58 protein-coding genes, 2 pseudogenes and 1 riboswitch (1 of these 61 running past the window's edge) are annotated in these 57368 nt (G+C 50.2%); of the genes and pseudogenes, 40 read left to right on the top strand and 20 right to left on the bottom strand.

All coding sequences use genetic code 11. The annotated features are described in order from the left end of the window. From HZB31_08750 to HZB31_08690, 13 genes are all read left to right on the top strand, one after another. Positions 1-79 carry the 3' end of a phosphoribosyl-ATP diphosphatase gene (locus tag HZB31_08750; GenBank protein MBI5848021.1) on the top strand. Its footprint begins 218 nt before the window's first position, so the window shows 79 of its 297 coding nt (coding positions 219-297); the start codon falls outside the window, past its left edge; its stop codon occupies positions 77-79. Beyond that, positions 72-416 (top strand): histidine triad nucleotide-binding protein, encoded by a 345-nt coding sequence (locus HZB31_08745; GenBank protein MBI5848020.1) that lies wholly within the window; start codon positions 72-74, stop codon positions 414-416. Before HZB31_08750 ends, HZB31_08745 begins: the two co-directional genes overlap by 8 nt. Positions 417-527: 111 nt before the next feature. Continuing rightward, the gene (locus HZB31_08740; GenBank protein MBI5848019.1) at positions 528-725 is read left to right on the top strand and encodes a transposase; all 198 of its coding nucleotides are present in this window, start codon (positions 528-530) and stop codon (positions 723-725) included. Positions 726-866: 141 nt separating this feature from the next. Next, positions 867-1979, top strand: a complete 1113-nt coding sequence (locus HZB31_08735; protein MBI5848018.1) for a WG repeat-containing protein — start codon at positions 867-869, stop codon at positions 1977-1979. Between the two features lie 122 nt (positions 1980-2101). Next, entirely contained in the window at positions 2102-2797 is a 696-nt protein-coding gene (locus HZB31_08730; protein ID MBI5848017.1) for a hypothetical protein, read from the top strand. 43 nt (positions 2798-2840) lie between these two features. Next, entirely contained in the window at positions 2841-3671 is an 831-nt protein-coding gene (locus tag HZB31_08725) for a hypothetical protein (protein ID MBI5848016.1), read from the top strand. 3 nt (positions 3672-3674) lie between these two features. Next, positions 3675-4472, top strand: a complete 798-nt coding sequence (locus tag HZB31_08720; protein ID MBI5848015.1) for a hypothetical protein — start codon at positions 3675-3677, stop codon at positions 4470-4472. Positions 4473-4532: 60 nt separating this feature from the next. Further along, positions 4533-4832 carry a hypothetical protein gene (locus tag HZB31_08715; GenBank protein MBI5848014.1) on the top strand — a complete coding sequence of 100 codons (300 nt, stop codon included), beginning with the start codon at positions 4533-4535 and terminating at the stop codon, positions 4830-4832. Between the two features lie 117 nt (positions 4833-4949). Then, on the top strand, positions 4950-5684 hold the full coding sequence (locus HZB31_08710) for a hypothetical protein (protein MBI5848013.1): 735 nt from the start codon (positions 4950-4952) through the stop codon (positions 5682-5684). Positions 5685-5705: 21 nt separating this feature from the next. Next, the gene (locus HZB31_08705) at positions 5706-6146 is read left to right on the top strand and encodes a hypothetical protein (GenBank protein MBI5848012.1); all 441 of its coding nucleotides are present in this window, start codon (positions 5706-5708) and stop codon (positions 6144-6146) included. A 2-nt stretch (positions 6147-6148) separates the two neighbouring features. After that, complete coding sequence (locus HZB31_08700) at positions 6149-6706, top strand: hypothetical protein (GenBank protein MBI5848011.1); 558 nt, start codon at positions 6149-6151, stop codon at positions 6704-6706. Between the two features lie 254 nt (positions 6707-6960). Next, the gene (gene ettA / locus HZB31_08695; GenBank protein ID MBI5848010.1) at positions 6961-8643 is read left to right on the top strand and encodes an energy-dependent translational throttle protein EttA; all 1683 of its coding nucleotides are present in this window, start codon (positions 6961-6963) and stop codon (positions 8641-8643) included. Between the two features lie 50 nt (positions 8644-8693). Further along, positions 8694-9614, top strand: coding sequence for an EamA family transporter (locus tag HZB31_08690; GenBank protein ID MBI5848009.1), 921 nt, complete (start codon positions 8694-8696; stop codon positions 9612-9614). A 23-nt stretch (positions 9615-9637) separates the two neighbouring features. Here HZB31_08690 and prmA read toward each other — a convergent pair whose 3' ends face one another. Both prmA and HZB31_08680 read right to left on the bottom strand, forming a co-directional pair. Next, positions 9638-10480, bottom strand: a complete 843-nt coding sequence (prmA, locus tag HZB31_08685; protein ID MBI5848008.1) for a 50S ribosomal protein L11 methyltransferase — start codon at positions 10478-10480, stop codon at positions 9638-9640. Positions 10481-10615: 135 nt separating this feature from the next. Further along, positions 10616-10816 carry a hypothetical protein gene (locus tag HZB31_08680; protein ID MBI5848007.1) on the bottom strand — a complete coding sequence of 67 codons (201 nt, stop codon included), beginning with the start codon at positions 10814-10816 and terminating at the stop codon, positions 10616-10618. A 242-nt stretch (positions 10817-11058) separates the two neighbouring features. Between HZB31_08680 and HZB31_08675 the strand changes: the two genes are divergently transcribed. From HZB31_08675 to HZB31_08665, 3 genes are all read left to right on the top strand, one after another. Next, entirely contained in the window at positions 11059-11334 is a 276-nt protein-coding gene (locus tag HZB31_08675) for an HU family DNA-binding protein (GenBank protein ID MBI5848006.1), read from the top strand. Positions 11335-11453: 119 nt separating this feature from the next. Further along, positions 11454-12317, top strand: coding sequence for a universal stress protein (locus tag HZB31_08670; GenBank protein MBI5848005.1), 864 nt, complete (start codon positions 11454-11456; stop codon positions 12315-12317). Beyond that, positions 12317-13336, top strand: coding sequence for a sodium:calcium antiporter (locus HZB31_08665; protein ID MBI5848004.1), 1020 nt, complete (start codon positions 12317-12319; stop codon positions 13334-13336). Before HZB31_08670 ends, HZB31_08665 begins: the two co-directional genes overlap by 1 nt. Before the next feature lie 3 nt (positions 13337-13339). On the opposite strand, the gene HZB31_08660 is transcribed toward HZB31_08665, so the two are convergent. The 8 genes from HZB31_08660 to HZB31_08625 all read right to left on the bottom strand — a co-directional run bounded on the left by HZB31_08660 (position 13340) and on the right by HZB31_08625 (position 21635). Next, positions 13340-13621, bottom strand: coding sequence for a hypothetical protein (locus tag HZB31_08660; GenBank protein ID MBI5848003.1), 282 nt, complete (start codon positions 13619-13621; stop codon positions 13340-13342). 297 nt (positions 13622-13918) lie between these two features. Next, a complete protein-coding gene (locus tag HZB31_08655) occupies positions 13919-15550 on the bottom strand; it encodes a secretin N-terminal domain-containing protein (GenBank protein MBI5848002.1) in 1632 nt (543 codons plus the stop codon). Beyond that, positions 15547-16053: a hypothetical protein gene (locus HZB31_08650; GenBank protein ID MBI5848001.1), complete on the bottom strand. Its 507-nt coding sequence runs from the start codon at positions 16051-16053 to the stop codon at positions 15547-15549. The genes HZB31_08655 and HZB31_08650 overlap by 4 nt, the downstream gene beginning before the upstream one ends. After that, the gene (gene pilO, locus HZB31_08645) at positions 16053-16565 is read right to left on the bottom strand and encodes a type 4a pilus biogenesis protein PilO (GenBank protein ID MBI5848000.1); all 513 of its coding nucleotides are present in this window, start codon (positions 16563-16565) and stop codon (positions 16053-16055) included. Before pilO ends, HZB31_08650 begins: the two co-directional genes overlap by 1 nt. Next, on the bottom strand, positions 16562-17983 hold the full coding sequence (locus tag HZB31_08640) for a hypothetical protein (protein ID MBI5847999.1): 1422 nt from the start codon (positions 17981-17983) through the stop codon (positions 16562-16564). Before HZB31_08640 ends, pilO begins: the two co-directional genes overlap by 4 nt. Before the next feature lie 18 nt (positions 17984-18001). Beyond that, a complete protein-coding gene (locus HZB31_08635; protein ID MBI5847998.1) occupies positions 18002-18973 on the bottom strand; it encodes a prepilin-type N-terminal cleavage/methylation domain-containing protein in 972 nt (323 codons plus the stop codon). Then, a complete protein-coding gene (locus HZB31_08630) occupies positions 18970-20169 on the bottom strand; it encodes a type II secretion system F family protein (GenBank protein MBI5847997.1) in 1200 nt (399 codons plus the stop codon). Before HZB31_08630 ends, HZB31_08635 begins: the two co-directional genes overlap by 4 nt. Continuing rightward, positions 20169-21635 (bottom strand): type II/IV secretion system protein, encoded by a 1467-nt coding sequence (locus HZB31_08625; GenBank protein ID MBI5847996.1) that lies wholly within the window; start codon positions 21633-21635, stop codon positions 20169-20171. The genes HZB31_08630 and HZB31_08625 overlap by 1 nt, the downstream gene beginning before the upstream one ends. Positions 21636-21836: 201 nt before the next feature. Between HZB31_08625 and HZB31_08620 the strand changes: the two genes are divergently transcribed. Beyond that, positions 21837-23033, top strand: a complete 1197-nt coding sequence (locus HZB31_08620) for an 8-amino-7-oxononanoate synthase (protein ID MBI5847995.1) — start codon at positions 21837-21839, stop codon at positions 23031-23033. On the opposite strand, the gene HZB31_08615 is transcribed toward HZB31_08620, so the two are convergent. Next, a complete protein-coding gene (locus HZB31_08615; GenBank protein MBI5847994.1) occupies positions 23016-23648 on the bottom strand; it encodes a winged helix-turn-helix transcriptional regulator in 633 nt (210 codons plus the stop codon). The two genes, HZB31_08620 and HZB31_08615, sit on opposite strands and share 18 nt — an antisense overlap. A gap of 184 nt (positions 23649-23832) precedes the next feature. Here HZB31_08615 and HZB31_08610 point away from each other — a divergent pair. The 12 genes and pseudogenes from HZB31_08610 (at position 23833) to holA (ending at position 38334) form a co-directional block, all read left to right on the top strand. Further along, a pseudogene (locus HZB31_08610) lies at positions 23833-25268 on the top strand (fumarate hydratase). Then, positions 25265-26149: an NAD(P)H-binding protein gene (locus tag HZB31_08605; protein ID MBI5847993.1), complete on the top strand. Its 885-nt coding sequence runs from the start codon at positions 25265-25267 to the stop codon at positions 26147-26149. Before HZB31_08610 ends, HZB31_08605 begins: the two are co-directional and overlap by 4 nt. A gap of 58 nt (positions 26150-26207) precedes the next feature. Next, positions 26208-27773, top strand: a complete 1566-nt coding sequence (locus HZB31_08600) for a HAMP domain-containing protein (protein MBI5847992.1) — start codon at positions 26208-26210, stop codon at positions 27771-27773. A gap of 35 nt (positions 27774-27808) precedes the next feature. After that, positions 27809-29491: a response regulator gene (locus HZB31_08595; GenBank protein MBI5847991.1), complete on the top strand. Its 1683-nt coding sequence runs from the start codon at positions 27809-27811 to the stop codon at positions 29489-29491. A 189-nt stretch (positions 29492-29680) separates the two neighbouring features. Next, positions 29681-30832, top strand: coding sequence for a methionine adenosyltransferase (locus HZB31_08590; GenBank protein MBI5847990.1), 1152 nt, complete (start codon positions 29681-29683; stop codon positions 30830-30832). A 109-nt stretch (positions 30833-30941) separates the two neighbouring features. Then, positions 30942-31027: riboswitch (S-adenosyl-L-homocysteine riboswitch) on the top strand. Between the two features lie 21 nt (positions 31028-31048). After that, positions 31049-32420, top strand: a pseudogene (locus HZB31_08585) (adenosylhomocysteinase). 229 nt (positions 32421-32649) lie between these two features. Continuing rightward, a complete protein-coding gene (locus HZB31_08580) occupies positions 32650-33105 on the top strand; it encodes an MOSC domain-containing protein (GenBank protein MBI5847989.1) in 456 nt (151 codons plus the stop codon). Then, complete coding sequence (locus tag HZB31_08575) at positions 33102-33602, top strand: MogA/MoaB family molybdenum cofactor biosynthesis protein (protein ID MBI5847988.1); 501 nt, start codon at positions 33102-33104, stop codon at positions 33600-33602. Before HZB31_08580 ends, HZB31_08575 begins: the two co-directional genes overlap by 4 nt. After that, entirely contained in the window at positions 33593-34321 is a 729-nt protein-coding gene (locus HZB31_08570; GenBank protein MBI5847987.1) for a cytochrome c biogenesis protein CcdA, read from the top strand. The genes HZB31_08575 and HZB31_08570 overlap by 10 nt, the downstream gene beginning before the upstream one ends. Positions 34322-34436: 115 nt before the next feature. Further along, the gene (locus HZB31_08565) at positions 34437-36920 is read left to right on the top strand and encodes a leucine--tRNA ligase (protein ID MBI5847986.1); all 2484 of its coding nucleotides are present in this window, start codon (positions 34437-34439) and stop codon (positions 36918-36920) included. Between the two features lie 20 nt (positions 36921-36940). Next, complete coding sequence (locus tag HZB31_08560; GenBank protein ID MBI5847985.1) at positions 36941-37435, top strand: hypothetical protein; 495 nt, start codon at positions 36941-36943, stop codon at positions 37433-37435. Continuing rightward, positions 37432-38334, top strand: a complete 903-nt coding sequence (gene holA / locus HZB31_08555; protein ID MBI5847984.1) for a DNA polymerase III subunit delta — start codon at positions 37432-37434, stop codon at positions 38332-38334. Before HZB31_08560 ends, holA begins: the two co-directional genes overlap by 4 nt. Here the strand turns inward: holA and rpsT are convergent. After that, positions 38312-38599, bottom strand: coding sequence for a 30S ribosomal protein S20 (gene rpsT, locus HZB31_08550; protein ID MBI5847983.1), 288 nt, complete (start codon positions 38597-38599; stop codon positions 38312-38314). The two genes, holA and rpsT, sit on opposite strands and share 23 nt — an antisense overlap. A 121-nt stretch (positions 38600-38720) precedes the next feature. Here rpsT and HZB31_08545 point away from each other — a divergent pair, with 121 nt between their 5' ends. The 5 genes from HZB31_08545 to HZB31_08525 all read left to right on the top strand — a co-directional run bounded on the left by HZB31_08545 (position 38721) and on the right by HZB31_08525 (position 43230). After that, on the top strand, positions 38721-39665 hold the full coding sequence (locus HZB31_08545) for a hypothetical protein (protein MBI5847982.1): 945 nt from the start codon (positions 38721-38723) through the stop codon (positions 39663-39665). Next, entirely contained in the window at positions 39662-39853 is a 192-nt protein-coding gene (locus tag HZB31_08540; protein MBI5847981.1) for a ferredoxin, read from the top strand. Before HZB31_08545 ends, HZB31_08540 begins: the two co-directional genes overlap by 4 nt. Positions 39854-40172: 319 nt before the next feature. Continuing rightward, complete coding sequence (locus HZB31_08535) at positions 40173-40568, top strand: cytochrome c3 family protein (protein ID MBI5847980.1); 396 nt, start codon at positions 40173-40175, stop codon at positions 40566-40568. 47 nt (positions 40569-40615) lie between these two features. Continuing rightward, complete coding sequence (locus HZB31_08530) at positions 40616-41986, top strand: MATE family efflux transporter (GenBank protein ID MBI5847979.1); 1371 nt, start codon at positions 40616-40618, stop codon at positions 41984-41986. Between the two features lie 26 nt (positions 41987-42012). After that, positions 42013-43230 (top strand): class I tRNA ligase family protein, encoded by a 1218-nt coding sequence (locus tag HZB31_08525; GenBank protein ID MBI5847978.1) that lies wholly within the window; start codon positions 42013-42015, stop codon positions 43228-43230. Positions 43231-43315: 85 nt separating this feature from the next. On the opposite strand, the gene HZB31_08520 is transcribed toward HZB31_08525, so the two are convergent. The 3 genes from HZB31_08520 to HZB31_08510 form a co-directional block, all read right to left on the bottom strand. After that, positions 43316-43900: an NAD(P)H-dependent oxidoreductase gene (locus HZB31_08520; GenBank protein MBI5847977.1), complete on the bottom strand. Its 585-nt coding sequence runs from the start codon at positions 43898-43900 to the stop codon at positions 43316-43318. 8 nt (positions 43901-43908) lie between these two features. Then, complete coding sequence (locus HZB31_08515) at positions 43909-44712, bottom strand: dienelactone hydrolase family protein (protein ID MBI5847976.1); 804 nt, start codon at positions 44710-44712, stop codon at positions 43909-43911. Between the two features lie 78 nt (positions 44713-44790). Beyond that, complete coding sequence (locus tag HZB31_08510; protein MBI5847975.1) at positions 44791-46062, bottom strand: DNA helicase UvrD; 1272 nt, start codon at positions 46060-46062, stop codon at positions 44791-44793. 380 nt (positions 46063-46442) lie between these two features. Between HZB31_08510 and HZB31_08505 the strand changes: the two genes are divergently transcribed. From HZB31_08505 to HZB31_08495, 3 genes are all read left to right on the top strand, one after another. Next, positions 46443-47033 (top strand): Hsp20 family protein, encoded by a 591-nt coding sequence (locus HZB31_08505; GenBank protein MBI5847974.1) that lies wholly within the window; start codon positions 46443-46445, stop codon positions 47031-47033. 96 nt (positions 47034-47129) lie between these two features. Then, positions 47130-48596: a DegQ family serine endoprotease gene (locus HZB31_08500; protein MBI5847973.1), complete on the top strand. Its 1467-nt coding sequence runs from the start codon at positions 47130-47132 to the stop codon at positions 48594-48596. A gap of 179 nt (positions 48597-48775) precedes the next feature. After that, entirely contained in the window at positions 48776-51064 is a 2289-nt protein-coding gene (locus HZB31_08495; GenBank protein ID MBI5847972.1) for a PAS domain-containing protein, read from the top strand. Positions 51065-51124: 60 nt separating this feature from the next. Here HZB31_08495 and HZB31_08490 read toward each other — a convergent pair whose 3' ends face one another. Further along, entirely contained in the window at positions 51125-51964 is an 840-nt protein-coding gene (locus HZB31_08490; protein ID MBI5847971.1) for a M28 family peptidase, read from the bottom strand. 27 nt (positions 51965-51991) lie between these two features. Next, on the bottom strand, positions 51992-53329 hold the full coding sequence (locus HZB31_08485; protein ID MBI5847970.1) for a sigma-54-dependent Fis family transcriptional regulator: 1338 nt from the start codon (positions 53327-53329) through the stop codon (positions 51992-51994). Positions 53330-53499: 170 nt separating this feature from the next. On the opposite strand from HZB31_08485, the gene HZB31_08480 reads away from it, so the two are divergent. After that, a complete protein-coding gene (locus HZB31_08480; protein MBI5847969.1) occupies positions 53500-53859 on the top strand; it encodes a hypothetical protein in 360 nt (119 codons plus the stop codon). A gap of 15 nt (positions 53860-53874) precedes the next feature. Here HZB31_08480 and HZB31_08475 read toward each other — a convergent pair whose 3' ends face one another. From HZB31_08475 to HZB31_08465, 3 genes are read right to left on the bottom strand one after another with little or no spacing between them, the layout of a single operon-like run. Next, positions 53875-54504, bottom strand: a complete 630-nt coding sequence (locus tag HZB31_08475) for a PHP domain-containing protein (GenBank protein MBI5847968.1) — start codon at positions 54502-54504, stop codon at positions 53875-53877. A 3-nt stretch (positions 54505-54507) separates the two neighbouring features. Continuing rightward, positions 54508-55215, bottom strand: coding sequence for a 16S rRNA (uracil(1498)-N(3))-methyltransferase (locus tag HZB31_08470; protein MBI5847967.1), 708 nt, complete (start codon positions 55213-55215; stop codon positions 54508-54510). Positions 55216-55221: 6 nt separating this feature from the next. After that, positions 55222-55782, bottom strand: a complete 561-nt coding sequence (locus HZB31_08465) for a nitroreductase family protein (protein MBI5847966.1) — start codon at positions 55780-55782, stop codon at positions 55222-55224. 232 nt (positions 55783-56014) lie between these two features. Here HZB31_08465 and nifH point away from each other — a divergent pair, with 232 nt between their 5' ends. Both nifH and HZB31_08455 read left to right on the top strand, forming a co-directional pair. After that, entirely contained in the window at positions 56015-56854 is an 840-nt protein-coding gene (gene nifH, locus HZB31_08460) for a nitrogenase iron protein (GenBank protein ID MBI5847965.1), read from the top strand. Positions 56855-56981: 127 nt separating this feature from the next. Then, positions 56982-57368, top strand: a 387-nt coding sequence (locus HZB31_08455) for a nitrogenase molybdenum-iron protein alpha chain (protein ID MBI5847964.1), incomplete at its 3' end; no start/stop codon positions are given.

Here is a 57368-nt window from a genome sequence, read left to right as displayed (position 1 = left end):
TCAGGATGGACTGAGCCATGACGATATTTTCAGGGAGCTTGAAATACGGTTTCAGAAAAGGAGAGAAAGCGATGAGTGACTGCATCTTCTGCAAGATAGCAGAGAAGAAGATACCGGCAAAGGTCATCTTTGAAGATGATATCTGTCTTGCCTTTGAGGACATCACGCCCCAGGCGCCGGTGCATACCCTGATCATCCCGAAGAAACATATATCAACGACCCTTGAGGTCTCGGAAGCAGACATCGCCCTTGTCGGGCATCTCGTCCGGACAGCAGCAAAGATCGCAAAAGACAAAGGCATCGACGGAAAAGGCTTCAGGCTGGTCATGAATACGAACGCTGACGGCGGTCAGACCGTATTTCATATTCACCTGCACCTGTTAGGCGGCAGGGCCATGCACTGGCCTCCGGGGTGATATATAGGGGATCTCGGCATAGAATTCAGAAGCAGGCAGCAGTGGGTCTACATATTTTTCGACGCACTGCGTCGAAAAATAGAGATACCGCCGAAGTAAGCTGTTTCTGAAGTGATCGGGTATCTGAAAGGTAAGAGTGCGCTTGCCGTGGCCCGGCAGTTTGGACGGAAGCAGAAGAATTTCAACTGTGAGAATTTCTGGGCAAGAGGCTGCGCTGCATCGACGGTGGGCTTTGAACTGGAAAAGGTGAAGGAATATATAGCTCACCAAGAAACGCTTGAAAAGGAGCCGGACGAAGGAAGTTTTTAGTATCAACAATTGAACTGGCCGTCTTGGAGACGGCTCCTAAACCGTCAAGCCTCCCTCGTTGAGGGAGCGATATGACTTCAGAATGTTGCCGACGTTCACTCCGAAGCCGAGTTCTACAACGTGTGGTATAGTATGACAATAATGAGAAAACTCGGTCTTATATTGTTGTTACTGTACAGTGTTTGTCCGGCAACGTTCGTGGCTTCTGAAGGCCCTCCGGAACTCTTTCAGATTCGGGTAAATGACCGGCATGGCCTGATCAACAAAGAAGGACGTGTGATCATCCCGGCTGAGTTCGATCAACCCCTTCAGGTTTCTGACGGGCTTATCATGGCATCCAGAGGGACAAAAACAGCTTTTTTCGACACCTCCGGGAAAATGGTCATAAAACCTCAGGAGCAGATACGGGTCCCTTTTTCGGAAGGGATGGCCCCTGCCTCCATGCATGACAGCAGAGGGAAAGGCGGGATGGGATACCTCGATCATTCCCTTTCTTTTGTAATCCCGGGTGATTTCTCTGATGCAAGGGCGTTTTCGGAGGGGATGGCCGAGGTCGGGGTACCGGACGAATGGGGCATTGTGAAGCGGGGGTTCATCGATAAGAAGGGTAAACTGGTAATCCCTGCACGTTATGATAAGACGTTCCCATTCTCAGGCGGTTTTGCGAGAGTGACAACAAAGGACGTCATGCGCATCATTGACAGATCTGGTCATGATGTCACGCCAGAAGGGATCGATTTCATCGGCATCCAGGCTGAAGGGATGATCCGGGTCTGGTCCGCACGAAAAGAGGGTTACATGAATACTGCAGGGAAACTCGTTATCCCTCCCCAATTTGATCAGGCGTCGGAATTCAGGGAAGGGATGGCGCGAATTTATAAGAGCGGGGGCGGAGGCAGATTTGGCTACATTGACAAAACCGGCAAAGTTGTTATTCTCCCGCGTTTCACAAGCGCAGAGGCCTTCTCTGACGGACTGGCACTGGTGAGGGAAAACGAGACGTCTTTATTTATTGACAGGACCGGGGCTGTGGTCTTCAGAACTGATTTCGACCGGGTCTATCCGTTTTCGAGCGGGCTTGCAGTCTTCAAAAGCGGAAACCGTTACGGCTATATTGATAAGGCCGGCAAGATAGTCATTCCGGCCACGTACAATTTTGCACGTCCCTTTGAAGGGCCGCTCGGTTATGTTCTAAAAGGGAAAATATCGCAGTATATTGACAGGACGGGCAGGGTCGTTTGGCAGTCGGAGTAACCGGTGGTCTGCAGATATCCGGAGTTTGGCAGGTAATTAAGAGGATTGGGGTAGCAATGAGAAAAACGTTATTCGCCCTATTGTGTTTATTAGCTTGTTCTTCTGCAGTCGGCGCCGCAATATTGAAAGATCCGATTCTGTCAATCGAAGGGATTTGGGTACCTGAGTCAACGATAAGGAAACTGCACGAAAGCATGTCGCCGCATGCATCTAATCCGGAAATGATCATCATTGCAGTGTCTGACGAAACGCGATGGAGATTCAGTTGGGTAAACTATCATGAAGCGACCTGGCGATATATTCTTAACTATAAGAAGAGACCCAAAGGGGCTATCTTGAGATTCAGTCCTTATGAGAGGTATTCGACAGAACGGTCTGATGGAGACGAACTTGCCATACAGATAAAGACCGATACGGCCGGGAGGGCAGTTTCACTCAAGTTCATGGACTATCCCGCTATCAGCCACCTGGACGAATCTTTTGTTCGGATTCCTGATGAATTGCACAGATACTCATCTAAACTTCTGCTCGTCGGGGTCTGGCAGGACAAAGACAATAGATTATTCAATTTTTCTATGGACGGCATCGCCAAATGGCCTGACGAAACGTTCAACTATACTATTTCCATGGATGGAAGTGAAGCAGACTGTGACTATATTACGACTCCTGCAAGCAAAGAACCGGGCGGATCCAGAAGGATCGGATTTAGTCGCAAGGGAAACAGCCTTATGATTTACCGGATCAGGTATGATAAAGATACTCCGATAAGCTGTGATACACAACCGCTTTATATACTGAACAAAGCAAAGGGGAATTAGTCATTTGCTGCTCTGCAGGTGCCGGCTGGGTTTGAATATCTTCATGCTGATTGCGGGACTGCTCCTTTTCCCGGAGATTGTCTTTGCTGGCCCGTGGAAGGATTTGAAAGAGAAGAAACAGATTCGGGACTACAGCATAAAAGTATTTTTAACTGAGGAAGGTGAAGGGCGAGTTGTCATCACCCGAAAGGGTAACGTTGTCTTTGAACTGAAGGGGGAGGATATGAGCCGCTTCAGAATCGGGGACCTAAACGGTGACGACAGGCATAATGCCTTAATCCCTGTTGGCATGGATATTACAGGGAGAGGCATCCCGAATCTTGTCATATCCGAATGGACCGGCGGGGTCCACTGCTGCTATAGCTATCACGTATTTGAGCTGGGAGAAACAGTCAGGCAGGTCGCCAAACTAGATGTCACTCATGCTGGTCTATCGCATTTTGAAGACCTCAATAACGACAGGAAGCTGGAATTTGTTACCTGGGATTTCACTTTTGCCTACTGGAAGACAAGCTTCTCTGAATCTCCTGCGCCAAAAGTTATTCTTGAATATCGTGATGGCCTGTACAGACTTGCCGGAAGATTGATGCTCAAACCGGAGCCGGACAAAAAAGCATTTGACGAGCAGTCTCGCCGGATTTTGCAAGACGAAGAATGGCAGAACAATTATCCGCCTGTCAGACTCTGGGCAACGATGCTTGATCTTATCTATACCGGAAATGCCGATGCTGCCTGGAAATTCTTTGATAAATCATGGCCGGCTCATGCTGCAGGAAAAGACCGATTTCTGGAGGAATTCAGGAGGCAACTCAGTACCAGCCCTTACTGGGTTGAACTAAGAAGACTGAATGCAGGGTCTCCATTGCCGGAGTAACGTATGGACAGAGTGATAAAAGGCTCTCTAATATCGCTGCTCCTGTGCTGTATTTTCCCAGCCTATGTCATCGCTGCAGGGCCATGGAAACTGGTAAGCTCTGTCGAGTACGACTGGAGAGGGGATGGCATTCCCTATGCCGTTACGCTTGAGATCCCTGAAGACTGGGACTCTGGCGGTGAATACACGAAACTCACCATTCGCAGAAATGGAAAGGTGCTTTTCACGATTGAAGACGAAGACGGTCTTACAAAGCACACAATTATGACAAAACAGGTCAGGGGGATGCTGCCGGCAAACAGGCTTGCCGATAGTGCTTATCTTTTGTTCCTCCCTCAATCCACAGATAGATCAATACCCCCTGCCCTGCTCCTCTTTGGCCCTGATTATGCAAGCTCACCCGGAAGTCTCCATATTATAATCCTCGGGGGGGGCGGAATTCCGAAGCTGGTTTTTTCTGAAAGGCACTTCTCGCTCTCAGGTTATATGGACATTACGGGTGACGGAATCCCGGAACTTATAGGCAAGCATTGCTATGCCGAGGTCTGGGGCCCGGCCGACGACCCAATGAGTCATACGTACAACAGTTATGCCCCGTATCAGGTATTTCAGTTCGGGAAGTCTCCGGATGAGACCATGAACCAGAATCTGAGGCTGTCCGAAAAGTATAACAGGCAGAACTATTATGGATGGACCGGACCTGGCTGCCATGAAGACCATGTTGTCGTCATGAAGCCGCACGGCGGTACAAAGCCTGAAATTATGCAAAGGGACGAGGCGTATAAGATCTATGGGAAATAGGATCTCCTGCTCCTGCACGGCAACCAATGAAGGTATAATAATCTCAAAGGAGGAAGTAAAATGAAACAGACTTTAGTTGCTTTTGTTCTTTCTGCCGGGTCTTTTCTGATGGGCGTTAGTATGGTTTCTGCAGAGGAGACGAAGTTCGAGTTGAATCCGCAGTTCAGTGTTAAAGAGGTCCTCGCCTCACAGGTCGGAAAACGAGTAGCGGTGAAGACGGATGGCGGTGAGTCGCTCGAGGGCACGGTCACCAAAGTCGGAGATCAGTTGGTCCATATTGCGAAGCTCTCCGGAAAGGACTTTTACGATGCAGTCGTAAGGATCGACAGGATCTCGTCGCTCGTCCTGAAGGTGAGATAGCTTCAGAATCTGAAGCCGATGACAGGCAGACGGCAGGAAGCTGGTCCTGCACAGAAGGCAGCGCCACGGTAATGATCAGGATAGCACGTGCAAATCAAAATCAGGAGGCGGCAGATAATGAAGTATTTGGTGACGATCTTTCTTTTTTTATTGACAGTTCAGGGCATGACACATGCCGAAGATTCGATGCAGACCAGATTCGGGCTTGTCGAAACTGCACGCAGTGCGCCCAACGCAATGTACATTGATACGATTACGGTCAATGAAAAGCTTGTCTACAAAGTGGAAGACATATTTGTATCGCTCAAGAATACGTTTGAGCTTGGGGACAAAGACGTGGTTCTTTTCGGCACGAACTGCGGAGGTAATTCCTGCCCGTTCGACGAGCTTCATTTCCTGATACTTCAGAAGGGTAGGAAACCAAAGGTTGTGAATCACAGTGATTTTATTTCGAGCGACGGTACGGAAAAGCCGAAACAGGTAAAAGATGCTATTGTCGTAGACCTAGGTTATGATGCGGGCAGACGCAAGAAGGCAACCTTTGATGGAGAAAAGATAGCTATCGAATTCGAAGCCCCGGGAAAGAAGGCTGCGATGAAAAACAAGGACTGCAAATGGGTTTATGACAACACGGTTGATGGACAGTGCATTCTGGAGCGTGAGGAGGACAAGACCTGCGGGAAGCTGGATATGAACTATTTCCCCGGCGCAGTCCGCCGCGGTGTTGCAGCCATTTCGAACAGCCCCGGCTTTAACCACGATGCGCTCGAAAAACTCTGCCTTGCTGCCTGTAAATCAGGGAAGGCAGAGAAATATGCTGTTTTCAAAAGAAGCGTTTGTGGTATCAAGTAGCACTTGAAGGAGGTTGTCGGAATGACAACGAAGAAAAAACAGCGAAGATCGTTCGATAAAGTAAGGCTCCCGTTGTCATGGAGGGTCAGCTCCATTCTTGCCATGCTTCCGCTCGGATATGAAATCTTCATGCTGATTTTCCGCAAGTCAGGCGGCAAATTTCCGCTTGCTGCAGGTGATAGCACCGACCCCATATTTTTTGCGTCAGTTTTCAGCATCGTGCTTCCGTGCTTTTTCTATCTCTTCGTAGTTGACAAGATACTAAGAGGCATCGTTGCCAGGCGTGCAGGCAGTGAGATCGCGATAGATGTTGCGAAAGACCTTGGCAAGGCTGCTGCTGAAATGGCTGCCGAAGTTGTTCTTGGGGGTGGATCTTCTGATGACAGGAGCAGTTCTTCCGGAGGCAGCACAAAAGGTGGTGGCGGAGAATTCGGCGGCGGCGGGTCTTCAGGAGGATATTGATTGTGCTGATAAACATGTTAATCGGGATTGCCGTTTTCATGTCGTTGAGCGCTTTACCTTCTGAGGCTATAGATAAGGAAACGGTCAGAAAGAACCTTGCGGGTGCACTTCTTTGCAAAGGCGACCCATTGAAAACCTTCAGGGAAACTGTTGGGATAGGCAGCAAGGTGTTCTCCCAGGGAGTCGCTGCATACTCATGGGGTTGGGGAGGAGGACTTGATGAGATGGGAGTTATCATTATCGACGGCGGGATCTCTATCGCCGGCGCAAAGGCGAACGCAGTGATGATGTCATTTTCATCTCCGCTGGAGGACTTTAACGGTTTTGTGTTTGCTGAGTTCGAGGGTGATGCCGGCCGCGTAATTCGAGAGCTGAAACTTCAGGAGTTCAGACCCGCAGAAAAAAATGATGTCGTAATCGGCAGATATGTTAATCCCCTGCCGGTTGACCCGAAGCGGTTTGAGCGGGGTGAGGTCAAAGAGCTCTGTCCGCGGACCATCGCGCTTACACCTCTGTCAAAGGGAAAATTTCTTCTTGGGTGTGGCTGGTGTCCCGGGTAAAGACTGGAGTTCCCCCGGTTTGATAGACACAATTAAAGGTAAAATTGGAAGCAACGGAGGAGGTGTCTATGTCAAACCGGAAATACACAGAGGATTTCAAATCTGAGGCAATCAAGCAGGTGGTCGAACGGAGCTATGGGACGAGATGTCTGCGAGCGATTGGGGATATCGAGCAAAAGTCTGTATCTGTGGCTTCGACCCCAATTAAACTAATTCAGTCAATTCAATAACCCAAAAATGGTATAATCTCTCCTATGGCAAATGAACCGAATAAAGTGATTTACTCCATGGTAGGAGTCAGCAAGTTCCATAACAAGAAACAGGTGCTGAAGGACATCTACCTTTCCTATTTCTACGGCGCGAAGATCGGTGTGCTCGGCCTCAACGGCTCGGGCAAGAGTTCCCTCCTTCGCATTCTGGCTGGTGTTGACAAGGAATTTGTTGGTGAGACGGTTATTTCCCCTGGCCACACGATCGGGTTTCTTGAGCAGGAGCCGGTTCTTGATGATACAAAGACCGTGCGGCAGATCGTTGAGCAGGGGGTCCAGGAGACGGTCGATCTCCTGAATGAATTCAATCAGATCAATGAGAAGTTTGCTGAGCCCATGTCTGATGATGAGATGAACAAGCTGATCGAGCGGCAGGGCAAGGTCCAGGAAAAGCTTGATCACCTTGACGCCTGGGACCTTGACAGCCGTCTTGATATGGCAATGGATGCACTCCGCTGCCCGGCTGCTGATACGCCGATAACTGTGCTCTCCGGAGGAGAGAAAAGGCGTGTGGCGCTCTGCAGACTCCTTCTTCAGAAGCCCGATATCCTTCTTCTTGATGAGCCGACCAACCACCTTGACGCAGAGTCCGTAGCATGGCTTGAGCATCACCTCCAGAGCTATGCCGGCACTATTATTGCCGTGACCCATGACCGGTATTTCCTTGATAATGTGGCCGGCTGGATTTTGGAGCTCGACAGGGGGCAGGGCATACCCTGGAAAGGCAATTATTCTTCCTGGCTTGATCAAAAGCAGAACAGACTGAAGCAGGAGGAAAAGTCAGAAAGTGAACGGCAGAAGACCCTGCAGCGGGAGCTTGAGTGGATCAGGATGTCGCCTAAAGGCAGGCATGCCAAAGCGAAGGCCCGTATCACATCGTATGAAATGCTTCTCCAGCAGGACATGGAAAAACAGGCAAAAGAGATGGAGATATTTATTCCGCCCGGCCCGAGGCTCGGCAATGTTGTTATCGAATCGGAAAATGTGACCAAGGCCTATGGAGAGAATATCCTTGTTGAGGGTATGACCTTTTCGCTTCCGCCCGGCGGCATCATCGGCATTATCGGCCCCAATGGCGCGGGCAAGACAACGCTCTTTCGCATGATTACCGGCCAGGAAAAACCTGACTCGGGTGAGATCAGGATAGGCGACACCGTGAAACTTGCCTATGTTGACCAGTCCAGGGATTCGCTTGACCCCAATAAATCCATTTGGGAGGCGATCTCTGACGGCCAGGACACGGTGCAGATAGGCAACAGGGAAGTGAACTCCCGCGCATATGTAGGGAAATTCAATTTTTCCGGGCAGGACCAGCAAAAAAAGGTGAGCCTGCTGTCAGGCGGAGAGCGCAACCGGGTGCATCTTGCCCGCATACTTAAAGAAGGCGCAAACGTTCTGCTCCTTGACGAGCCGACCAATGATCTTGATGTAAACACTATGAGGGCGCTGGAAGAGGCGCTTGAGACTTTTGCAGGGTGTGCTGTGGTGATCAGCCATGACAGATGGTTCCTTGACCGTATAGCAACTCATATCCTTGCCTTTGAAGGAGACAGCAAGGTCGTCTGGTTTGACGGCAACTATTCCGAGTATGAGGCTGACCGTAAGGCACGTTTAGGTTCTGCTGCTGATCAGCCTCACAGGATCAAATACCGCAGTCTTACCCGGTAGCGCCTGGGGGGCATGGCATATGTCCTTCAAGGCCAAACCTGTGATCTCCTGTGTCTGAGAAGAATGCTGTCCGGCTTGGCTATATTTCTGTATGTTGTGCCGCTCTGCTCTGGGCAGCTTCAGGCAACGCATCCAAGCTACTTCTTCAGAGTGAGGTTACCCCGTTTCAGCTGGTCCAACTCAGGACAACAATAGCTGCTGCTCTGCTTTTGCTTTTCCTGTTATTTCGACGGCGCGACCTTTTGAAGATAGCGCGAAGTGACGTGCTGTATTTCATCAATCTTGGTATTGTCCTGGCAGTCATGCTGTTTGCCTATCTGTACGCAATCAGCAGGATACATGTTGCTGCTGCTGTCCTGCTTCAATACCAGGCTCCTGCGCTTATTGCACTGTATTCTTTTTTCTTTCTCCGAATTAAACTGTCAGTATTTACGGTTGTGGCGATCATCGGTGCGATCATCGGCTGCTATCTTATGGTCGGAGCATATAACCTAAATATACTTGATATGAATAAAGCCGGTATCCTGTCAGGTCTGGCCTCAGCAGTTGCCCTGGCCCTCTATTCGGTCAGGAGCGAATACGGCATGCGCAGCTATTCAGCCTGGACAGTCCTGTTTTATGCACTTCTGGTTGCGGCAATTGTCTGGAACAGTATAATTTCTCCCTTTGCAGCCTTTACCGCAAAATACAGCGCTTCTGCCTGGGGATGGATAGGGTATGTAAGCCTTTTTGGTACCGTAGTGCCGTTTGGTCTTTATAACGAAGGAGTAAAGCGTATTTGTTCCACGCATGCAAGCATAACTGCAACGCTTGAACCGGTCATGGCAGGAATGCTTGCTTTCGTATTTCTTGGTGAGGTTCTGACGCCATTGCAGATTGCCGGAGCAGGGCTGGTTATTGCATCAATAGTGCTGCTTCAGGTGAAGAAATACAAGAGCACAAAAGACGGTGCTGAAACAAACGCATCGTAGTGAGGAGAGGATATGCTTTTGTACTACTTCACCATGACAAGTGTGACCCATTTGCCATCAATGATTTTTTCCTGAAAGTTAAGGCCGACAGATGTCATTGCCTGAATTACCTCATCCTCCTGACCGATAAGCATGCCGGAAAGGATCGCAGTTCCACCGGGATTGAGTCGGGCAGACAGGTCAGGGGCAATTTCTGTAAGGATCTCTGAAAGCAGGTTTCCAATAATGACGTCAAAGGTCCCGGTGGTGATTGATATGCCGCCTTCTTTGACCTCAATATTACCCAGCCCATTTGCCGCGATATTTCTTGCTGCCGCATCAACACAGAGCGGGTCTATATCAACGGCGACCACCTCGTTGAAGCCCAACTTTCCTGCTCCGATGGCAAGAATGCCTGTGCCTGTGCCGATATCAAGAAGCCGCCGGTTATTGTGATTCTTTGACGCCTTTTCTATCATGCTGAGGCAGGTACGTGTGGTCTCATGATGACCTGTGCCGAAGACCATGCCCGGGTCTATGATGATCGGGATTCTGTCAGTCTCTGATTGAAGCCAGGACGGGATGATGGTAAGGTTATCTCCAACATCGATAGGGGTGAAGTTCTTTTTCCATGTCTTATTCCAGTCCTTTTCAGGCAGGAGAGTATGGGACAGGGTACATGAGGCATCAAGACCTGAAGCCTTCAGCGTCGAGCGGAACCTGTCCAGTTCATCACATATCTCGGCAGGCGATTGCTTCGGTTCAAAATAAGCGATCAGCCCTCCCTCCTTCTCAACAAAGCCGATTGCGCCCATTGACGACATTTTACTGCTAAGGGCATCCCTCGATTCTTCCGGTGCCATGACTATGATCTCGATATAGGTCATCGGTTTAATCTCCATTGTTAATAGATAACGGGCGACTGCTGAATACGAGTTCACGGTCGCCTTGCAGGTATACCATGGGTAATTGTTGACAGGGGAAGACAACAGGAACTGAAGCAGCCCCGGGAATTCCGTCAGCTACGCAAGAAGAATATCCTGCTGGTCTGTTTCGCCCTCTGCGAAGAGCGCGACCCAATCCCCTTTCTTCGTAAGAAGAAACGGCATCTGCTGGCCGCATTTCTTGCACTTGCGCATCTCCGCTGCTTCGATCCCGAACTCCATGAGCTTTGCTGAGATTCCATGGTGGGAGACTGACTCATATTTATGGATGTGGTTCATAATAGTTTCTCCTTGCTATTAGGCTACCCTAAAACAGACAAATAGTCGAGGGGTATATTGAGGACGATTATGTTCAAAAAACTTCACGGAGAAGGCGTCATAAATTACAAGGCATAGAGGCCTTAAAGCCTGTATTTATAGGGTTGAGCATTGGCCAATTGCTTGACAAAAAAATACGTTCTTGATAGTGTTATCTCAGCCTGATTATTTACAGAACATCACTACAGAAAGGGGGGAGGATTATGACAAAAGCAGAAATGATTGAAAAGATTGCTGCAGGCGCAGGTCTCAGCAAGGCAGATGCATCAAGGGCGCTCGATGCATCGCTTGATGCGGTCAAGGGTGCATTGAAGAAGGGGCAGAAGGTGACGCTCGTCGGCTTCGGCACATTCAGTGTTACCAAAAGAAAGGCCAGGATGGGCCGCAACCCAAGAACCGGCCAGGAGATCAAGATCGCGGCGGCAAAAACTCCTAAGTTCACTGCCGGCAAGGCATTGAAGGATGCAATAAGGAAATAGTACTTTTCCTGAACAGGATGGGAAAAGGGACAAAGGAATTTGTCCCTTTTCTTTTGTGGCGCACAGAAGAGACGGGACCATGAAAAAATAATGACCAATACAGGGAAGTTTCCGAAAAAATGAAATGTCGTTGTATTCTCACTGCTATAGATTTAGGGCCTGACACGCAAACAATCGTTTCCTATGCTGCGTATTTTTCGGCCGGGACGAAGTCATCGGTCATGCTGCTCTATGTGATCGATTATCTCCTGACCCCTCCGACATACCTCGCGCCCTATATACATGAAGAGCAGAAGCGCGATGAGGGAGAACTTCAGCGCTGGAAAGACCGTCTTGAGAAGCAGGGCATATCTGCTGATGCACACGTCATGATGGGGAGACTCCGTGAATCTTTTGTGCAGGCAATTGGCGAGTTTTCTCCTGACCTTTTGGTAATAGGGTATCAGTCACATGCCTTCAGACCAAGCAGTTCAGAGCGGCTTATCAGATCCCTTGAGATGCCTATGCTCGTTGTACGTGGGAGCAAGTCAGAAAAGCCGGGGCCTCTGTCTGTCAAAAAGATTCTCTGTGCCGTGGATTTCTCTGAAAACGCCGCAAAAGCACTGAGGATGGCCGCTGATTATGCCAAGGTATTTTCTGCGGAACTGCATGTCGTCCATAGTATACCTTCGCATACGATCAAGACCAGGTGGGCAATATGGGAGGCGGTCGGCGAGATCGATGAAGACCAATTTGACGAGCAGATGAAGGCGGAAGCAGACGAAGAACTGTCAAAAATGATCCAAAAGGCAGGTCTTCAGCATTCAGGAGAGGTACTCCACGGAAATCCGGCAGAAACGATCTGCAATCGTGCTCATGAAGGAGGATATGATCTCGTTGTTATGGGAGCCCGCGGGCTTTCCTATATCCAGGGATTGCTTATCGGCAGCACGACAGAAGCGGTCCTCCGGGCCTCTTCCTGCCCGGTTCTCATTGTCCACTGATGTTGATTTCCTTGCTGTTTCTGATATCCGGCCTTGTTCTGATTCTTATCGCTGCCGAGTTTTTTACGAACGGCATAGAGGAGTTCGGCCGCTATTTTTCTTTTTCCCAGGCAGTCGTAGGGAGCATTTTCGCCGCTGTCGGTACTGCGCTGCCTGAAACGATCCTGCCTGCCGTTGCGATCTTTATGTATGGCGGTGCTTCGGCAAAGGAGATCGGTGTTGGCGCAATTTTGGGCGCTCCCTTCATGCTCTCGACCCTGGCTTTTTTTCTTGTCGGCCTGACCGTGACCATAGCGGCAGTCAGCAAAAAACGCGCTTTTGAGCTCAAGGTCGAGGCGCATTCCATCAGAAGGGATCTCATTTTTTTCCTTCTTATGTATTCGACAGCCATTATTCTGCCGATAATCGGCGGGAAGACCATGTTGGTCCCCATATCCGTTGCCCTGATTATCGGCTATCTATTGTATGCGTATCTGACTTTTAGAAGTGAAAGCGCCGAGATGGAGCATTCAGAGGGCATATATCTCTGGAGGGTTATACAGCGGCTCAAGCCCTTGCTCGTAAGACCCAAGCCCCCTTTATTTGTCATTCTTGCGCAAATTGCGTTGGCCCTTGCAGTGATGATAAAGGGCGCCCACACGTTTGTGCAGAGCCTTGAGCTGATCTCTGCCAGGTTCGGTATGGACCCGCTGATCTTTTCTCTTTTGCTTGCTCCTGTTGCAACAGAGTTGCCGGAGAAGTTCAATAGTGTCACCTGGACGTGGAAGGGGAGGGACACCCTTGCATTAGGAAATATCACCGGAGCTATGGTTTTTCAGTCAACGTTCCCGGTATCGGTGGGTCTGATTTATACTGACTGGAACATCACCGGCATGGCGCTCTTTTCGGCTGTGCTTACGATTATTTCAGCATCAGCGGTTCTTGGTGTCATTGCGGTGACAAAGCGCATTTCACCTTTTGTGATGCTTTTAGGAGGAGTCCTTTATCTTGTTTATGCCGGTGTGCTCATTTTCAGGTAACGCTTATTTTCTGAACAGATCGTCCAGACTTTTCAGTGCATCAGCCCTGTCCTGGGATGACGCAGCCTCCGCCTCCCTGAAAATGAAATAATCACAGAAATTTGCCCTGTCACGAGACCTCTGAAACTCTGCCTGTGGTTCTGCGCATTTGTTGTGAGCTGATTCCGAGTAGAACCGGCAGTTCAGACAGACATGAAGGTCACTGCTGCATTTTGGGCAGATTGATTTTCTGACGACAATCGTGTCGGTCCCTATTTCCTTCCTGCAGTGGCTACAGATCTTCATGAACTGCCTCCTATTGTCCCGGCTGTAAGACCATTATACGCATCAGGCATGTCCTGTATCAATACGTGTTGACAGACCGTTACTCCTGTGATAGGTTGGTAATATACCTTAAAGAAGGAGGTAATCATGGCCTGTAAATCAAAGAGCGGCACCTGTGGAACGGCAAAGAAAGCCACAGCGAAGAAGGCACCAGCAAAGAAGAAATAGGACCTGCTTGAATTTCAAGCAGAAAGGGATGGCAATTTTGCCATCCCTTTTTTTGTGCCGGCAGATAAGGCGCCTTGACGCTGCTCTGTCCTATGGCCCATTTAAGGGAAGAACGGGCGATGATTCAAACGGTCTTCCTGCCTTCCTGAATCTTTCTTCATGTTCCTTCCTGATGTCGGCAATAGACTGGTCGGTCAAAATATAGGGGGTCAGCAGGATAACAAGTTCGGATTTGTTCTTTTCCTGCACGACCTGCTTGAAGGCAGCCCCGAAAAGCGGGATATCACTGAGAAGCGGAACCCTTCTGGCCGTATCATTGATTTTGTCAGTGATGAGACCTGCTATAACGATGGTCTGTCCGTTTCGCGTTTTAATCATTGTATCAGCTTCTCTTGTATTTATAAGCGGTTTAGTGTTTTTGCCGTCAGGCGAAGTCAGGTCCTTCAACTTCTCGGAAATGCTCGGATGTATCTGCATGGTGATAATGCCTTCGTCGTCTATCTGCGGGGTAACGTCAAGAAAGAGGCCAATTTCATCTATTTGAGGTGTTGTGTTGGAGACAACGATCTCACCGGTGGTGCCACTGGTAAAGGAATTGGTCACCCAGGATACTTCTTTCGTGGTCAATTTGATCACGGCCCGCTGATTATTCATGGTCGAGACCTTCGGGCTCGAAAGCACATTCACCTGTCCCTGTTCTTTCATCGCGTCGAGAAACGAACTGATCTTATTGTTTTTGAGGTCAACGGTAAATACACCGGATTCAGTTGACAGTTTCTGGCCGATTTTCACATTCAGCCCATCGAAGTTATCCATTGCAGTCCAGTCAAGACCAAATTTATAGTCATCCTTAAGAGCTACTTCAATGATATGTGCCTGAATCATCACCTGTTTTCTTGCCGACTGCTCAACATCCGCAATAAAATCTGCAACTCTCTCCATGCTGTCTGAATAATCGGTGATCAGCACAATGCCTGCAATTTCGCTTATGATAAGTTTCTTCCCTGTTTTATCATCACCTCTGCTGAACCCGCCCTCGCTATCTCCGGCACCTTTTGTATCACCGAAAACGAGGACTTCCAGGCCCCTTCTTATCTCTTTCCAAAAGTCAGAGGTGCCTGACGTAGTAACGGTTACCGTTCCCTGCGTTGTCGAAGAAGAGGCTGTAGTTCCAGACCCCGATGTCCCGGAGGAGATATTTATGTTTGTTCCTCCGGATGTGCCGCTGGTATTGTTATTCCCGGTCGATATTGCCGCATTCATGGTGCTGGTTGATGTCCGTTTCCCTGTTATGTAGTTGACTCTGAAGGTTTTTGTCTCCAGGATCGGTTTTGTTATTCTTATGAACCCCTTATCCATCCTGAAGGTGAAGCCAAGCTGCCGCGTTATGGCATAGAGGGCGCTGTTCAGTTCCAGATTGGTGAAGTCAATAGAGACCTTGCCGGTTACATCTTTATCAGCAATTATGTTTATCCCGCTGTCTTTTGAAAGGAGAAGAAACACATCCCGTACATCAGCATCCCTTACGCTCAGGGAAAACTTGCTCCTGTCTTTTGCCGGCGGCAGCTCCTCTGCCTTTGGAGGCTCCGGCCGCACGCTTGGTGCCGGAATCTGCGGCGGCTGCTTTAGTGCCATAGTCTCAGGGACTTCGGTCATCCTGGGTGTTGCACATCCCATGATGATAAAGGTGAGAACGACTGCTATTACATGAAAAATCTTCATTTCTTCTTCTCCTTGATAACTTTATAATCATCAAACGATATTTCCTGTTTTTTCCCTTCTGCCAGAAGCACAATACTGTGTTGAGTTATCTCCTTGATAACTGCCTTACCAATACGATCATTGACTCTATAGACCTTGCCGTCGATGAGAGCATGGCTGATGCCATCTCTCTTTATGATTCCCATGAGCTTGATATCATAGGTTTCCTCGGTTGTTTTACTGCCTGTCCCCGCGGCCTGACGGAGAGAGAAGGGGTCCCGCTTCCACTCAGCCTTGTCCGCGCTCTTGTCTGTAGGTTGGGCGAGATCTGCTGAGAGGGTCTTTGGCGACTGCGCAGCAGGTTCCTGCTTCGATGGGGCCAGACGATGGATCGGTCCAGCCGGGGCAGTCGGCCTGTTTTTGGTCATGAAGAACTGAACATTATAGACGATCACCAGGGCCAGGGCAATGCCCACGGCACCTGCGACATATTTGTTCCCGAGTACCCCCTGGGGCATAGACATTATTTCTCCTCCATGGCATATGTGCTGATAGTCATCTCTACCGCAAGATAGCTCTTTTCACCCTTTACCCTGAGATTGTCTATTGTCACCAGTTTTTCGAGGTTCTGCAACTCGCGGACAAACTCCGCCATTTCCCGGTAACCTGCATGGAAATTCATTTTGACAGGATAGGCCTGGAGAGAAGGCCTGCTATTGCCCTGGGTTTGTCTGCGGGAAACGTCCAAAGATTTTTGTTCAAACGTCAGGTCGCTGATTTTATGCTTTCGTGATGCATTGTAGGCGGTCTCGATGAATTCTACGGTCCACATCTTCCCGGGTATTGATTTTCTGAGATCAGCGCTGCTGCCGGAGTATTTTTCTGTTGTCAGGACGCGCTCTGCTCCCGATTTTTCAATCGCCGCCCGGAGTTTATGGATTGAGCTGATTTTTGAAAAAGCATAAAAAGAAAAGAGCAGTCCGGTAACGATTACGACCGCAAGTATAATATAAAAAGCCTTTTTTTGATTATTCATTGCCGCACCTCAAACTTTGCCTTTACCATAAACTCCTGTTTTTTAGCGTTTGGCGCCGCTGCGGCTGTTGAGATCTCGGGTGGCGAGGTCAGCACGAATCGACCTGTGGCCTCAAGGGAACTCAGGAACTTTGAAACTGCCGAGTTCCTCAGGACTTCATCTCCGGACTGCAGACTTGCGCCCAGTTTGATAAACGTTGCCTCAGTTGTTTTTTCAACGTCGAGGCTGGTCAGACTGATGCCTGGAGGTGTTATATTGGCAATATCTCTGAATAGGGGGTAGAGGTTCTTGCGGGTGCTCAAGATTTTTCTCAGGGCATCCTGCTCGCTTTTTCCCTGGGTCCCTGATTCCTGAGATGACTTGCCCTGTGCGTCAAATTTTTCTTTTACGATCTTCAGATCTTTTTCAGCCCTGTTCAGGACTGTGTAGCCGCCTCCTATCAGGATCACATAAAAGGCGAGGGCGACGATAAGGGCTGTATTCCCGACAATATGCTTGCCCCTGTCTCTCTCGTCAGAAGGTATAAGGTTGACAATCCGGTCAGAAGGCGTGAGCATTGAAAGACCGGCAATTGCAGGGTAGATGCTTGCATGCTCCACCTCAACATCAAAAGGGTTCAGAAGAGAACTGTTCAGGCCGAGCCCCTCTGATACGCATTGCGTTGTTCCTTCCTCGGTCGATCCCAGACCGCTGATCCAGAGGCGGGAGATTTTTTCTTCGCCGCTTCCGGTCTCCATAATGAAGTTATAAAGCGCATCGACGATCGTATACATCTTGATCTTGCAGATCTGCAGCGGGTCCATGTCTTTGCTGGAGAGTTTGGCGTCGTCGACCGCAGGCATCTGGACCTTCTTGTAATTGATGAGTTTGGCGTCATTAAAGACGATGATCTCTATGAAACTTTGGCCGATTTCCAGAACAGCCTCATTTCCCTCGGTTTCAGGCCTAATCCTGTTAAAGACGCTGATAATTCCTTCAAGGCTTGTTGTCATAACAGAGGCCTTGATGCCGCACGCTTTCAAAAGACTGAAATAGGGTAGCATGTCCGATTTGAGGGCGTATTCGGCCAGAATATCCTGTTTTCCGGGCTGGTTCCTGATGATCCTCCTGATGCCCAGGACAAAGTCCTGGGTGCCGAGTTCTTTTGCGATCTCCCTTCTGACAACCTTCTCTGCATCAGCGATATCCATTGCAGGGACCTGGGAAATGCTGAATCTTACGATCTTGTGAGGGAGTATTACATTGACTTTACCTTTTTTGCCCCCGGCCTCCCTGATGGCGTTTGTCAGTTGCTCTTTTGCAGCCTTTGTGTCGGCAAGGGAAAAATTTCTGGAAATGAGAACATGCTTTAAAGTCCCATCTTTAGCAGACAGTACCCTCAGGCTCTCTCCTCTGAAGTCAATATTCAATGAATTCATAATATATCCTTGCCCTTCCTACGGGATCGTATAGTTAATAGTCGGAAGATTTACTGATATCGCATTTATGCCATCAGGAATGAAGACAGCCATGGAATTGGATGCTATGCCGGAGCCGCTGCATGCTCCGTTTGCATAAAAGGTGGCATTGAAGACGGATTTACCTGTGGGAAGCTTCAAAGGCAAGGTCTCGCTCACGCTCTGGACGACGGGCTTTGATTCGCCGGCGTTAATCTGGCCGATCGTCAGGGCGATGCAGGCGCCGCTCGTTGTCGTTGGGCCAAAAGAACCGGTATATGCTGCGGTAACCTTTGCGCTGTATGAAGGAGTAACCGGATTTGCGGTGGAATTCAGGAAGACGAAATGCAGATTGCCCTGAACAGTATCAGTAGGCGTCACCTCCCGCTCCGATATCTGCAGTTCGGCATCCGAGATATCATCCGATGTCCCCAGTGTGCCATCAGGTCCGGCGCTTATCAGTGAGGCCGCTACCCTTCTGCTGCCAACGGTCGTGACGGTATAGATGAAATGCCTGCCCCAGGCATCTTTCTTGTACGTTGATACATCATAGCCTGCCGGCATGTAGGGACCTTTCCAGTTGGGATAGAGCATCGGCGCACCCGTGAGAAGGTCATTAGAGATCGTGTAATTGCCTCCAAAGTCCGGATTGCTGATTGTCGACGGCAGTTGTCCGTTGTCCCCGACAAATCCGAAATGAGTTCTCACGCCATTCTGTACCAGTTTGGGATCGCCCACCATCGCCTTCTTGAGATCGGTCATGCGCTCTCTGGTGGTATCGACCTCAGTGCTCTCCCAAATCCGGTAGATGAAGGGGACCATAATGCCGGTCAGTACCGCGATAATCGCCATTACCACGACAACTTCTATTAACGTAAAACCTCTGTGCCCGGAATGGGGTACTGTATCCGATCCCCCGCAAGGAGGGATCAACCTTGAAACGTATTTTCTGTCTGCAATACCGTATTTCATCTTACCCGTAGTCCTCCGACAATTTTGTAAAGAGGCAGGAAGAATGACGCAAGCGTCAGGAGCACAATCCCTCCAAGCAGAAGAAGGATGAGCGGTTCGATAATCGTGAAGACCTTTTTTAGCGTCTCCGGTATTTCTTTGTCATACATCGTGCTGATCTTCAGGACCGTATTGTCCAGCGTACCGGTTTTTTCGCCGATCTCTACCATATTCAGAAGAAGAGGCCCGAAATCACCGGTCATCCTGAGCGCCGTATTGATCTGCTCTCCGCTGAGCACGGCATTGGCAACTCTGTTAAACGACCCGGCAATAACGGTATTTCTGATAACGTCTGCAGAAACCCGCAGGGTTTCATGCATGCTCAGGCCAGAACGGTATAAAATCGCAAAGGTTCTGAAATACCTGGAATGATTAAGCTTTTTTGTGAGATCTCCGATGAGAGGGAGCTTCAATACGATACGGTCAATGATCCGCTTTGTGGTCAAATGCCTGCTGAGTTGCCGGTAGATGAAGGGAAGGGAGAAAAAAAACAGAAGGATAAACGGCCAGTACCCCTTCATGAATTCTACGGTCCCGATCATGATCTGCGTCGGAAGCGGAAGTGCAACCTTCAGGTCGGTCAGGATCTTCACGAACTTGGGCATAACAAAGACAAAGAGGATCATGATAAGGCCAAATACCGCGGTGAGGACTATGGCAGGGTACGCCAGGGCCGATTTTACATCTTTTTTGAGCTTCATCTGCCATTCCAGGTAAACCATCAGGTCGTTCAGTATCTGCTCAAGGCTACCGGCTGCCTCGCCTGCTCTCACCATGCTTGCATAATAGCCAGGAAAGATGTTGGGATAATCGAACATTGCCTCTGATATTGATTTACCTGATTCAAGTTTTGTGTAGATCATGGCCGCTGTTTTGGATATTTTCCTGCTTGCAGTCTGTTTTGCAAGATCATCCAGGCCACCCATAAGCGGCACGCCTGAAGAAAGAATAAGCTGGAGAAAATACGTAAAGTTCAGGAGGTCTTTGTCATTCAGTCTGAACGGTGCCTGAAACCCGAAACCGGCTTTGGATACCTCTATCAGCGTCAGGCCTTTTGCATTAAGGAGGTTTTCAAGTTCTCCTTCATTGGAGGCTTCCAATTTCCCTGCGATGACCTTTGCTGCGTCATCAATTGCCCGGTAATGATAAAAAGCCATCAGAATGCAATCCTCGTGGCGCTGTGAACTTCTTCCAGGGAAGTCAGGCCTTCTGCAGCTTTCTGGATGCCGACGCGATACATGGTCTTGAGGCCCGTTCGGATTGCCGTCTCGAAGAGCTCATCCGAGCCTTTCTTGGACAGGACAAGCCGCCTGATTTCTTCGTTCATCTTGAATATTTCATAAATAACAGTTCTGCCGCGGTATCCTGTGTCGCTGCATTCAGGGCAGCCCTTAGCCCTGTACAGGACCGTCTCTTCGGTGATCGCAGGCTCGAGCCGCTTCACCATTTCCGGAGACGGGGAATAGGCTTCCTTGCATTTTTCGCAGAGGAGCCGGACGAGGCGCTGGGCAATGATTGTGTCGACAGTTGATGCAAGCAGAAAGGGCTCTATGCCCATATCGATAATCCTGGGCAGGCTTGACGCTGCGTCATTTGTATGGAGTGTGCTGAAGACCAGATGGCCGGTCAGCGAAGACCGGATTGCAAGTTCCGCAGTCTCCACATCACGCATCTCGCCAACCAGAATGACGTCAGGGTCCTGCCTGAGTATGGAACGAAGGCCTGTCGCAAAGGTCAGACCTGCCTTGATATTTACCTGGGACTGTCGTACAAGGGGGAGCTGATATTCTATCGGATCTTCGATCGTGAAAATATTCTTGTAAACGCTGTTGATGATCGAAAGGAGAGAATAGAGTGTCGTGGTTTTTCCTGAACCCGTAGGCCCTGTCACCAGAATAAGACCATAGGGCATGACAAGGGACTTATTCAGCAATTCGATATCCTCTTTCATAAAGCCGAGGTTTTCAAGCCCCAGGAGAAGGCGGGATTTATCAAGTATCCTGAGTACGATGTTTTCCCCGCCCAGGACAGGGAAGGTCGATATCCTGAGGTCGAGCACTTTTGACTTCCAGGCGAACTCGGTTGCTCCGTCCTGCGGCACCCGGTTTTCTGCAATATTCATGGCTCCCATGATTTTTATTCTCGAAACAAGGGCCGGAAGGATCTCCTTTGGCAGATACATCCCGTGCTGGAGCAAGCCGTCGATCCTGTACCGCACGCGTGTGCCCTTGGCATCGGGGCCGATATGAATGTCAGTCGCTCCCTTCTGGAGGGCAGTAGTTATAATCCGATCAACCAGTCTGACAACCGGCGCTATAGAAATATCGCCTGACCGGGTTGATTCACGCTCAAAGGTCCGGAGCGCTGAGGTGCTCTGTTTGACGATATCATCGAGGTCGTCGGGAATATTTGCACTATCCCGTCCTTCTTTCTTCTGCTGGTCGCTGCTATGAACCATAGAGAGCACGGTGAACAGATCAGTCTGGCTTATAAACCCGAGACTAAACAGAATCGCACCGATAAGTTCCCCGGTTCTTTTCTGTTCCTCAAGTGCAATATTCAGCTGTTCCGGTGTAATAAGACCGGCTTCTATGAGACGATCACCAATACGTTTAGGTTGCATGGCTATCCTTTCAGGAGATTATCAGGCCCCTGCCAATAGAATACGATTGACCATATAATGTGCAATCATTATATCGCAACAAGGGGTAATTCACCATAAAAAAGTATTATTTATAAAGAGTTAGACAAATCACAATTCTTTATATCGTAACAATGGGAGAAAAACTTTAATCTCGGGATCAGCCTGTGATACTATCAGGCAATGTTCGAAGCCGAGATGGAAAAACTGATAGGGCAAAAACTACAGCGGCAGTTCATTGACAGGGCCTCTGCCCAGGGGCCGGTGATAGCCATAGGAGGGAAGAAACTTGTCAATTTTTCCTCAAATGACTACCTCGGATTTGCCGCTCATCCTGATCTTGTCAAGGCGGCAGCTCAGGCAATGCTCAAATACGGATTCGGTGCAGGAGCGTCAAGGCTTCTTGCCGGCGGGACAGTACTTCATGCGAAGCTTGAAAAGACGCTCTCTGCGTGGAAACGAACTGAGTCCGCTGTAGTCTTTAACTCAGGCTATGCTGCAAATACCGGCATTATACCGGCCATAGCCGATGAGGGGGACCTGATTTTCAGCGATTCGCTCAACCATGCCAGCATCATAGAGGGCTGCAGATTGAGCAGGGCAAAGACTATCATATACCGGCACGGTGATATCAGGCACCTTCAAACACTGATGAAGAAGTGCAAGACCTCCGGGAAAAAGATCGTTGTCACCGATACGGTCTTCAGTATGGACGGGGATCTTGCCCCATTAAAAGATCTTTATGACTTTTGCAAGTCTGTTAACGCATCACGCATAACGCATAACGCATTACTTCTTTATCTTGACGATGCCCATGGCACGGGAGTGCTCGGCAATGGCAGCGGTGCGCTTGCTCATTTTGGTCTAAAGCCGGAACCGTGGATAATACAGATGGGCACCTTCTCAAAGGCATTAGGTGCGTTCGGTGCTTTTGCTGCAGGGAGCGAAGATACAATGCAATGGATCTCCAACAGGGCACGAAGCCTGATATTTTCAACTGCCCTCCCGCCGGCAGTCATTGCCGCGGTCACTGCTGCCGTTCAGCTAATCAGAAAGGACCGGGGATTTGTGCAGAGACTCTGGACAAACAGGGAATACCTTATAAACGCTCTGCAGGCTATCGGATACGACGAAATAGTGAGTGAGACCCCTATTATTCCGATCAGGACCTCAACGATTGAAGCGGCGCTCAGGCTGTCGCAGTTCCTCTTCGATCATGGAGTCTATGCGCCAGCGATCCGGCCACCCACCGTTGCCGAGCCCAGGATAAGGGTTGTTGTGACAGCAGCCCATGAGAAAAAGCATCTGGAGAGACTGGTCCTGCTTCTGAAGAAGGTGAAAAAAGATACTCCTGGCGGGAGATTAAGCGCTGGGGATTGAAAAGACGCAGGACGGGCTTCCCTGGCCCATGCACTGTTCCATAGATACATTGCGGTTCAGGAGTTCCCTGAAGAGTTGAAGTTCTTCCAGACAGATCTCATTGAACTCAGCTGCCACTTTTTTGATAGGGCAGTTGTAGGCCCTGAGAATATAATTGTCGCCCTCTTTTGAGAGATCAGCAAGAAATCCCTCTGACACGAGAAGATTTTTCAGGCCCTGCACGTTCTCATCAATTCCGCTGAGGCCGGAAAGCGCTTCTTTTTTCTGTCTGAGAACTTTGTCACGCCGCCAGCCGAAAATTTTATTTATTTTTTCCTGCCCATCGTATTTCTTAATTTCCTTTAGAATATCGAGTGCAAACCTGTCGTACATTTTCGGGAAAAGTTCATCGGCAGATTCAGTGAGCATATAGACAAAGCCTGGCCTTCCAATGCCATGCTTTTTTGCGGTATAGCTGACAAGACCCTTTTTTTCGAGCGAAAGAAGATGCTGCCTGATACCCATGGGAGTTATGCTGATCTTCTTGCTCAGGTCTTCAATGGTCATGCCGCCATTTTTTTTCAGGAGCGTCATGATATTCTGCCGCGTCGGATTTTCATCAACTTTAACAAGCATTTTAAAAAATAGCATAAAAATACTATTTCCGTAAATAACTATTTTAATATTTATAAAGAAAGTTGCTTAAAAACGCCGGATTGCAGAGAGCAAGGGATTCGATAATGCATACATATTGCACCTAATTTGGTATGATAACAAGAGTAATTTGTGAAAAAATCCTAGCAGAGAGAGGCAGCTAAAGGTGCTCAAACTCCTCGACGGCATTGTTGAGCTGTACAAGAAAGTTGCTACATCACTGCCTCCTGACGTTGAAGAGGCGCTAAAATCTGCCTTGCCCCTTGAAGCTGAAGGCTCGACCGCGGCTTCCTCTCTTTCCGTTATTCTTGAAAATATCAAACGGGCACGGGAGACCGCGCGTCCCATCTGTCAGGATACGGGGGTCCCCGTCTTTTACGTCAAGGTCCCCTTTGGGCTGAGCCAGAATGAATTGAAACAGACCATTCTTGAGGCAACGCGTGAAGCAACGCAGAAGGTCCCCTTGCGGCCCAATGCCGTCGACATCATCACTGACAAGAACTCGGGGGACAATACCGGAGAAGGTTTTCCGATCATCTATTTTGAGGAGACCCCAAGCGGTTCGCTGATCATTGACCTGATGCTCAAGGGTGGCGGATGTGAGAATGCTGGCCAGACCTACAAACTGCCTCTTGAAGATCTCGGCGCACAGCGCAACCTCGAAGGAGTCAGAAGATGCGTGCTCGATGCGGTCCAGAAGGCCCAGGGCAGGGGCTGCCCTCCTTATATCGTGGGCGTCGGCATAGGAGCTGCCAAAGACCAGGTGTCACGACTTGCCAAAGAGCAGCTCATGAGAAAACTGACTGATCTAAATAAGATCGAGGAGCTTGCCCGGCTTGAGAAGCAGCTTCTTGCTGAAATTAACGGGCTTGGCATAGGCGCCATGGGACTCGGAGGCAGAATGACAGCCCTTGGGGTCAAGGTTGGCGTTAACCATCGCCATCCTGCATCCTATTTTGTCGATGTCTCTGTAGGCTGCTGGGCAATGAGAAGGGGGCGGCTGATATGGTAGAGGGGAAAAGGCTGAATCTTCCGCTCTCTGCTGCTGTTGTGGCAGGTCTTAAGGCAGGGGATATGGTCCTTCTCAATGGAATGATCGTGACCGGCAGGGACCGGGTACATAAATATCTTGTTGAAGAAAAACCGAAAAAAGAAGATCTGCCCTTTGATCTTTCAGGTGCCGTACTCTATCACTGCGGACCGGTGATGAAAAAAACAGAGAACGGATACCAGGTCATTGCCGCAGGCCCGACAACGAGCATGCGGGTCGAGATGTATGAGGCAGATGTCATCAGGCAATACGGGTTAAGCGGGGTCATGGGCAAAGGAGGCATGGGGGAGAAGACCGCTAAAGCGCTGCAGGAAGCAGGGTGTGTATACCTTCAGACCATTGGCGGCGCAGCCGCATATCTTGCAGACAGGATCGTCAGGACCATTGACTCCTGGAGGCTTGAAGAGTTTGGCACAACTGAGGCAATGTGGATCTTTGAAGTAAAGGACTTTCCCGCCATTGTTACCATGGACAGCCACGGCAACAGTACCCATAGAGAAATAGAGGCGGCTTCCTTTGAGAAGTTCAAAGAACTCATACATATGAAATGATTGTTATTGCCGGCGCATCAGGCTTTGTCGGCGGGCATCTTGTAGATTTTCTCCTTTCAAAAGGGCATAAGCTCAAATGTCTGGTTCATTCCGGGAAGGCAAAGGATCTGCTCATCCGGAAGGGCGCAGAGGTCGTCCAGGGCGACATTACGCAGCCCCATACCCTGAAGGGTCTTCTCAATCCTGGAGACATAGTCATTCATCTCGTCGGGATTATAGAAGAAAAAGGCACCTCTGCATTTCATGCCGTCCATGTAGATGGCACAAAAAATCTGATTGAAGAAGCACAACGCGCCGGGGCCGGGCATTTCTTTTATCAATCAGCACTGGGGGCGGACATGTCCTCCTGGTCAGGGTATCTGAAGACAAAGGCAGAGGCTGAAGAGATCGTCAAGCAGAGCGGTCTGTCGTATACCATATTCCGGCCGTCCCTGATCATCGGTCCCTGGGACGGGTTCACGAAAAAGATCATGGAGATGCTGAAGTTTTCTCCGGTCATTCCTCTGCCGGGAGAGGGCAAGGCGAAATTCCAGCCGATCTATATAAGAGACTGGCTCGCCTGCATTGGCATGGTCATTGATGATCCGGCAAAATTCATCGGGTCCTTTGATATCGGCGGACCTGAGCATCTCTCGTATCGTCAGATCGTTGAAAGTCTCTCAAAGGCCATGGGCCACAGGAGGCCGACGTTCAGTATTCCGATGGGGTTTATGAAGCTCAGTGCCTCGATCCTCGAGCGGTTTTTCCCTTCTCCGCTGGTTACGACCGACCAGCTTCGCCTGCTTGAACAGGACAATATCTCGGCTGTTGATATCATCAGAAGGAACTTTGGTTTTGAGCCGATCATGTTTTCCACTGCCCTCAGGGAGTTTATTCGATAGCCTGTCTGTCCCCTTTTCCCTATTCGTGATATGATTGGTCAGGAGGCGTTAAGCGGGGATGAAACTCACACTCAGAAAAAAATTCGGCCTCTTCATTGTGCTTTTCCTGATCGTTGTGGGAATGTTGATTTATGTCCTTAATGCTCCATACCGGGAGATGAAGTCCCTTATGAGTGATGTGAGATACGACATTGTTCAGATAATGGAGGCGGAAAAATTTGTCAGAACCATCTACGAGCAGCAGCATGAAGTAGCAAAGCTTGTTCTAAACGGCAGGGATAGATCAGGCCGAAAGGAGTTTGATCTGCTCAGCAGACATGCAGGAGAAATCCTTGGCAGATGGCAGACAGCCTTTCTTTCTGCAGAGTTTACCCCGGAAAAGAGAGGGCAGCTGAACGGTCGTCTCAATAAGGTGACAGAGACCTCAAGACGGATACAGGACCTGTCAAAAAGCGCGGTGGAATTCGCCGAAACAGGGAATGCACCTGCAGCTGTCAGGGTGATGGACATGATAGACGGCAGTATCAGACAGGAGCTCCTGCCCCATGCAGATGCCATAATTAAGGAGCTTGAGACAGAAGTCAAAGAAGATCTTCCTCTGCTCTTCAGCAGTCTTCAGCAGACCGCGGTAATTCCTCTTCTCAAGACTGATATCCATCTCAGGGATATGTCCCATGAGCTTGAGCATGCGCTCCAGATCCAGAAAATTTCGAGGTTCTTCTCCAGTCAGTATCTGGACATCCTTCATGTCTTTGCCGGGAGCTCATACCGGTTCGATAGAAGCCAGTTCGAAGATTTCAGAAAAAAAATCCGCGGGATGCTTGACGATTGGACGCAGGAATCACCCGACGGACAGGAAGAGGAGAAGAAAAAGGAGGACCAGCGGGAGATAGCCGCAATTCGCAGTATGGTACCTCTTTTTGACCGGATGGAAAAGACAGGCGAGGCTGCAATGAATCGGTCTGCAATTAAGAACAGAAACGGTGATATGGTCAGTTTGCGCACTGAACTGAATGAAATAGACCGCCTGCTTTCAGGTCAGTTTGACTCGCTGGTAGTCAATGAAGAGCATGAGATCAGGAAGAGTATTGATGCCGTTGTCAGGGTTGTCGACAGGGGGAAAAATACGATATTCATGATCAGTGTGCTGATCGCTGCTATCGGAATGCTGACTTTATGGTTTCTCTTCAGAAATATGGTCTTTCCTGTTATACAGCTGCGCGATGCTGCCCTGAAGATCGGGAAAGGCGATTTTACCTCTGAAATCAGGGTGGCGGCCAGTGATGAGATCGGCGACCTTGCGAAATCGTTCGACAGCATGCGGCAGGACCTCAACGCCTCGGTAAACAGCCTTAAGGATGAAATTATCGTCCGCAGGCGTGCAGAGGCCGAGAAGGAAGATGTTATCAGGGAACTTACGAATGCCCTGAGTCACATTAAGACCCTGAACGGTCTTCTGCCCATATGCTCCTCCTGCAAGAAGATCCGTGATGATAAAGGATACTGGACACAGGTCGAGTCTTATGTCTCTGAGCACACGGACGCTGAGTTTACCCATGGGTACTGCCCTGAATGTGCCGCAACGGTCCGGGAAGAGATCAATCGGCTGAAAAGGTCTCAATAGATGAACTGGCTGGAAGCACTTTCCAAGGAGGCTGAATGAAGACCCTGATTGCTGATGACAATGCTGATGACAGGAAGATCCTGCGGTGCCTTCTTGAACACCACGGCTGTCAGGTGACAGAAGCTGCCGATGGTCAGGAGGCCCTTGAGCTAGTGGCCCTTCATCTGCCCGACCTGATCATTTCGGATGCGCTCATGCCCCGGATGGACGGTTTCCAGTTTTTGAGAGCTGTCAGGACTGATAAGGCGCTGCAGTCCGTTCCGTTTGTCTTTTATTCTGCCACCTATACGGGGGAAGAAGAAGCTGCGCTTGCGATTTCATTGGGCGCAGATGCCTTTATCATCAAGCCCAAAGACCTTGTCGAATTCTGGGACGAGCTGAACAATATTGTAAAGGGGTGCCGTCTCAGAGATATGACGGAGTTGCGGGCTGTACCCATCAAAGAAGATCACGACTATCTTTTGAAATACAGCAACATCGTGGCAAACAAACTTGAGGAAAAGGTGAAGGAGCTTGAGAATGCCCTTGCCCAGCGCAAACAGGCCGAGGAGGATCAGAGGAATCTTCAGAATCAGCTGCGTCACTCCCAGAAACTTGAGGCAATCGGGACCCTTGCCGGAGGTATTGCGCACGATTTCAATAATATCCTCAGTGTAATAGTGGGATACGCTAACCTGATGGAGGTGAAGATGCCGGAAGGCGACTCCATGATGCCCTATCTGAAGGAGATCCTTGCCGCGGCAGAGCGTGCGACCCACCTTAGCGAGGGGCTGCTGATTTTCAGCAGAAAACAGGCCAGGGAACTGAGGCCTGTTGATGTCAATGATCTGGTCAGGGGAATGCAGAAAATGGTGCTCAGGATTATCGGTGCGGATATTGAGGCAACTATTATCCTTGCTGATGAAAAACTGATGGTAATGGGAGATTACGGACAGCTCGAGCAGGTGCTGATGAACTTTGTTACGAACGCGCGGGATGCCATGCCAGATGGAGGCCCCTTGGCTATACGAACAGCGCTTTTTGAGGCAGACAATGAATTTCCCCATGCGCATGGATCTGGAAAGCCCGGCAGATATGCGCTCATTTCAGTCTCTGATGCAGGCAAAGGTATGGATCAGGAAATATGCGAGAAGATATTTGAGCCGTTTTTCACTACGAAAGAGGTGGGTAAAGGCACTGGCCTGGGTCTGGCTATTGTGTACGGGATTGTGCAGCAACATAACGGATATATCAATTTCTGCAGCGAACCGGGCAAGGGCACGACATTCAAGGTCTATCTGCCACTTGTTCATCATGAGTCGTCTGAAGTCAAAGAGGCTGATACAGAGGCGAGCCCGCGCGGGACCGAAACCATATTGCTTGCTGACGATGATCCGAATGTAAGAAAACTTACGAAAGATATGCTTGAGCATTTCGGATATGCAGTATTGGAAGCACAGGACGGGGCAGAGGCGGTAAGGCAGTTCAGCGCAAACCGGGAAAGGATCGACCTTCTGCTTTTTGACGTTATTATGCCGAAAAAGAGTGGGAAGGAGGCATGGGATGAGATAAGGCAGATACGGTCTGATGTTAAGGTGCTGTTTGTGAGCGGGTACCCTGACAATATAATCCGGAAAAAAGGGATTGCGGAAGATCCTCATCTTTATTTTATGCAGAAACCGGTTATGATGAAAAGATTTCTGAAAACAATACGGGAGATTCTGGACAGGAAAGAGTGATTTTTATCGGCGATCCCGGTTCGCTTCCTGCCTTTCCCCTGGCCTTATTTGCAACGATCTTGCCAGCAAACGCGATAGTCGTCAACTGAGATAGTTGCGGCTGCTTTGGTCCAGAGGCGGTAATTGTCTTTTTTTTTCCTCATAAAAAGATTAAAATATGCAATTGCTGTATCAGAAAGGAGCGCTTCCATGCCCAAAAAAGACTATTTCTTTACATCAGAATCAGTAACTGAAGGTCATCCGGACAAGATAGCTGACCAGATATCGGATTCTGTCCTTGATGCGATCATTGCGCAGGACCCGGTAGCCAGGGTTGCGTGCGAGACTCTGGTAACTACCGGCCTTGCCTTTGTTGCCGGCGAGATATCGACCTCCTGCTATGTGCATATCCCGGACATTGTCAGGGAGACGATAAAGAATATCGGTTATACACGCGCAAAATACGGCTTTGACTACGAAACCTGTTCGGTCATCACTTCCATTGACCAGCAGTCAGGCGACATTGCGATGGGTGTTGACACCGGCGGCGCAGGAGACCAGGGACTTATGTTCGGCTTTGCCTGCAACGAGACGCCTGAGCTGATGCCGATGCCGATCATGCTTGCACACAAGATCGCGATGAAGCTCTCTGAAGTGAGAAAGCAGGACATCCTTGGCTATCTCAGGCCTGACGGCAAGTCACAGGTGACCATTGAGTATAAGGACGGCAAGCCGTTCCGCATTGACACTATTGTGGTTTCTTCCCAGCACAGCCCTGATGTGCATATGAAAGAGATGCGTGAGGACATCATCGAAAAGGTCATCAAGCCTGTTGTGCCGCATGAACTGCTTGATGAAGAGACCGTGAAATACTATATCAACCCGACCGGCCGTTTTGTTGTGGGAGGCCCGATGGGCGACACCGGTCTGACCGGAAGAAAGATCATTGTTGACAGCTACGGCGGCGTCGGAAGCCATGGCGGCGGGGCATTCTCCGGCAAGGATCCCACGAAGGTCGACCGTTCAGGCGCATATATCTCCCGGTACATCGCAAAGAATATTGTCGCGGCCGGTATTGCAGACCGCGTAGAAGTGCAGCTTGCCTATGCCATCGGCGTGCCTGAGCCGGTCTCGATCCTTGTTGATACCCATGAGACAGGCAAGATCGAAGAAGAGAAGATCGCGCAGCTCATCCGCAAGAACTTCAACCTTACGCCTAAGGGGATCATCGATCATCTTCAGTTGAGAAGGCCGATCTATAAGAAGACCGCAGCATACGGCCACTTCGGCAAGAACGATCCTGATTTCACCTGGGAAAATACTGACAAGGCAGCGGAGCTGAAGAAAGAAGCAGGACTGTAGTAATGCGGAATGCGGATTTCGGTACGCGGAATAAAAGCCGAAATCCGGGATGCATTGCTGTGTGAAATTATAGGGCAGCCCTGCGGGGTTGCCCTCAATATTGCGTGACTGCGTCGAGGGGCGCTGCAGCAGTCACCGGAAGGTGCGTCTGTCAGGCTCGATGGAGTGGTTCAACAGAAACGGCGCCCATTCAAAAAACCGAATGGGAGGAATACCATGACTACTGCAGCAAAAGACTACGTTATCACAGACATCAAACTGGCTGATTGGGGCCGCAAAGAGATCAAGATCGCCGAAACCGAGATGCCAGGTCTCATGGCCATCCGCGAGGAATACGCCAGGAGCCAGCCCCTGAAAGGCGCGCGCATCACCGGCAGCCTGCACATGACGATCCAGACCGCTGTGCTGATCGAGACGCTGACCGCGCTCGGCGCGCAGGTGCGCTGGGCCTCATGCAACATTTTTTCGACGCAGGACCACGCGGCCGCGGCCATTGCAGCGGGCGGCACGCCGGTGTTTGCGGTCAAGGGTGAAACCCTGCCCGAATACTGGGATTACACGCACCGCATCTTCGAATGGCCGGACGGCGGCTATTCCAACATGATCCTCGACGACGGCGGCGACGCCACGCTGCTCCTGCACCTGGGATCGAAGGCTGAGAAGGACATCACGGTGCTCGACAAGCCGGACAGCGAGGAAGCCACAGTGCTGTTCGCCAGCATCAGGGAGAAGCTCAAGCAGGACCCGAAGTGGTACTCGACACGTCTGGCGCAGATCAAGGGTGTCACGGAAGAGACCACCACGGGCGTGCATCGCCTCTACCAGATGCACGAGAAGGGCGAACTCAGGATCCCCGCGATCAACGTCAACGACTCGGTCACCAAGTCCAAGTTCGACAACCTCTACGGCTGCCGCGAATCGCTCGTGGATGGCATCAAGCGCGCCACCGACGTCATGATCGCTGGCAAGATCGCCGTGGTCTGCGGGTACGGCGACGTGGGCAAGGGTTCGGCCCAGGCGCTGCGGGCGCTCTCGGCCCAGGTCTGGATCACCGAGATCGATCCGATCTGCGCGCTCCAGGCGGCGATGGAAGGCTATCGCGTCGTCACCATGGACTACGCGTGCGACAAGGCTGACATCTTCGTCACCGCCACCGGCAACTACCACGTCATCGACCACCAGCACCTGGTGAAGATGAAGGATCAGGCCATTGTCTGCAACATCGGCCACTTCGATTCCGAGATCAACGTCGCCTCGATCGAGAAATACCAGTGGGAGGAGATCAAGCCGCAGGTCGACCACGTAATCTTCCCCGATGGGCACCGCATCATTCTGCTGGCCAAAGGCCGCCTGGTGAACCTCGGCTGCGCCACGGGTCATCCATCCTACGTGATGTCGTCCTCCTTCGCCAACCAGACCATCGCGCAGATCGAGTTGTGGACTGAAGCGCAGAAGGGCTCCAAAAAGTATCCGGCGCCTGCAGCTGAGGAAGCTCAACGCGCAGCTGACGACGCTCACCGATGCGCAGGCCGCCTATATCGGCGTGCCGCTGAACGTACCGTACAAGACCGAGCACTACCGCTATTAGCCGGTAGTTATCAGCATAACCTTGCGGCGGGGATGAATATATCCATCCCACTGCACAGAAGAATTACCTCGCAAGCTGGCAGGAAGGCACGTAACAGTTTTCATCGAATAATCATTAAAAGGCCGTATCCCGGAAGAATAAGGGATATGGCCTTTTTTATGTCGAAGAGTAGACACGTTTGGCCCTTCGTATCTTGTCCCCTTGAGAACCTCTGTGGTAGTCTAATGGCATGCAAGCCAAAGTAGTATCTATTAATATCAGCGAGAAGAAAGGGATGCGGAAGAAGCCTGTTGAAGCGGCGGTGCTCCGCACGGATTTCGGTATTGAGGGAGATGCCCACGCCTCCTCGCAATGGCACCGGCAGGTCAGTCTCCTCGCACGCGAAAGCATAAAGAAGATGCAGGACAAGGGCCTGGATGTGAAGGCTGGAGACTTTGCGGAGAATATCACCACCGAAGGCATTGACCTTGTTTCCCTGCCTATAGGAACACGCCTGCAGATTGGGCAGGATATTATCGCCGAGGTGAGCCAGATCGGTAAGGAATGTCATACCCGCTGTGCAATCTACTATCAGGCAGGAGACTGTGTCATGCCGAAAGAGGGCATTTTTATCAAGGTCATCAAAGGCGGTACAGTCAGAAATGGTGACAATGTCACTATCATAGCAAAGCCTTCCGGATCATGATAACAGCAGCCATACTCACTCTCAGTGACAAAGGCTCCCGCGGCGAACGCGAGGACCTGGGCGGCCCCCTGATCAGGGATATGCTCAGGACGATCAGTGCAGAAGTGCTTCACTACGTGATAATCCCCGACGAAAAAGAATTGATTAAAGAAAAACTGATCGAGCACAGTAACAACGTTGATCTTGTTATCACTACCGGCGGCACCGGACTCTCACCAAGGGATGTGGCGCCGGATGCAACGCTTGAGGTGATCGACAGGGAGATTCCGGGCATTGCCGAGGCAATGCGGATGGCAGGGCTTAAGAAGACGAACAGGGCTATGCTTTCCCGCGCCGTGGCAGGTAGTAAGGGCAAGACATTAATCATCAACCTGCCTGGAAGTCCAAAGGCAGTGAAAGAAGGATTAGACGCGATTATGGATGTGATACCGCATGCAATAGAGAAGATCAAGGGCAGCACCGAGGACTGCGCGCTGACCGAAGGAATGTGCAGATGAAGGATGTCTCTTTTTCCCTTGCATTTGCTGCGGGTGTCCTATCTTTTCTCTCTCCCTGCGTGCTTCCCCTTGTTCCGTCTTATATCACCTTCATCACCGGTGTCTCATTCGAAGACCTGAAAGAGGGAACTGACCGCAAGCGCATCCGGTTTCTGACGATAACGAATTCGCTTGCCTTTATCGCAGGTTTTTCCCTGATTTTTATAGCACTTGGGGCATCGTCTTCGATGATCGGCGGGTTCCTCTTACATTACCAGGACTGGATAAGGATTATCGGCGGGGTGGTGGTCATCTTTTTTGGTTTTTTTGTCTCAGGCATTATCAGACTGGATTTCCTGACCCGGGAACGGAAATTTCATCTGTCCGGAAAACCTGCCGGGTACGTGGGAACTTTTCTGGTCGGCATGACCTTTGCCGCTGCCTGGACCCCCTGCATAGGCCCGATCCTTGGTACGATCCTGCTTTATGCCGGTTCAAAGGGGTCTGCTGCATATGGCTTCAAACTGCTTTCGGTTTATTCTCTTGGCCTTGCCCTGCCATTTTTCGTCTCTTCTCTTATGTTTAACTCGTTCCTGAGCTATTCTGCCAGGATCCGAAAATATATGAGGGTCATTATGCTGATCAGCGGCATTGTACTTATTGCCTTTGGCGTTTTGCTCCTAACCAATAACGTCCGTCAGCTCACAACGTTTTTCCCGGACCTCGGCATAAACTTCTAGGAATTGCTTATCTAATCCCGTCGAACCTTTTCAGTATAAGCGCTATGCTATAATAGCTGTCGTAATTCCTGAAAAATCATTATTAATCCCTGAATATTTCCGGAGGCAACGGTCTGTGGAAGAGAGATACGATCCATTAACTATCGAACCAAAATGGCAGCAGTACTGGGAAGAGAGAAATCTTTTCAGAACTGACCAGGATGACTCGCGCAAAAAATTCTACTGTCTGGAAATGTTCCCTTATCCCTCCGGAAAGATCCATATGGGCCATGTGCGCAACTACGCCATCGGCGATGTGATTGCCCGATATAAAAGGATGCAGGGGTATAATGTCCTTCATCCCATGGGATGGGACTCCTTTGGCATGCCGGCTGAGAATGCTGCGATCAAGCATAATGTCCACCCTTCGCAGTGGACGTATGAGAACATCAGTTATATGAAAGGCCAGCTCAAGAAGCTCGGTCTGAGCTATGACTGGTCCAGGGAAGTGGCAACCTGCAGCCCTGAATATTACCGGTGGAACCAGTGGTTTTTCATCAAAATGCTCGAAAAAGGACTTGCCTATAGAAAGTCCTCATACGTGAACTGGTGCCATTCCTGTGCAACCGTTCTTGCCAACGAGCAGGTGATTGATACGAAATGCTGGCGCTGCGACAGCGTTGTGGTGCAGAAGAAGCTTGAACAGTGGTTTCTGCGGATAACCAACTATGCGGAAGAACTTCTGAGCGGCTGTGATTCCCTGTCTGGCTGGCCTGAGAAGGTCGTGCTTATGCAGAAGAACTGGATCGGCAAGAGCCATGGCGCTGAGGTAGATTTCAGTGTTGAGGGGATCGACCAGAATATAAGAATATTCACCACGAGACCAGATACGCTTTTTGGCGCGACCTTTCTCTGCCTTTCTCCCGGGCATCCGCTTGCTGAGAAGCTTGTTGCCGATAAAGACGCGCTTGAGCAGGTGAGATCTCAATACGGCAAGGTCGACGAAAAGGTTGGTCTTTTCACCGGGGCATACTGTATCAATCCGATGAATAATGAAAAGATCCCTGTCTATATTGCGAATTTTGTTTTGATGGAATACGGCACCGGCGCGATCATGTCGGTTCCTGCCCATGATCAGCGCGATTTTGAATTCGCAGAAAAATACGGACTCCCGGTGAGACAGGTCATAGGAAGGCCGCAGGAAGTCGGGAGCCAGGGATTAAAAGAAGCTTATGAAGACGAGGGAATTCTTCTTGATTCAGGGCAGTTCAGCGGCCTCCATAGCGCTGATGCAAAACAGAAGATCGCCGGTTATCTCGAAGAAAAGGGCCTTGGCAAGAAGGTTATTAACTACAAACTGCGTGACTGGGGTATATCGCGGCAGCGGTACTGGGGAACACCTATTCCGGTGATCTACTGCGACAACTGCGGGATTGTGCCTGTACCCGAGAAGGACCTGCCGGTGATACTGCCCGAAGATGTGAAATTTACCGGCACCGGCGGTTCTCCGCTTCAGGAATCGGACGCGTTTCTTCAGACTGCCTGTCCGAAGTGCGGTGGAAAAGCACGGCGCGAGACAGATACCATGGACACCTTTGTGGACTCTTCCTGGTATTTTGTCGCCTATTGTTTAAAGGAAGGGAATGGGAATTTGGGATTTGGGATTGGCGAAAAAAACAGTGCACTGACTGACCCCCAACTCTCAAACTCCAACCCCCTGCAATACTGGATGCCTGTGGACCAGTATGTCGGCGGCGTTGAGCATGCCGTTCTTCATCTTCTCTATTCGCGGTTCTTTACCCGTGTGATCCGCGATCTCGGCATTATTGATGTTAGCGAGCCCTTCGTAAACCTGCTGACACAGGGCATGGTCATCAAGGACGGCGCAAAGATGTCCAAATCAAAGGGCAATGTAATTGATCCTGACTATCTCATAAACCGATACGGCTCTGATACGTCGAGGCTCTTCTCCCTTTTTGCCGCTCCGCCCGAAAAAGACCTTGACTGGTCTGACAAGGGCGTTGATGGAGCCTATCGTTTTCTGAACAGGGTCTGGTCAGTTGCCCGGAAGCATGCCGATGCATTGAAGAAGGCTGCTGCCGGTTCAGCCGAACTCTCGGAGACCGCAAGAGCAGTTCTTAGAAAGACGCACCAGACGATCAGGAAAGTTACCGCAGATATTGAAAAAGATTATCATTTTAATACCGCAATTGCTGCGATGATGGAACTGGTGAACGAACTGGTAGGCTTCGAGCCCGGCAATGAAAAGGAGCTGCAGGCATACACGTTTGCGGTCGAAAATCTTCTCCTGCTTCTGTCTCCCTTTACCCCGCATATTGTTGAGGAGCTCTGGGCCCAGATGGACCATAAGAAAAACGCCTCGGAAATGCCCTGGCCGGTCTGGGATGAGGAGATCGCAAAAGATGAGGAGATCGAGCTTGTGATCCAGATCAATGGCAAGCTGAGGGGCAAGCTTATGATTCCTGCCGGACTGCCGGACGATGATGTAAAAGAGCGAGCGCTCAAGGACAGTAAGGTTGGCGAGTTTATCGGCGGACAGGCCATTAAAAAGGTTATTGTGATTAAGGGCCGTCTTGTAAATATCGTTGTGGGGGGATGATGGCGCGCAGCAGACGGATAATGGTATCTGTCGTTTTGGGGTTGTTGGCCTATCTTGCTGTTTGCATGACCTCAGGCTGCGGATATTCTCTTCATCGCAAGGCAGATCTGCCGTTTACCGAGATCAGGATAGGCAAGATCGAGAACTACTCGGTAGAGCCGAAACTGCAGGATAAACTGCATAAGGCGCTTGTAAGGGAATTCACCAGAAATGGCATCACGGTTGACCCTTCTGCCGGGAATGTCCTGTCCGGAGTTGTCCGCAGATTCGAAATGTCCAGCCTTTCCGAAAAGAAGGACATAACCGTTGAATACAGGATTGTCATTGATGCTGACTTCACCTACAGAGACAGCAATGGAAAGATGCGCGAGATAAAAAAGGTGATGCCACCCTTTATTGTCTCGTCTTCAGGGGCCGGGGATATGGCCGTGCTCCTGGGTTCCCGGGACATGGCTGAAGATAAGGCAGTGGCGGATATTGCCGTGGGGCTCATAGGCGCACTGATCTATCAATGAGCTACAAAAATCTTGTCGATGAAATAAAAAAAGGTCTTCCCTCTCCCTGCTATCTTTTTAATGCATCCGACCGTTTTCTGCATGCAGAAGCGGTTTCTCTTATCAAGGGCTTAATCCCGCATGAGGAACTTGACTTCAATTTTCAGTCTTTTGATATGCTCTCCTCTGAGCAGGAAAAGACGGCCTTTGACCAGATACTGGATGTATTAAATACGGTCCCATTTTTTGGCGGCCGCAAATATGTTGTCATTGAAAATGCCCATAAGATTGTGAAGAAGGACCTTAAGAAGCTTGAAACCTATCTGCAGGGTCCGTCCGGGAGTTCTGTGCTGGTGCTCCTGTATGAAGGGAGCCTGAAGAAGGATGCAAAAGAGAGCTTCAGGGGAGTCAAACAGATCAGTCTTGATATCAGGGAAGGCGACATGCCTGCCTGGATCGCAGAAAAGGCAAGGCTGAAGGGTCTGAAGCTCTCAGGAGATGCGGCTCAATACCTTCTTGCGGTGATCGGACCTGACCTTGGCATGCTTTCGACAGAGATAGAGAAACTGACTCTTGTCGGGAAACCTGAAATAGAAAAGGGCGACATTGCCGAGATCATTGAAGGTAAACGGATCTTCGGTGCGTTTGACCTTATCAATGCGATCCGTAATCGGGACAAGGAAAAGGTTTTCAGGATCTACAGTATTTTACGGGAGACCGAGGAGCCCTATGCGCTGCTGGGGGCATTGAACTGGCAGTATGCACAGATGTCAGGGGGAAAAAATTCCCCCAAAGAGCGGAACTATCTGTATGAAGTATTTCGCCTGCTGAACAGTGCAGACTTGGGCATAAAGACCGGGGGATTCTATCCCTTTGAACTGCTTCTGGTCAAACTGCTTAAGCTTTCGCCAGTGCGTTAGCCTTTTTTGTCAGCCTGGATACCTTGCGTGCAGCGGTATTCCTGTGGAGTATACCTTTTGACTTTGCGCTGCTGATGGTCTTGATGGCAGCCTTCAAAGTCTTGGCTGCAGCATCTTTGTCGTTTGCCTTTACCGATGCCTCGACCGCCTTTGTGGCCCCTTTGATCGTGCTTTTTGCCGCTCTGTTACGGGCATTTCTTGCTTCTGCCTGCCGAGCTCTTTTCTCTGCTGATAAGTTTCTTTTTACCGGTGCTTTTGCTGCCAATGTGCTGTCCTCCTTGATGGAAAAGTCCTGTTTTATACCATAAAAGACCCTGTTAAAGCAATGCGGAAGCGGGAGAATGGCTATGTGCAAGGTCTGAAGCTTATGTGCTACAATTTATTCCATGAAACAGTATAAACCCTTATCCCTGAAATCAGTCAAGACCTATTCCCTCTCCGGAAGGAAGAGCAAGGTATCGGTCAGCTCCTTTGCCGGTGTCCCGGAGCGGGGCGACTCATTTTCGAACTTCCTCGACAAACTGCCTGATTTCTCTGCAGTGCGTGACTTCAAATCTGTTGTCTCTGCCATTGTGCAGGCGAGAAAAGACCGAAGGCCGGTTATCCTCGGCATGGGCGCCCATCCGATAAAGCTTGGCCTTTCGCCGATTATTATCGACCTTATGAAAAAAGGGATTATCACCGCAATTGCTGCCAACGGGGCCTGCACCATTCATGATTTTGAGATAGCCATGGCAGGTCATACCTCAGAAGACGTTGCGCGCGAACTCTGCAGCGGAACGTTCGGCATGTCAAAGGAGACGGGCAGGGGGCTGAACCTTGCGATCAATAAAGGCGTTAAAAAAGGATACGGCATCGGCAAGTCAGTGGGCGAATATATCCGCAGCGCAAAATTCAGGTTCTGGGAGAAGAGCATATTTTGTCAGGCGCATGAGCTTGGCATTCCGGCAACGGTTCACGTTGCCATGGGGACGGACATCATCCATATGCATCCTGAGGCAGATGGTGCGGCTATCGGCAAGGGAAGCATGGACGATTTCAGGCTTCTTGCCTCTGTTATTGCCGATCTTGAAGGTGGCGTCTATATCAACCTCGGCTCTGCGGTCATACTGCCTGAGGTCTTTCTGAAGGCACTCAATGTTGCACGGAACCTCGGCAACAAGGTCGAGAAGATAACGACCGTGAATATGGATTTTATCCAGCATTACCGGCCGAAAGAGAACGTGCTGAAAAGGCCGACCATGAGCTGCGGTCAAAACTTTGCCCTCACCGGTCATCATGAGATCATGTTCCCGCTGCTATCTGCTGCGGTGATTGAGGAGATGCGATGAGAGTTATTGTTGATGAAGACGCCTGCATCGGTTGCGGCAGGTGTGAAGAGATCTGTCCCGCAGTGTTTCATGTTGACCCTGAGATCGGCAAGTCAAGGGTGATCGATGAAGAAGCCTGCGATTATACCGGCTGCTGCGAAGCTGCTGAAGAGAACTGCCCTGTAGAGGCGATAACGCTGGAGGAATAAAAAAGGCCCTCTTGCGAGGGCCATCTATAACCTGAGGGCTGGTATCGGGGAGTGCCCCCAGGCTGTATTCCGCGCGGGATGGAGGGTATATCACCCGCACAGACTTAACCTGACTTAACAACCTGTTTCTGCGTTTGCTGCAGCAAATATACAGAATCCGCTTTAGTTAGATTATTTTATCTGTTATTTGTCGCATTGTCAATAGATTGCTTAACTAATTGACTATATCTTTTTTTCTCTGCCAGGCTATCTATGAACCGATGTCTCCGGATTTGGCTGACATCGGCCTGAAATCGAGCCCCTGTGATACAATACGTTCATGAAATGCTCCGCAACATTTTCCCGGCTTCAAATACTGGTTCTTATCATGCTTCTGCCTGGCTGTTCGGCAATCTTATCGTCAACAGACACGGCTATAAAGGGGAATATGCCGGAGATCAAGAAGGATTGCTTGACCTGTCATACGTCACATGGCGCAGACGGTGAACTGGTGCTGAAAGAGCCGATAACAAAGCTCTGCCTGGAATGCCATCCAGACAGGAAAGGTCCTGCTGAACATAAGGTCGATGTTATCATCTCCTCGCCGGTTCCGGGTCTGCCCCTGACCGAAGGGAAGATGACCTGTGTGACCTGCCATGATCCACATTCCAACGCCAACGGAGCAATGCTCCGCATGGGCCGAGAAAAACTCTGTCTTTCCTGTCATAACCAATAATTGGAGTCCGGCTCCCCTGGATGCGATCCTGCTGGTAGAATAGTCCTATGTCAGTGACGCGGGTAGTGCAGGCAAGTATCATTTCAGGGAGTCTCTGGAAAAGCATTTGGCGGCTTTCATGGCCCATGCTGATCATCATGGTCCTGAATTTTATTGTCGGATTCACGGATATCTACGTTGCCGGGCTGCTTAACCCTCAGATCCAGGCTGCCGTCGGTTTCATCAGCCAGCTCTATTTTCTTGTGGTCATCGTTGCCAATGCAGTCAGCATCGGAACCCTTGCGCTTATTTCGAGGGCTGTCGGCGCCAATGATCATCCGCGTGCGCTGCATATTGCCAGACAGTCCCTGCTCTTCAGCCTTGTCTGCGCAGTCATCCTTGCAACTGCCGGGTTCCTGATGTACAGGCAGATCATTGCCCTTGCGGGCGTTCCATACGAGATCAGAAAGATCGCCGGGGACTTCTTCAGGATTTTTGTGCTTGCCCTTGCACCCAACTACGTGCTGATCATATCCAATGCCATATTCAACGCCAGTGGTGAAGTAAAAAAACCGCTCATGACTATGTCTGCTGTGACCATTATCAACGTGATCACGGTTTTTTGCCTAGTCTTTGGTCTCGGCCCCTTTCCGGCTCTCGGCTATAAGGGGATCGCAACCGCTACGGCGATATCTCTGATGATCGGCATGATCTTAAACCTTCTCTTCTTCAGCTTTAGCAGATGGAGGGCGCTCTTTGCAGAGGCATGGAAACCCTCGGTGGAGACGATAGGGAAGATCATACGGATAGGATGGCCTGCTGCAATGCTCCAGATAACCTGGAATGCAGGCAGCATCGTCCTTTATAACATACTCGGCAGGCTTGAAGACAGCAGCATTACTGCCCTTGCATCCATATCCAACGGGCTCAGGATCGAAGGGATCATCTATCTGCCTGCTTTTGCCCTGAATATGGCCGCTTCGGTGCTTATTGGGCAGAACCTTGGGGCAGGCGATCCTGGGCGGGCTGAAAAGGCAGGCTGGAAGATCGCACTTTCCGGGGCCTTTATTATAAGCGTGCTGTCTCTTGTCTTTTTCCTGAATGCCGGGCAGCTTGCCTCATTGCTAACCAGCAGGCAGGACGTGCTTGAAGAGACTGAGCGGTATCTCCGGTTCAATATGTTTTCAGAACCCTTTATGGCCATGAGTGCTATTCTTGGTGGTGCGCTCCAGGGCGCAGGAGACACGCGGGGCACTCTGAAGGTGATCGGTATATGCATGTGGCTTATCAGACTTCCTCTTGCATGGTTTTTTGCGCTTGTCCTGCATTACGGCGCCTCAGGCGTCTGGATGGCCATGGTCATATCAATGTGTATACAGGGTATACTAATGTCAGCGCGGTTCCATAAAGGATCGTGGAAACATCTGAAGGTTGAATAAGCATAATTACGAAGAGGGGACTATCCATGTTGAAATTGTTCAATACGTTTGGCAGAAAACTTGAACCATTCAGGACTGTAGGCAACAAGCGTGCTTCAATCTTCACCTGCGGCCCATCGGTGTACCAGCGTGCGCATATCGGCAATTTCAGGACCTTTCTGTTTGAGGATATCCTTGTCCGGTACCTTGAATATTCGGGCTTCACGGTTGAGCGCGGTATGGCGGTCACTGATATCGAGGACAAGGCTATCAGAGAGGCAGAAAAATATGGAACTTCGGTAAAGAAACTGACCGACAAAAACATTGCGCAGTTCATCAAAGAACTGAAGCTGCTGAATATGAAGGTGCCCCAGTATATGCCCCGTGCATCTGAATGTGTGGACGAATCGGTCTGTATCATAAAGAGGCTGCTTGAAAGAAAGATTGCATACAGCTTCGGCGGCAATATCTACTTTGACCCGCTGAAGGTCCGCAGCTTCGGCAAACTGTTCGGACTGGACATGTCAAAATGGCCGAAGAAGAAGAGACGTTTCCATAAGGACACCTATCCCGGCATACAGTGGAACTACGGAGATTTCGTCCTCTGGCACGGCTGCGAGATCAGCGAAAAGGCCTGCTGGAAGACTGAACTGGGTGAGGGAAGGCCGTCATGGAACGTGCAGGACCCCAGCATGGTACTGCGCCATTTCAGCGGAACCCTCGCTGCCTTCTGCGGCGGCATAGACAACCTGTACAGGCATCATGACTACTCCCTTGCCATACTTGAATCGATCAAACCCTATCCCATGTCGCGGTTCTGGCTGCATGGTGCTCATCTTTATGTTGACGGCCAGAAGATGTCCAAGTCCAAGGGTAATATCCTGTACACGGAGATGCTCATCAAGAAAGGCTATTCTGCCCAGGAGATCCGATTCTTTCTTATGTACAGCCACTACCGGAAGAAGCTCAACTATTCTGACAATGCCATGAAGGCAGCAGCAGAGCGGCTGAGAGATTTCAGGAATTGCGTGATGTTGACTAAGAAGAAGGCCGGCGCATCAAGACCTGCAGACTCGCAGATCTCCGAGAGTCTTAAAACGGCTTTTGAATTTTCCATGGATAATGATATGAGTGTAAAGCCCGCCTTTGACGCGATGCAGGAGACACTGAAAAAGATCGATCTGCCGTCGCTGTCTGCGCCTCAGGCCGCAGGGATTATCAAGGTTTTGAAAAAGATCGATGAGGTTTTGCAGGTCCTTTTCTGAGTTGAAGGCGGAAGGAAGACGTAGGGGCGAACAAACATTCGGCGAGGAACGATGAAACCATCCTCGCCGTTTTGGGTGCATTGTTTTACAACAGTATTTTCTGAATCAATTCCCTCACCTCTTCGAGCATCTTCCTCCTGTCTTCATCCGTTACATATGGTATTGCACAGAGATATTTATGTGCGATCAGTTCCATGCCGGTAAACTGGAAGATGCCTTCTCCGGTGGTCTGGCCTATGCTTTTAAACATGCCTGACGCTTCATACATCTCCTGCGGCGCACCGGTCGTTGTGATCAGCAGCACCTTCTTCCCCTTCAGCAGGCCTTCAAGATCCGGCCCGTTGATACGATAGGCAAAGCCCTCGGTAAAGACCCTGTCTATATATCCCTTCAGGATCGCGGGCATGCCTGCCCACCAGAGCGGATAGATCACAATGACCATATCCGCTGAGCTGATATACTCCTGCTCTGCCTTTACTTCAGGCGGAAGCTTTCCCTGCATCATATCAGCCAGGTCATTAAGTGACAGCACAGGGTTGAAATTCTGTGCGTACAGATCGCGCACAAAGACTTCCTTCCCGGCCTCTGCGAGTGTGTCCATGACCGCCTCAAAGATGGCATGGTTAAAGCTCTTGGGGTTCGGATGGGCATAGAGGATAAGATAATTCATCTTCGCGCTCATTTCTTATCGCCGAAGATTTCCTTGAAGAACGTCTTCATCGCAGCCCAGGACCGCTTGTCAGCCTTCTCATTGTAAGCAGCCCCCTTGCTGTTGTCATTGCCCGAAGCAGGATTGCTGAAACTGTGAACAGCATTGCCATAACTCACAAACTGCCAGTCCACACCTGCCTTGCGCATCTCGTCCTGAAAGGACAGCACTTCCTCGGCCTTTACAAAGGGATCGTCCCCGCCATGCAGAGCCAGCACCTTGCCTTTGATATTCTTCGCATCAGTGGGCATAGAGGTGGCAAGGCCGCCATGGAAGCTCACAACGCCCAGAGTGTCGGCGCCGCTTCGCGCAAGCTCAAGCACGGTTGTGCCGCCGAAACAATATCCGATTGCAGCGGTCTTTGTCGTATCTACCAATAGTTGTTTTTTCAGGACATCGAGCGCTGCATTTACGCGGGAGCGGAGCACCTTACGGTCGCCTCCGCGATATTTACCGGCAAATTCCGCAGCCTCCTTTCCGTCCTTCGGCCTGATGCCCTTGCCATAGATATCCGCTGCAAAGGCCACATAGCCCAAGGCAGCAAGCTGCTCTGCCCTGCCTTTCTCATACGCGCCGAGCCCCATCCATTCGTGTACAACTAGCACTCCCGGCATTTTTTTGTGGTGCATGTCATCATCGTACGCGAGGTATCCCTCAAGAATCGCATCTCCATCCCTGTATTCGACAGCTTGAGTACGGATGGTCGCATTGGCAACGGAAGTCAGAAGCACAATTGAGAGTATGCAGAAGATCAGAGAGAGAGATGTTTTCATGGCAGGCCTCCTTTGAATATGATGCATATTACCATTATATCGCTTCAGGAGAAAAACGGAAGATGGCTGTGAAGATATCTAAAAAAGGCTTGTCTGTCCTTTGGGCTCTTTCTTTTTGAATTGTTCAAATATCCTGATCTTGCCGAACTCGCCGTCATATCCTGGAGCGATCGATATATCTCCGGAGCGCATTTTTGCAATGGCCTCGGCTATTTTTGCAGAACCTGCGTTTTCGATTTCAGTAAGAGGGGTATCCAGGAGGATCGTAAACTCATTTCCAAGAGCGCTAAGCAGATTAAAATACATTGCCGCCACCTTCTTGCTGGATGGGCCGACACTCAATGCCTCTCCGATAATCTCTACGAGCGGGATGATCGAATGGAAGGGGGGCGCGTCTTTTGGCCGAAAGCCTTCGTCTCTGTCGGCCAGTTTATCGACCCTATGCATAACGCCGATCGTGAGCTTCTTGCTGCAGACCGGGCAGATGTTGTTATACCTGATCGATTCCTTTGGCGTAAAGCTCACATCGCAGGCCCTGTGGCCGTCATAATGGTATTTGCCTTCCTCAGGGAAAAACTCGATCGTCCCTGAAAATCCTTTCCGTGTCTTAAGTGCATCAGTGATTGCGCCATACGAAATCTCCGTCTCCAATACATTTGCCTCGCGGCCCAATTTTGACGGCGAGTGGGCATCAGAGTTCGAGATAAGCGTGATATTGTCGAGCGCGGACAGTCTCCAGTTCATAAGCGGGTCGGACGAGAGGCCCGTCTCGATGGCATGAATGTGGGGCGTCAGTTCTTCATAGCATTCTTCAAGGCTGTCAAAGCCGGATACTGCGCCAAAGACCGAAAAGTGAGGCGTCCAGGCATGGGCTGGAATGACCATGGCATCAGGCGATATATCAAGAACGATCTTAAGAAGCTCCTTTGCATCAAGCCCGAGTATCGGCCTGCCGTCTGAATGGAGGTTGCCGATCTGTTTCAGCCGGGCATTGATCTTCTCTGCCGCTGAAAAACCGGGTGCAAGAATGACGCTATGGATCTTCCGGGTCTTGTCATTCTTCTTATAGATGCAGCTGATCTCTGCTGAAAGCATGAACGAGACATCTGCTCTGCAGGAGTCAGGCACGTCATCTGTTTCAAAGGCTTTTTTCAGGCTGAAAAGTCCATTGCCTGCAGGCCCAAGTTTCTCCTCAAGTTCTTTGATCCACTGCGGATGCGTGAAATCTCCTGAACCGACTACAGAGATGCCTTTGAGCTGTGCCCATTTCCAGAGGTTCTCGGGATTGAGGTCCCTGCTGGTTGCGCGGGAATATTTCGAATGGATATGCAGGTCGGCAATAAAACGCATGGGAGATTATAGCATGAAGCGGAATCTGGGGCAGAAACAGGTGTTCAAATCCACTTCAGGTAAGATCCATTGCAGTAATTTCAATACGGTACGTGATGCTCTTTTTGGGGGCTTGACAGAGCCAGTTTTTTTATGATAAATAAAATTAGCACTCGTCAATTAAGAGTGCCAATTAGTTGTTTTAAAACATTATATTAGGAGGATTAGACATGTTATGGTCGGAATTTGAAAGACTTGGAAGGTTCATCGACCCCTGGCGGGAGTTCGAACGAATGAGCAGGGACTTATCGAGGATGGGTTCACAGAATGACCGTGATTTTCCGCATGTTAATGCATGGACTTCTGCTGACAAGGCAGTTGTGACAACCGAGGTGCCAGGGATGAATCGTGAGGATATTGATATCTCGGTCGCTGATGAGGTGCTTACGATCAAGGGGAAACGCCATAGTGATGATCCTAAGGCTGAAGAGACTTATCACCGGCGGGAACGCTGGACCGGGCAGTTTTCGAAGAATATTGTTCTGCCCTTCAGGGTAGAAAACAGCAGGGTTGAGGCGAAGTATCAGAAGGGTGTGCTCACGATCGTTCTGCCGAGAGAGGCAGTCGCTGAACAACGGGAAGAAAGGACGCGTGAGCGGCGGGTCTATACTCCGGCAGTAGATATCATCGAGGGCAAGGATGAAACGACAGTAATCGCGGATATGCCCGGTGTTGATGAATCTTCCGTGGATATTACCCTTGAAAAGAACATCCTCGAAATCTATGGAAAGGTAGATCCGGATATCCCTCAGGGAATGAGGCTTGTCATATCAGAGTATGGCATCGGCGACTATCACCGCCGCTTTACGCTTTCTGATGAGATCGACAGGGACAGGATCCAGGCTACGGTAAAAAATGGTGTTTTACGACTGATACTTCCCAGGGCAGAAAAGGCAAAAACAAGAAAAATTGAGGTAAGGGCCGGGCAGTAGCAGTTCTCCGGTTGGGAATGAGAAAAGTCATGAACTGCATCAAAACAACAGAATTTCAGGACTATTAAACTGCAACAGACTCATGAGGTGAAAAAAATGACAGAGAAAAAACGCACGTTAATGTACGCTGCAACACTTATACTGGTCGGGCTTATCATAGGCCTCGGCATATCTTCAAACTTCAATCTGCTCTCAAACGGCCATACGCAGGAACCGGCTATATCGAAAGAGTCTATTGATATCCTTTCCAGGACAGGAAAAGCTATGGCCGAAGTTGCTGCTGCCGTGAAACCTGCAGTTGTAAATATTTCTTCGACAAAAACGATAAAAATATCCGGCATGCAGTCGCCCTTCTTTGACGATCCGTTTTTCCGGAGATTTTTCGGCGATGAATTCGGGCAGCCCAGAAGGCCGCGAGAACATAAGTCGTCTGGTCTCGGTTCCGGCGTAATAGTGGATAAAGACGGCTATATATTGACCAACAACCATGTGATCAAGGATGCCGATGAGATTAAGGTCAAGTTGTCTGACAAGAGAGAGTTCAAGGGCAAGGTGATCGGCACAGACACAAAAACTGACCTTGCCGTGATCAAGATAGATTCGAACCATCTCCCTGTGCTGAGGATCGGTGATTCGGACAGACTGAGGGTCGGGGAGACCGTCATTGCGGTCGGCAACCCCTTTGGACTGAACCAGACGGTAACATCTGGTATTGTCAGCGCAACAGGCAGGGCAAATGTAGGCATTGCCGACTATGAAGATTTTATTCAAACTGACGCCCCGATAAATCCCGGCAATTCAGGAGGAGCGCTCGTTAACGTGAAAGGAGAACTCATCGGTATCAATACGGCCATATTCAGCACCTCAGGCGGTTATCAGGGAATCGGTTTTGCGATCCCCAGCAGCATGGCAAAGGCCGTGATGGATAACCTCATTCAGAAAGGGAAGGTTGTCAGGGGCTGGCTCGGGGTATCAATACAGCCTGTCACTCCTGATCTTGCAAAGCAGTTCAATATCAAGGACGATAAAGGAGCCCTTGTGGGCGATGTCGTGGAAGAGAGCCCTGCTGAAAAAGCCGGGATTCAGAATGGCGATGTCATCATAGAGTTCGATGGCAGGGAAGTGACTGATCCTGCAAGTCTGAGAAATAATGTGGCTGCAACTCCTCCCGGCAAAAAGGCTGCGATTAAAGTCATGCGCGACGGCAAAATTAAGGCACTCGATGTTGCCATTGCCGAACTTCCGGCAGATCAGCAGAAGCTTCATGGAGGATTCGACAATCTTCTCAAGGGAGTCATTGTGCAGGGGCTTACCCCTGAACTGAAAAAAAGTCTCGATATACCGGCGAGAATATCAGGGGTTGTTGTTGCAGACATCGAAGAGGGAAGCCCTGCCGGAGGACTGCTGCTGCCCAAGGATGTTATTGTGGAAGTCAACCGCAGGAAGATAACCAGCGCAAAGGACTATGAGGCTATTGTATCGAAAATCAAGTCCGCAGAGGATGTCCTGCTGCTTGTCTTCAGAAACGGCTCGGTCACCTATCTCTCACTCTCTGCCCGATAATAGTCAAACCAAACAGCATAAGCAGGGCAGGAAAGACTACCTCCTGCCCTGCTTTTTGTTTGTCTCAGACAGGAGAGCAGTCAACAGAGGCCGGATTGACACGGTAGAGCCAAAACCATAATATAACAGTCTTTCAGCGTATCGTAAATGCAACTCGCTGCGAATTATGGAGATCCCCCATGCTTCAGGAACTGATTCTGATCCTAACACAATTTGGAGGCGGGCCGGGAGACCCTGCCAACAATGTAGTACGCTTTCTTCTGGCTACTTTCTTCTGGGTGGTGCTTTTACTGGTGTCCTCGCTGATGTGGCGTACCACGGCAGACCGCAGGCATCTCTATTTTTCGATTTCTGCCGCAGTCGGCGCCAGCAGGGAACTTTTTATGTTTACTGCCGAATACGGCAGCTTTCGCGGATATATCTCCTTCCCTACGATTTTTCGCTATTATCCGCCACTGGAGCATGCAGTTGCCATACTTTCAATTATCCTCATGGGCTATGCCTTTCTTCGCTTCTATTTCAGCTTTGAACGCTTCTCACGCTTCTTTTTGATCTGCAGTTCGCTCCTGACGCTAGCTGTTTACATCGTTATCGCCCCGCTGTGGGTAAGGTTTCTGGATGCGACTGCCCGTGCCTCACTCAATAGCGACCTCTTTATCGGTGCTGCGTTTCACGACTTTTCCGGTGATCTGGTATTTCGTCTGTTGGGGGCTTTTGTCTGCTTCCTGATTCTTAATTCGTTTCTGTATTCAAAGACAAGGTCGATAAAATTTCCCTGGCTGGCGTTTATTGCTTTTTTCTTCTTCTTCATGGATGATGCACTTCAGGCGGTAAATGATCTGCACAATGATCGTTATGCCCCTGTATTTGCCCCGTTGCGGCATTGCCTCCATATTGCTGCGATCGCACTTCTTGTTGGGGTCTACTGGTGGGAGATTACACGGCAGTTAAAAGGAAAACAGCAGTTCCTTCAGAGCATGCTGGATACCATCCCTGACATGCTTTTTTATAAGGATGTACAGGGTGTCTACCTGGGCTGCAATCAAAACTATGCCAGCAGTATTATCGGCAAACCACAAGAAGAGATTATCGGGTTCACTGACAGGGATTTTGAGCCGGATCCTGCTTTGGTTGAGATCATACGCAGGACTGATCTGGAGTGTATCAGCACGCAGATGTCCTGCTCCTATGAACGGCTGCGCACTCTTCAGGACGGAAGGCAGGCGATCCTGGAGACGATCAAGACACCGTTCCATGATGATGAAGGAAAGGCAGGCGGCTTAATCGGCGTCTCCCGCGATATCACTGAACGCAGGCGACTGGAGGAACAGCTCCGGCATTCACAAAAGATGGAGGTAATAGGTCAGCTCGCCGGCGGGGTGGCCCACGACTTTAACAATATCCTCTCGGTAATCACGGGCTATAGCGAATTGACGCTCATGCGTATTGAGAAGAATGACCCGTTGCGTCTTAATATTGAAAAGATGCATGCTGCAGCAGATCGTGCTGCCCGCCTGACCAAAAGCCTCCTGACGTTCAGCCGTAAACAGCCGCTTAATCTCCGGGTGTTCGATCTGAATCCAATCCTTCATAATTTTGAGAAGTTTCTCAAAAGAATCATCGGTGAGGATATTTGTCTTAACATTGCCCTGGCCGACGAACCCCTCACGGTTTCAGCGGATAGCGGCCAGCTTGAGCAGATTATGATGAATCTGGCTGCCAATGCCAGAGATGCGATGCCAGGCGGCGGACAGTTGACCATGGATCTGTCTCGCGATACGATAGGTCACGCATTTATAGAAACCCATGGCTATGGTACGCCTGGCCACTATGCCGTGCTTACGGTTTCTGACACTGGCGAGGGGATGGATGAGAAAACGAGACAAAAAATATTCGAACCCTATTTTACTACCAAGGAAATCGGGAAAGGGACAGGTCTCGGGCTTGCTATTGTCTATGGGATTGTTAAGCAGCACAATGGCTATATCGATGTTATGAGCGCGCCGGGAGACGGGACTGTGTTCAGGGTATATATTCCCATCTCTGATTCTGAGGTCAAGTATGAGGGTATTACATCTCCGGACTTTCACGTAACAGGCGGTGGAACAATTCTGGTGGCGGAAGATGATGAGGATGTGCGTGGAGTTGTGCTGGACGCACTCAGCAAATTTGACTACGACATAATTGTGGCTGAAGACGGGCAGGATGCCGTCGAAAGGTATAAAGAACATCGTGACAGGATCCAGCTTGTCCTTATGGACATTGTTATGCCAAAGCTGAACGGCAGGGATGCTGCCAGGCAGATCAGACAAATGCATCCGAAGGCAAAAATTCTCTTTACCAGCGGCTATACCGCTGACATCATTCAGGCGCGCGGGGAACTTGATGAGGGAGAGGAACTCATCATGAAACCGGTCAAGCCATCTGAGCTGCTCCGAAAAATGAGGGAGATGCTTGACCATGGATAAGCGTTTTGCATATTACGCAAAGATTGAACGGAATCCGATATTCATCGATCTGTTTCAGTGCTATACGATTTGCAATGCTTCGTAGAGATCTCTGGTGAGAAGGGCAAGCCGGTCGTAGTCCAGCGTATCCGGCAGATCGCCGGAATCGTGGTAATTCGGGTTGCGATAGAATGAAGTGTCCGTGATCATAAAGGCAGGAACACCGAATTTCCAGTAATTCCTGTGGTCAGAGAAGTCCACGCCTGGAATAATCGAGAAACCGTTGAGGGATTCGACCGGGAATGACGAAACAGAGGTGAAGGCGGCCTTGAAGCTGTTTGAGAAGATCCGCGAAGAGAAGTTGCCGACAAAGGCGATGAAATTACCAATGTCAGGGTAGAAGGGCTTAAACAGCGACGACGGGTAGTATTGCGACCCTTTGTCTTCACTGAAATAACCCAGCATCTCAAGCGAGATCATGCCAAAGACCATTGTCCCTTCATCATGAAGGCTCTCTGCATGGACATAACTGCCCATATGGTGTGTCATATATGCAGGCGGTTCTTCGAGGCAGTAGGCAACGTAACGCACAGTTCTCCTGAGAGGCCTTTCCCTTGTCAGGCGTGCAATTTCGAGCAGTGCAGCTACTGCGCTTGCATTGTCGTCCGCTCCTGGTGTTCCCTCACAGGAGTCGTAGTGAGCACCGACCACAAGGAGTCCCTGGCAGTCTGGCTCGCTACCCCGGATCTCGGTGATAATATTGTGGTAGGTATTGTCCCTGAAGGTGAAGGCTTGACGGACGGTTTCGCATCCCGAACTTTTGAGCTTCTCTTCGATGAAATCGGCTGATCGGGCGAGCTTGTCCAGATCTTTCCAGCTTCTCTGTCCGATCTCTCCGGCAAGAAGAGAAACCGTAGCCATGACATTATCCTTTATCATATCCATCGTTCAGTATTTCAGTTTCTTCCTGAGAGTGAGTCTGCTGATGCCTAGCAGGCGGGCTGCCTCTGACTGGTTCTCATGCACGTGGCTGAGGACATAGGAAATAAGCGCGCGGTCAACCTCGTCATGGACACGGTCATACATGCCTCGTTCCTTATTTTCTATCGCCTGTTTCACAAAGGAAGTGACTGCCGTGCCGAGTGATTCAGCTTCCGCCTGTTGGGGGACTGCATGAGAACCGAGTTCGCTCAGTTCATGTGTCGTAAGATAAGGCGTTCTGGCGAGTGCCAGGGCAGACCGTATCGTGTTTTCAAGCTCCCGGATGTTTCCGGGCCAGTCATGGGAACTGAGCCGCCTGGAAAACTGCCGGGTAAATCCCCTGATATGGCGCGGCGCTGTCTGTTTGTAGCGGTTCAGGAAGAACTGGACAAGCGGAAGAATATCTTTTCTGCGCTCCCGAAGCGGCGGGATATGGATCGTCGTGACACGGAGCCGGTGATAAAGATCTTCCCTGAATGTGCCCTGTTTAACCATTGCTTCGAGATTTCTGTTTGTTGCCGAGAGCACCCGCACATTTACCTGGACCTCCTTTGTGCTGCCGAGGGGATAAAATGCCTGGGTCTGGAGAAAGCGGAGAAGCTTCGCCTGAAGGGGCAGGGGCAGTTCCCCTACTTCATCAAAAAATACAGAACCCTCATCGGCGATCTTGAGCATGCCTTCCTTTGATGCGACCGCTCCGGTAAAGGAGCCCTTTTCAAAACCGAAGAGCTCCGACTCCAGCAGGGCCTCTGGCACTGCCGCGCAATTAACGACAACAAAGGGTTTCCCAAAGCGCGATGAAAGCTGGGCTATCGATTCTGCGATCAGCTCCTTGCCGGTCCCTGTTTCTCCCGTGATCAGCACCGGTGCATCAACCTGCGAGAGCCTCGCCAGTTTTTTGCAGACATCCATGATGATCGGTGAGCTGCCTACGATTGCACAGGTCGGCGTAGGAGGCAGTGGCGCAATCGGGATATGGTCCCGGATTTCGTCACGGAATTCCTGAAGCTCTTCAAGAAGGCCGGCAATCGCCTCGGGCGTGAGCGGCCGCTGTATCACCTCATAGGCGCCGAAAGTCGCGGCTTCCATGACCCGCTCTGTCCGCTTCTGCTTTGTGACTGCCATAACATAGTGGCTGTCGGTCAGTTCCCTGATCATACCCGGCCGCATGGTATCGATATCGAAAAAGACAAAAGACCCATCGCTTTCCGGAGTGCCTTCGGTAAGTTTCGTGCCTTTTAGCAGAACCCCTGAAAGCTCCTTGAATAGTGACCGGTCTTTGCTGATCAGTGCAATCTTTTCCATCTTTTGTATATTAATTATACATACTGATAATATATTAATCAATGGGCGCTTTGGTGGCCATGAGAACTCCCTGGTTTTAAAGGATATTGCTGTTGGCATGGCGGTTGCAACTATAGAGGAAAGATCGGAAACCGGTTTTTTTAGCACTATAACCGTCAAGGAGAAGGATCATGGATGATGCAAAGATATACAACGTATGCCTTATGAGGGTGAAGTTCCAGATCACAAACGCAAAGCAGAGGCTGGACGGCATGGTCCCCCCAGGCGGCAAAGTGGCTCTTGAATCCTATAACACCGGTGACATCGAAGACATTATCGACATTCTCGAAATTTATGATCTGGAAGACCGCACACAAGACGGGCTTGGCCAAAAACTCGAAGACCTCGCCTATACAGTCTCAGTGCTTGTGAGAGAAACAGTCGCCTTTGATTACGATCTGAAAGGAAACCTCGGGCTGTATCTTGTGCTTAAAGAAAAGCGCGCGCCGCAGGAAATTAACGTGGCGGACGCAGTCCTGTCAGCAGCCTGAGCAAAGGCAGTCATATCAGAACGGCCAGAGCCTGCTTATCTTGCGGGTGTCAATGCCGTGGTATCTGCCCTGTTTCAGGCAGTCAATGAAATTGTCGTAGGTAACGGCATCAGAGAACTCAGTGTAGCACGACCCGATTTCCCCGGCAGCATGTGCATCTGAACCTCCTGTGAAAGGGAGGTTCAGTGCCTGTGCTGTATCAACAGCCTTCTGGTTAAAGTGGTGCATGTTGCAGCCGTTGAATCCCTCCAGGGCGCAGAGCCCCTCCAGTTTCATTATCATGTTGCCGATGCTGTTGACTCCGCGAAAAGGATGTGACGGGATCACAATGCCTCCATGTCCGTTAACTATCTTTATCAGGTCTGCAATAGGTGCATATTTAATCGACAGCATGTCCGTGTTTACGCCGAAGACGAGGCAGTGGCCTTCAGCGGCAGAGAACTCAACACCCCTGAAGAGCATGATCCTGCTGCCGTATTTCTCGCGCAGAAGTTCGACGCCTTCGGACGCCTCGTAATAATAATGTTCCGTGAAGGCGATGCCGTCTAATCCGCGTTTGATAGCCTGCAGGACTACTTCCTCTGGATCGGTCGGATTGTCCCCGCTGTTTACTGAATGGACATGAAGATCGATATTACACGGCATGTCTTAGAATAACTTTGAAAGCAGGGCAGGCACAACTGTTTCAACGCGCAGGGGGCGTTGACCGAGGCTGATCGGCATGAACCCGATGGAGGAGAGCTTTTCAATCTCGTAGGCAATGAAACCCCCTTCCGGGCCTATCGCGACAGCCGCAGGTTGATTCAGATTCCGGGGACAGGGATGCTCGGCCGCAGGATGGGCCACCAGCGCAAGACGCTCCTGTATGATCGCCGGCAGTTCGTCTTCGACAAACGGCTTAAACAGAGGTTTGAGTTGAACCTCGGGCATGAGGGTATCTTTTGCCTGTTCAAGTCCGAGGCTCAGATATTCGTCAATGCGCTCTTTGGTCAGCAGGGGGCTCTTCCAGAAGCTCTTTTCAACCCGATAGGCGTTCATGAGAACGATCTTCTTTGCACCCATGGAAGACGCAGCAATAAGCACCCGTTTCAGAACCTTGGGGCGAGGCAGAGCGAGGATAAGTATCACAGGAAGCGGAGCGGGCGGCTTCTGGTCAAGATGCAGTTCAAGGGTGATGGCCTCAGGCGTCAGTGTGGTTACGGTTCCCTTGCCGAGGGGGCCGTTCAGCAGGCCTACCGAAAGTTGATCTCCCGGAGAGGCCTTGTGGACTTCGAGTATGTGTTTTAGTCTGCGACCCTGCACCTGGACGCAGTTCTGCCCAACAAAATCGTCTTCAGAAAGAAGAATAAGGTTCATGCAGAATTAACTCGGCCATTTCTCCGTAAAAACGATCTCGCCAAGCGGCTTCCGGGCAGGGCCTCCTGTTTTTTCCTCAAGGGGATAGCCGAGAGGGAAAAGTCCGACGACCCTGATATCCGATGGGATGCCAAGAAGCTCCCTCAGCTTTGACTCATCGAAAACACCGACAAAGACCGTGCCAAGACCGAGCCCCCGGGCCGCAAGCCAGAGGTTCTGGCAGGCGATGCCCAGATCGGTCATGTAGTACGTCTGCTCCCACAATACCCCGGACTTTACCGGGTCTGCGCAGGCAACGATAACTACCGGGGCTTCGGCAAGGGCCTTCTTTGCGGGATTGACCTTATAGCCCTTGGGAGCAAAAAAAGACTCGACATAGGAGAGCTCGCTGATCTGCTGTTTTGTTGCAGTCTCCTTCACCACGACAAAGCGCCAGCACTGCATATTGGCCCATGACGGTGCCATCCTGACCGCCTCAAGGAGCTGCTGCAGTTTTTCTTCTTCTACCGGCCTGTCCGAAAATTTCCGCACACTTCTTCTTGTCTGAATCGCCTCGAAAAGTTCCATATAACACCTCCCTAAGAAACTATACCACAGGTACCGGTGCTCCTGAGACAAATTGACAGCTCCGTTCGTATTTGCCGCACTAACAGTATTGTTTGTTAGCAGACATTAATGTCTCACCGTAATATCGCAGAGTTTCAGGAAAGCGTGTAATTGCAGGGATTTCATGGGTGGCATATCAATTGCAAAATAGTCGATGAAGAAGAATTACAAACTATTGTCTAAGGAGGATTACATGAGACAGATTGCAATCTACGGCAAGGGCGGCATCGGCAAGTCAACAACAACGCAGAATTTGGTGGCAGCACTCGCAGAGGCGGGCCGCAAGTGCATGATCATAGGCTGCGACCCAAAGGCGGACTCAACGCGGCTTATCCTCAACCGCAAGATGCAGAACACGGTCATGGACATGGCACGTGAAAAGGGCAAGGTAGAGGACCTGGATCTGGATGAAGTGCTGCTTACCGGGTTCAAGGGCATCAGGTGCGCTGAGTCCGGCGGCCCTGAGCCGGGAGTTGGCTGCGCGGGCCGCGGCGTTATAACGGCCATAAACTTTCTTGAGGAAAACGGCGCATACGGCGATGATACGGAATTTATTTTCTATGATGTGTTGGGCGACGTGGTCTGCGGCGGGTTTGCGATGCCGATCCGCGAAGGCAAGGCAAAAGAGATCTACATCGTCACCTCCGGTGAAATGATGGCCATGTATGCTGCGAACAATATCTCACGCGGCGTTCTTAAATATGCCCAGTCAGGCGGCGTGCGCCTTGGCGGCCTGATCTGCAACAGCCGCAAGACAGATATGGAGTTTGAGCTCATCTCAGAGCTGGCGAGCAAGCTTGGCACCCAGATGATCCACTTTGTACCGCGCGACAACGAGGTTCAGCGCGCAGAGCTTCGGAGAAAGACTGTCATCGATTATGCGCCCGATCACCCTCAGGCGAACGAATACCGTGAGCTTGCCCGGAAAATAGCTGACAATAAGAACTTCGTGATTCCGACACCCATCACCATGGATGAACTGGAGAGGCTGCTTATGGATTACGGCATTATGGAAAAAGAAGAGGCAGCGTAGGAAATAAGCACTCAGCGCTCAGCCGTCAGCTAAAACAAGAAAAAAGGCAGGCGATTTGTAATGACCGTTATAGGCTGTCGTTAAGACTGATTGCTGAACGCTGATAGCTAATACAAAGGAGAATGAAATGAGCACGGCAATTAAAGATACACAGAAGATGATAGAGGAAGTCCTGGATGCCTACCCGGAGAAGTCGAAGAAGGACCGGGCAAAGCATCTTGCAGCAAACGATCCGTCGGGCCAGTGCAGCACCTGTCAGGTGAAGTCGAACGTCAAGTCCCGGCCAGGCGTTATGACGGTCAGGGGCTGCGCGTACGCAGGGGCAAAAGGTGTTGTCTGGGGTCCTGTAAAAGACCAGATCACGGTCAGCCACGGCCCTATCGGCTGCGGCCAGTACAGCTGGTGGTCGCGCCGCAACTATTATAACGGCCAGACCGGCATCGATACCTTCGGCACCATGCATATCACCACAGATTTTCAGGAGAAGAATATCGTGTATGGCGGCGACAAAGGG

It is taken from the genome of Nitrospirota bacterium (genome assembly GCA_016235245.1).
In the GTDB taxonomy this organism is placed as follows: Bacteria; Nitrospirota; Thermodesulfovibrionia; order Thermodesulfovibrionales; family UBA6898; genus UBA6898.
Note: the sequence above shows the minus strand (reverse complement) of the source record. Positions and strands in the feature narration are given on the sequence as shown.

Coding starts and splice junctions, on each gene's coding strand:
- HZB31_08745 (MBI5848020.1), top strand. CDS start 72: ATGAGTGACTGCATCTTCTGCAAGATAGCAGAGAAGAAGATACCGGCA.
- HZB31_08735 (MBI5848018.1), top strand. CDS start 867: ATGAGAAAACTCGGTCTTATATTGTTGTTACTGTACAGTGTTTGTCCG.
- HZB31_08725 (MBI5848016.1), top strand. CDS start 2,841: ATGCTGATTGCGGGACTGCTCCTTTTCCCGGAGATTGTCTTTGCTGGC.
- HZB31_08720 (MBI5848015.1), top strand. CDS start 3,675: ATGGACAGAGTGATAAAAGGCTCTCTAATATCGCTGCTCCTGTGCTGT.
- HZB31_08715 (MBI5848014.1), top strand. CDS start 4,533: ATGAAACAGACTTTAGTTGCTTTTGTTCTTTCTGCCGGGTCTTTTCTG.
- HZB31_08710 (MBI5848013.1), top strand. CDS start 4,950: ATGAAGTATTTGGTGACGATCTTTCTTTTTTTATTGACAGTTCAGGGC.
- HZB31_08705 (MBI5848012.1), top strand. CDS start 5,706: ATGACAACGAAGAAAAAACAGCGAAGATCGTTCGATAAAGTAAGGCTC.
- ettA (MBI5848010.1), top strand. CDS start 6,961: ATGGCAAATGAACCGAATAAAGTGATTTACTCCATGGTAGGAGTCAGC.
- prmA (MBI5848008.1), bottom strand. CDS start 10,480: ATGACCTATATCGAGATCATAGTCATGGCACCGGAAGAATCGAGGGAT.
- HZB31_08680 (MBI5848007.1), bottom strand. CDS start 10,816: ATGAACCACATCCATAAATATGAGTCAGTCTCCCACCATGGAATCTCA.
- HZB31_08675 (MBI5848006.1), top strand. CDS start 11,059: ATGACAAAAGCAGAAATGATTGAAAAGATTGCTGCAGGCGCAGGTCTC.
- HZB31_08670 (MBI5848005.1), top strand. CDS start 11,454: ATGAAATGTCGTTGTATTCTCACTGCTATAGATTTAGGGCCTGACACG.
- HZB31_08665 (MBI5848004.1), top strand. CDS start 12,317: ATGTTGATTTCCTTGCTGTTTCTGATATCCGGCCTTGTTCTGATTCTT.
- HZB31_08660 (MBI5848003.1), bottom strand. CDS start 13,621: ATGAAGATCTGTAGCCACTGCAGGAAGGAAATAGGGACCGACACGATT.
- HZB31_08655 (MBI5848002.1), bottom strand. CDS start 15,550: ATGAAGATTTTTCATGTAATAGCAGTCGTTCTCACCTTTATCATCATG.
- HZB31_08650 (MBI5848001.1), bottom strand. CDS start 16,053: ATGTCTATGCCCCAGGGGGTACTCGGGAACAAATATGTCGCAGGTGCC.
- pilO (MBI5848000.1), bottom strand. CDS start 16,565: ATGAATAATCAAAAAAAGGCTTTTTATATTATACTTGCGGTCGTAATC.
- HZB31_08640 (MBI5847999.1), bottom strand. CDS start 17,983: ATGAATTCATTGAATATTGACTTCAGAGGAGAGAGCCTGAGGGTACTG.
- HZB31_08635 (MBI5847998.1), bottom strand. CDS start 18,973: ATGAAATACGGTATTGCAGACAGAAAATACGTTTCAAGGTTGATCCCT.
- HZB31_08630 (MBI5847997.1), bottom strand. CDS start 20,169: ATGGCTTTTTATCATTACCGGGCAATTGATGACGCAGCAAAGGTCATC.
- HZB31_08625 (MBI5847996.1), bottom strand. CDS start 21,635: ATGCAACCTAAACGTATTGGTGATCGTCTCATAGAAGCCGGTCTTATT.
- HZB31_08620 (MBI5847995.1), top strand. CDS start 21,837: ATGTTCGAAGCCGAGATGGAAAAACTGATAGGGCAAAAACTACAGCGG.
- HZB31_08615 (MBI5847994.1), bottom strand. CDS start 23,648: ATGCTTGTTAAAGTTGATGAAAATCCGACGCGGCAGAATATCATGACG.
- HZB31_08605 (MBI5847993.1), top strand. CDS start 25,265: ATGATTGTTATTGCCGGCGCATCAGGCTTTGTCGGCGGGCATCTTGTA.
- HZB31_08600 (MBI5847992.1), top strand. CDS start 26,208: ATGAAACTCACACTCAGAAAAAAATTCGGCCTCTTCATTGTGCTTTTC.
- HZB31_08595 (MBI5847991.1), top strand. CDS start 27,809: ATGAAGACCCTGATTGCTGATGACAATGCTGATGACAGGAAGATCCTG.
- HZB31_08590 (MBI5847990.1), top strand. CDS start 29,681: ATGCCCAAAAAAGACTATTTCTTTACATCAGAATCAGTAACTGAAGGT.
- HZB31_08580 (MBI5847989.1), top strand. CDS start 32,650: ATGCAAGCCAAAGTAGTATCTATTAATATCAGCGAGAAGAAAGGGATG.
- HZB31_08575 (MBI5847988.1), top strand. CDS start 33,102: ATGATAACAGCAGCCATACTCACTCTCAGTGACAAAGGCTCCCGCGGC.
- HZB31_08560 (MBI5847985.1), top strand. CDS start 36,941: ATGGTATCTGTCGTTTTGGGGTTGTTGGCCTATCTTGCTGTTTGCATG.
- holA (MBI5847984.1), top strand. CDS start 37,432: ATGAGCTACAAAAATCTTGTCGATGAAATAAAAAAAGGTCTTCCCTCT.
- HZB31_08545 (MBI5847982.1), top strand. CDS start 38,721: ATGAAACAGTATAAACCCTTATCCCTGAAATCAGTCAAGACCTATTCC.
- HZB31_08540 (MBI5847981.1), top strand. CDS start 39,662: ATGAGAGTTATTGTTGATGAAGACGCCTGCATCGGTTGCGGCAGGTGT.
- HZB31_08535 (MBI5847980.1), top strand. CDS start 40,173: ATGAAATGCTCCGCAACATTTTCCCGGCTTCAAATACTGGTTCTTATC.
- HZB31_08530 (MBI5847979.1), top strand. CDS start 40,616: ATGTCAGTGACGCGGGTAGTGCAGGCAAGTATCATTTCAGGGAGTCTC.
- HZB31_08525 (MBI5847978.1), top strand. CDS start 42,013: ATGTTGAAATTGTTCAATACGTTTGGCAGAAAACTTGAACCATTCAGG.
- HZB31_08520 (MBI5847977.1), bottom strand. CDS start 43,900: ATGAATTATCTTATCCTCTATGCCCATCCGAACCCCAAGAGCTTTAAC.
- HZB31_08515 (MBI5847976.1), bottom strand. CDS start 44,712: ATGAAAACATCTCTCTCTCTGATCTTCTGCATACTCTCAATTGTGCTT.
- HZB31_08510 (MBI5847975.1), bottom strand. CDS start 46,062: ATGCGTTTTATTGCCGACCTGCATATCCATTCGAAATATTCCCGCGCA.
- HZB31_08505 (MBI5847974.1), top strand. CDS start 46,443: ATGAATCGTGAGGATATTGATATCTCGGTCGCTGATGAGGTGCTTACG.
- HZB31_08500 (MBI5847973.1), top strand. CDS start 47,130: ATGACAGAGAAAAAACGCACGTTAATGTACGCTGCAACACTTATACTG.
- HZB31_08495 (MBI5847972.1), top strand. CDS start 48,776: ATGCTTCAGGAACTGATTCTGATCCTAACACAATTTGGAGGCGGGCCG.
- HZB31_08490 (MBI5847971.1), bottom strand. CDS start 51,964: ATGGCTACGGTTTCTCTTCTTGCCGGAGAGATCGGACAGAGAAGCTGG.
- HZB31_08485 (MBI5847970.1), bottom strand. CDS start 53,329: ATGGAAAAGATTGCACTGATCAGCAAAGACCGGTCACTATTCAAGGAG.
- HZB31_08480 (MBI5847969.1), top strand. CDS start 53,500: ATGGATGATGCAAAGATATACAACGTATGCCTTATGAGGGTGAAGTTC.
- HZB31_08475 (MBI5847968.1), bottom strand. CDS start 54,504: ATGCCGTGTAATATCGATCTTCATGTCCATTCAGTAAACAGCGGGGAC.
- HZB31_08470 (MBI5847967.1), bottom strand. CDS start 55,215: ATGAACCTTATTCTTCTTTCTGAAGACGATTTTGTTGGGCAGAACTGC.
- HZB31_08465 (MBI5847966.1), bottom strand. CDS start 55,782: ATGGAACTTTTCGAGGCGATTCAGACAAGAAGAAGTGTGCGGAAATTT.
- nifH (MBI5847965.1), top strand. CDS start 56,015: ATGAGACAGATTGCAATCTACGGCAAGGGCGGCATCGGCAAGTCAACA.